Source organism: Variovorax davisae, assembly GCF_030316845.1.
GTDB classification, from domain to species: domain Bacteria; phylum Pseudomonadota; class Gammaproteobacteria; order Burkholderiales; family Burkholderiaceae_C; genus Variovorax; species Variovorax davisae.
Genome location: NZ_JASZYS010000015.1, coordinates 112,489 through 167,946 on the forward strand (window position 1 = coordinate 112,489; position 55,458 = coordinate 167,946).

Below are 55,458 nucleotides of genomic sequence, written 5' to 3' on the forward strand. Positions count from 1 at the left end.
GCTTCCCCAAGAACGCGACCGACATGGAGATGGCGCGCCAGCTGTGCAACGTGGCGGCGGCCGAATTCGGCCACAAGCCCGGCATGATCGCCAAGATCGAGCGCGCCGAGGCGATTCCCAAGCTCGAGGAGATCCTGCGCGCCAGCGACGGCATCATGGTGGCCCGCGGCGATCTCGCGGTCGAGGTCGGCAACGCCGCGGTGCCGGCGCTGCAGAAGAAGATGATCCGCATGGCGCGCGAGATGGACCGGGTGGTCATCACCGCGACCCAGATGATGGAGTCGATGATCACCAACCCGGTGCCCACGCGGGCCGAGGTCAGCGACGTCGCCAACGCGGTGCTCGACGGCACCGACGCCGTGATGCTCTCGGCCGAGACCGCCTCGGGCCGCTACCCGCTCGAGACGGTGCAGGAGATGAGCAAGATCTGCGAGGCCGCCGAGGCCGCCGAAGACCTCCAGCTCGACGCCGATTTCAGCGGCAAGAGCTACAGCCGGATCGACCAGTCGATCGCGATGGGCGCGCTGTTCACCGCCCACCACCTGGGCGCCAAGGCGATCGTGGCGCTGACCGAATCGGGCTCGACGCCGTTGTGGATGAGCCGCCACCGGGCCCACATCCCGATGTACGCCCTGACCTCGCGGCTGGCGACCCAGCGCAAGATGGCGCTCTACCGCAACGTGCGGCCGCTGCTGATGGATTCGGAGAGCGACCGCGACACGGCGCTGGAGCAGGCCGAGGCGCACCTGAAGAAACGCGGCATCGTGCAGACCGGGGACGTCTATGCGATCACCTGCGGCGAGCCGATGGGGGCGCCGGGGGGTACCAACATGCTGAAAATCTGTCGCGTCGGCTAGCCGACGCAGGGTCGTCAGGGCCATCGGAGCCGTCCTACAGGGGCCCTCGGTAGAATCCCGGGAGTTCTTTTGTCTTCATCCCTAGATTCCCGCGAGGTATTTCCATGGCACTCGTCTCGATGCGCGAACTGCTCGACCATGCCGCCGCCAACGGCTACGGCATTCCGGCTTTCAACGTCAACAACCTCGAACAGGTGCAGGCCGTGATGGAGGCCGCCAAGGAAGTCGGCGCCCCCGTCATCCTGCAAGCCAGCGCCGGCGCCCGCAAGTACGCGGGCGAAGCCTTCATCAAGCACCTGATCCAGGCCGCCATCGAAGCCTATCCCACGGTGCCGCTGGTGATGCACCAGGACCACGGCCAGAGCCCCGACGTCTGCCGCGGCGCGATCGACCTCGGCTTCAGCTCGGTCATGATGGACGGCTCGCTCGAAGGCGACGGCAAGACCATCGCCAGCTACGACTACAACGTCGACGTCACCCGCAAGGTGGCCGACATGGCGCACAAGGTCGGCGTCACGGTCGAGGGCGAACTGGGCTGCCTGGGCTCGCTCGAGACCATGAAGGGCGACAAGGAAGACGGCCACGGCACCGACGACACCATGACCCGCGAGCAGCTGCTGACCGACCCGGAGCAGGCCGCCGATTTCGTCAAGCGCACCCAGATCGACGCCCTGGCGATCGCCATCGGCACCAGCCACGGCGCCTACAAGTTCACCCGCGAGCCCACCGGCGACATCCTGGCGATCGACCGCATCAAGGAAATCCACCGCCGCATCCCGAACACCCACCTGGTGATGCACGGCTCGTCGAGCGTGCCGCAGGAGCTGCTGGCCATCATCCGCCAGTACGGCGGCAACATGAAGGAAACCTACGGCGTGCCGGTCAAGGAAATCCAGGAAGCCATCAAGCACGGCGTGCGCAAGATCAACATCGACACCGACATCCGCCTGGCGATGACCGGCGCGGTGCGCAAGTTCCTGGCCGAGAACCCCGAGAAGTTCGACGCCCGCGAATGGCTCAAGCCGGCGCGCGAAGCCGCCCGCCTGATCTGCAAGCAGCGCTACCTCGAGTTCGGCTGCGAAGGCCAGGGCCCGAAGATCAAGGGCGACACCCTGCAAGTGGTCGCCGCCAAGTACGCCAAGGGCGAACTCGCGCAACAGGTGGTCTGACCCCGCGCTGGCGCCTGAAAGCCACCTTCGCGGTGGCTTTTTTCTGCGCCGGCCGCTGCGCGCGCACAATCTCCGGCGTCACCCGCCCGCTTCATCCATTTCGCCATGACCACCGTCCATACCTCCTCCATCCAAAGCCTTCCGCTGCTGGCGCGCGGCAAGGTGCGCGACAACTATGCGGTCGGCAGCGACCGCATCCTGATGGTCGCGAGCGACCGCCTGTCGGCCTTCGACGTGATCATGGGCGAGCCCATTCCGGGCAAGGGCGTGATCCTGACGCAGATGGCGCTGTGGTGGTTCGACCGGCTCGGCCACCTGTGCCCGAACCATCTCACCGGCGACGCGCCCGAAAGCGTCGTCACGCCCGAGGAGGTCGCCCAGGTCGAGGGCCGCTCGATGCTGGTCAAGCGCCTGACGCCGATCCCGGTCGAGGCGGTGGTGCGCGGCTACCTGGCGGGCAGCGGCTGGAAGGAATACCAGGACAACCGCGCGGTCTGCGGCGTGCCCCTGCCCGAGGGGCTGACCAACGCCAGCAAGCTGCCGCGGCCGATCTTCACGCCCGCTGCCAAGGCGGCGGCCGGCGCCCACGACGAGAACATCAGCTACGACAAGGTGGTCGAAGTGGTGGGCCCGAAGCTGGCTCAGCAGATCCGCGAGACCAGCATCGCGATCTACGAGACCGCGGCCGCGATCGCGCTGACCAAGGGCATGATCATCGCCGACACCAAGTTCGAGTTCGGCCTCGACGAGGCCGGCACGCTGGTGCTGATGGACGAGGTGCTGACGCCCGACAGCTCCCGCTACTGGCCGGTCGAGGGCTACGAGGCCGCGCTGGCCGCCGGCACCAACCCGCCGAGCTACGACAAGCAGTTCGTGCGCGACTGGCTGGAGGCCACGAAGATCAACGGCAAGCCCTGGGACAAGACGCCGCCGGCGCCGCGCCTGCCGGCCGAGGTGATCGAGAAGACCGCGGCGAAGTACCGCGAGGCCCTGCAGCGGCTCACCGGCTGAACGGGCCCCCACGCTCCCCCACTTCGTGTGGGTCGCTGCCCCGCGAGGGGGCCGCAGGCCGCCTTGGGACGGCCCGGCGCCGGCCCGGGCGCCCGACTGGGCCGGAATGTAAATAGATCACAAAATCCGCGGCAATACTCACCGCACGCCAGCGTCGCAGTCTTCCACACTCTTTTCATCCCCCCAGATGAGGAGAGCAGCATGGAAACCGCAGCAGATTTCGAGATCACCTACCTGGAACGCTTCGGCCGCGACGTCACCGCCGCGCCGCCGGACGCGCTGCAGCCCGGCATGCTGGCCCGGGTGCTCGACGAAATCGACCATGGCCTGCTGCTGCTGGACCTGACCGGCCGCATCCTGCATGCCAATTTCCCGGCCCGGCGCGAACTGGCCGCGGCGCGCGCGCTGCGCAGCGGCGAGGGCATGCTCTGCGCCGCCAACGCCGCTTCCCAGGCCAAGATCCGGCAGGCGCTCAAGGATGCCGAGCGCGACTGCCGCAGCATCGTCGAGCTCGAACACGGCGAGGATTTGCTGTCGGTGGCCTTCATTCCGCTGGCCGCCGTGCACGGCAGCGGCACGGTCGACACGGTGCTCGTGATGTGCAGCCGCCGCCCCGGCTGCGAGACGCTGACGATGCAGATGTTCGCCCGGGCCCGGCACCTGACGCGGGCGGAGCAGAACGTGCTGGCGCGGCTCTGCGCCGGCCATGGCGCCGAGGAGATCGCCTGCCTCGAAGGCATCCGGATGTCCACGGTGCGCACCCACATCAAGAACGTGCGGCAGAAGACCGGCAGCAGCAGCATCCGCGAGGTGGTGCACCGCGTCTCGCGGATGCCGCAGATCGTGTCGGCGCTGCGATTCGGCGAGTGACGGCCGGCGGGGGCGGCCCCGCTGACCTTATATTCGACGGATGCCCGCTGCCTCCGGTGTCGACCACGTCAACCTCCCGCCCGCCCTGCTGCAACTCGCCCAACGCGGCATCCAGCGCCGCTACCGCACGCGGGCGCGGCTGATCGAAGAGGGCGAGCAGGGCGGATCGGTCTACATCGTGCTGTCCGGGCGGCTGCGGGCCTTTCTCTCGGACGCGCGCGGGCGCGAGATCACGCTGGGCCTGCACGGGCCAGGCGAATATGTCGGCGAGATGTCGCTCGACGGCGGCCCGCGTTCCGCCAGCGTGGAAGCGGTCGAGCCCACCGTCTGCGCCGTCGTCACCCGCGAAACCCTGTTGCAGCACATTGCCGAGCATCCCGATTTCGCGCTGGCGCTGATCGTGCGGCTGATCCGCCGCGCCCGGCTGGCCACCGAGAGCGCCCGCAGCATGGCGCTGCTGGACGTCTATGCGCGCCTGAAGCGCCTGCTCGAGGAACGCTCGTCCGCGCCCGCCGCGGACGGCAGCCGGGCGATCGCCGAACGGCTGACGCACCAGGCGATCGCCAGCGAGATCGGCTGTTCGCGCGAAATGGTCAGCCGGCTGCTCAAGGACCTGGAGCAGGGCGGCTACGTGGCGGTCGCGCAGCGCCAGCTGACGCTGCTGCGGGAGCTGCCGGCGCGCTGGTGAGATTCGGTCAGCGCCTGCCACCGCCGAAGCGCGGTCGGAACCAGGACGGCGGCGGGGGTACCGGGGGCGGCAGCGGCGGCAGGTCGCTGCCCGGCGTGGCGGCCAACTCCCTGACCAGCTGCGGTGCGGCGATGCTGGTGCCTGAAAAACGCATGCTGACGCCGCTGCGATTGCCCCGGCCCAGCAGACCGGGAAGGACCCGGCTTTGTTCCACCGGATAGGCCCAATTCGGGCTGTCGCGCGGTGCCAGCGGCCGGCAGGGGCCGCCGCTGCTGTAGGGCGCCGGCAGGTCGTCCTGGATGCGATAGCCGCCCGCCACCAGGCTCTCGGCGCCGGTCGCGATGCCGCTGAGGCTGCCGCGCGCGAACACTTCGGCCAGGCCGGTGTGCGGCGCATCGGGGTCCAGTTGCTCGCTGGGAATCGTCCCGCAGGGATCGTCGCAGTGGGGGCTGCCGAGGTGTCCGCTGCGGCCACGCAGGGGCCGACCCATGTTCGGGTCGCTGCGTGCGAGATAGACATGCGCCGTGCCCTGAATGTCGACGCCGGCCTGCCTGGCCAGCAGCGTCACGCGCCAACGTCCCGGCGTCGCCAGCCTGGCGGGCGCTGTCGATGCCGCGTCGGTCGGCGCGCGCGCTGTCGGCGAAGCGCTGACCGTGATCTGCATCTGGGTCTGCTCGAACGGCGGCAGCGACGTGGGCAGCGGGGGCGCCGGCACCTCCGACGCCGTGATTCGAACCGTCGGCTCCGGCACGGTCCCAGGCGGCGGCGGGGCGCTGAGCAGGGCGATTTCCCCCGTGGGCGATTGGGCCCGCACATCGACGTGGTTCAGCGTGACCTGCGTGGGCAGCCAGATCTCGAGCTGCGCGTGGGTCTGCGAGTCGGCCGCCACGTTCCAGTCGAACGAGCGTCCCACCGCATCGAGCCCGTTGAGCTGGACTTCGGCGTGGGAGCGCAGCAGGTGGTTGTTGCCGGAGGGCAGGACGACCCGGAAGATGCAGTTGTCCAGGCGCGCCTTCTCGGTCATCTCCTCGATCGCGCTCTCCATGAACGAACTGCCGTCGTGCGGGCCGGTCTGCGGGCCGTAGCTCAGGTTCACGAGCACTTTGCCGGCAGGGGGCTGGAAACGCTTGCGCGCATATTGGAAGATGGCTTGCAGGCCCTCGTAGCCGAATTGCTTCAGCCAGAGGCCGCTGGGGTCGTCGAGCGCTGCCGTCGGCAGTTGGACGAAGGCGAGGTCCGTTCGCCCAGCCAGCGGGGGCATCGAACGGCCGTCGATCGGCCGGGCGCAGCCCGCCGCATGGCTCATCACTTGCGCGCCGTGACTTGCCATGGCGCGCAGGCTGGGCAGGCCGATGAGTGCGTAAGCGCTGTCCTCGTTGACTCCCTGCGCCGTCGTCGCCATGTTCACGATCTGGCCGATCTGATGCGTGTACTCGGCGCCGTAGTTGAAAAACGGCGGATCGCCGGGAACCGGACCGGTGCCCGGCGTGCCGCCCATGTCCCAGATGAAACGCACGCTGGCAGCGCTGCCCGGGCGATAGGCCTGATGCGCGAAGGGGCAGCCGTCGTCGATGATCCCGATCACCGTGTCCGGACCCGGCTGGAGCGCAGGCAGGTCGGGCATCGGGAGGTCGTTCGGAACCGGGGCTGCAGGCGTCGCCAGCTCGCAGTACACCGCGCCCGCGGCCTGCAGTTCGTCCAGTCGATCGTCGAGCGAATCGATCGGCACCGTCACCGTCGCATGCGCGTAGCCCTCGAATATCTTGCTGCAGCGCATGGTGCGGCTGTTCAGTTGCTCGATCCTCGCGAACGTGAGTGGGTGCTCGAAGCGCACCAGCAGCGTCGCATGGGTGGACTTGCTGCGATCGAACAGACGAACGCCGGGCTGCATGGCCCATGCCAGATAGGCGTCGATGCGCAGGCCGGAGGAATGAACGAGTGCCATTGCCGGTCCCTACGGCATGAGCGCCGCGCGCTCCGCTTCGCCGAAGTCGTAGATCTGCTTGAGCACCGACGGATCGGGGGCATCGTTGACCGCTACCGGCGCGCCGATGATGTCGCCGATGCCCGCGCTGCTGGTGGAGTCGATGGGCTGGGCGACCAGGTCCAGATCGAGGCTGCTGCCCTTGGCTTCCGGCGGCGCGAAGCTGCGCAGGATCACACTGTTGCGAACATCCAGGCGACAGAGGATGTATTCGGCGATGGTGTGGCCGAGCATGCGTCCGGCCACGCTGTCGGCCGGGAAGTGAAGTCCTGCGACGACCCGGTTGGTCGCGATGCGCGCCGCCTGCCGATAGAGCTGCTCGGCCATCGAGGGCGCCTTGGCGTTCAGGTCGAGGATGCCGACCAGCAGGCGCGCGAGCATGAAGGCCTGGGTCGAATGGCCGCTCGGGAAGGACCCGTGCCCCGGCGTCGTGAGCATCGGCTGCACCTGGTCCGAGTACTGGAAGGGCCGCCAGCAGGCGAGCTGGTGCTTGAACTGCATTTCCAGCAACACGGTGAACTGGATCGCGTTGGCCAGCAGTTCGGTGGTCCACCGGTGTCGCTCGACGTGCAGCCCGGTGACCGAGGCCACGAAGGCGAACTGGTTGTCGATCTGCGCCAGGATCTCGGGCGCCCGTTCGAGTCTCAGTTCGCTCCACGCCTGCACGAGCTGAATCTGGGCCTGGAAGAAACTGGTGCTGGGGCGCGCCAGTTCGAAGACGGGCACGTTGTCGATCAGCATCGACAGCGAACAGGTCGCGGAAGGCACCAGGGGCGTGCTCGGCGGCGGTGGGATCGGTGCCGCCGGCAGGGGCACGAAGCGCACCCCTTGGCTCAGCTCCCATTGAAGCAGGTGCGAACGCACCCAGGCTTCCCAGCGCGCCGTGCTGCCGGGCCAGTTGAAGCCCGGATCGTTGCGCGGGAGAACGGGTGCGTTCGGGTTGCGGATCCCATCCCGGCTGGTGGTCAGCGCAGTGGTCACCAGCGGGTTGGCAAAGGCATCGCCCAGCGCCGGACCGCCGGTCGGCGCGCTTGCGCCCGAGAAGCCGCCGAAGCCGCCAAATCCGCCGAAGCCCCCAAAGCCCCCGAATCCGCCAAATCCACCCAGTTGTGACATGCGCTTCTCCTCAGTGATCAATCCTTCACGCCGGCCTCTCGCAAGGCCTCGACGAGCAGCCTGAACTGCTCGGGCGCCCGCTCGGCGGCGGGATAGTTCTTCTTGAACCGGGTCAACGAATACGCGGGGTCGAGCCGCATCAGTCGTTCGACGGTCGCGCGCGCATCCTCGATGCGGTGGGACAGGGCTTGCGCGATGGCCAGGGCCCGGTAGGTCGAGGGGTGGATGGCGTTGCGCTGCAGCGAGCGCTGCGCCAGCCGAATCGCTTCCTCATAGTCCCCGTTGGCGATCGCCATCGACGCGGACAACGACTCGTAGTAGTAGGCAAGGGGGTCCAACGGCGACAGCGCCCGCGCCCGCGCGGACGCCGCCTGTGCCTGCGGGCCCTGCGCTTCGAAAGCGTGCGTCATGCCCTTGAACAGCCACGCCAGTGGCTCGTTGGGGTTGTGAGTCACGGCTTCGTCCAGGCGCAGCGCCGCCTTGTCGAAATCCTTGATCAGGTGGCAATAGACGAAGCCTTCCATCGCCAGCGCCAGGGCGTTGGCGGGGTCGTTGTCGAGCGCGCGACGCGTCTGGTCGAGCGCTCGCGAAGCGTCGTCAGCAGGCGACGTCGACAGCCCGCGCGTCGCGCACAGCACATACCACTTCGCCAGCCAGGCGCGCGCCAGCGGGTGTTGCGCATGTCGTTCGACCAGGAGTTCGAGCACCTCGCGGCTGCGCGCGAAGTCGGTACGGGCCGAGCGGTGCATGAGACTGATGCCGCCGAGCATCAGCGTGTAGCTCGACAGGTTCGGGATCGGGGCCGTGCTGACGAGTGCCAGTTCGCTGCTGAGGATCGCGGCGTTGATCTCGCTGGCGAACTCGTCGATGGTCTCGCAGCGGACATTGAAAAGGTCCTCCAGCGCCGCGATGCGGCGCGAGGCCCAGATCACCCGGCCCGAGGCCGCATGGGCGAGCTCGGCGTTCATCAGGATCTGCCGCCCGGGCGCGTAGTAGCTGCCCGACAGCACGTAGTTCGCAGCCAAGCGGCCGGCGATGTCGCCGAGGCTGAGGTTGCGCTGCCCGAGCGCGCGAGTGGACAGCCGGGAGACCACGCGCAACTGGTCCGACTTGGAGATCTGCGCAATGATGCCGTCGGCGATCAGGTCGCCGATCACGTCCATCTGCGAGCTGCCGTCCTGGAACGAAAAGGGCAGCACCGCGATGGTGGCCTGCATCACGGGCGGCGTGGCCGCGCTGTCGTGCAATGCGATGGGCGCATGCCGGCCGGCGGGGGACGCCAGGCGGTAGGCGCGAACCGGCTGATCGATGTGCTTGAGCCAGCATTCGCCAAGGTCCTCGAACACGCCGTCGAGTTCGTCGTCCAGCAGATCGCGCACCTCTGCCGTGATGACGGTCTGACCTGGCCCGGCGAGCGTCGCCACGCGTGCCGCGAGGTTGACTCCGTGGCCGTAGATGTCGTGCTGATCGACATAGACGTCGGTCGCGTGCATGCCGGCGCGCAGATGCAGGGCGTGGCCATCGGGCAGCGGCGGGCAGCGGGTCTCCATCCACTCGTGCAGGGCCAGGGCCGCCGCGGCCGCCTGCTGCGGGGCGTCGAACTCGGTCATCAGGCCGTCGCCAAGGCTTTTCACGAGCCGTCCTTCGTGCGCCGGCAGGATCGAACGGTTCACTTCGGCCAGCAATGCCTGCCAGCGCGTGACGACACCGAGCTCGTCTGCCTGCATGAGTGTCACGGACTCCACCAGGTCCACCACCAGCACCACCTTGCGGCGATGCGGCAGCACCCACCCGACTGGATCCGGAGCAGCGATCTTCGGAGGATCGGATTGCAAAGTCATCCCCTCTCGGCAGGAGGCCGGCGGCTGACGGCGAAAGGGCATTCTTGTGGCGGGCCGGATCAAATGTCCATCGCACGGATGGCCTACCCGGTCTTCGGGGGCGCGGCCCCCAGACCCGCCTCAGCGCGCTGCGCTGAGCGTGGCCACGGTGCGCCCGCTCGCGTCGAGCAGCGCCAGCCGCGTCGGGCTCTGCAGCCGGTAGCTGGCGGTGGCCTGCAGGGCGGCAAAGAACTGTTGCTCCTTGGTGCCGAGCGCCGGGTCGGTGCAGGCCATCCGGGTCGAGGCCAGCTGGCTCAGCTTGAGCGTGCTGCCGCTGCGCTCGAAGGTGCCCGACAGCTGGTTGCAGCCGCCCGAGCCGCTCACCCGCCCGTTGCTGCGGTTGAACACCACCTGCGGGTCGCGCCGCGGGTCGCTGCCGGCGGCCACCGGCTCGCCGCCGAGCTGGTCGAGGCGCCAGACCGGGCCTTCGATCGGTTCGTCGAGCGGGATGCCGCTGCCGCAGCCGGCGGTCAGCACCGCTGCCAGCAGGGCGGCCGTGAAAAGGGGGATGGCGGCAGGGCGGGAGCGCATGGCCTGTGTGTCCTTCTGCAACAAATTGAGAGTTGCGCCATCGTATTCGACCGCGCCGGGCCCGCCAACGCCTCGCGCTCCCCGGGCCTCAGCTCAACACCACGCTGCTCAGCCGACGCCGGTAGCTGGCCACGGTCGGGTCGTCGGGCGGGATCTGGCCGTCGGCGACCTTGACCTTCGGTGGTTCGATGATGTCGAGCACCGCGATGTAGGTCTTGCGCGCCAGGTCCTCGTTCCAGCTCTTGTCGCGCATCAGGATGTCGAGCAGCTCGTCCATGGCGTCGGTCCAGCGCCGGGCGGCCATCAGCAGGCGGGCGCGGTCGAAGCGGGCGTCGAAGTCGCGCTTGTTGGCGGCGATGCGGCCGTCGAGGTCGGCCAGCGCGGGCGCGGCGGCGCTGGCCGGGGCCGCGAAGTCGATCGCGTCCATCCATCGCTGAAGCGAATCGAAACGGCGCACCAGCGAGGTCTTGGCGATCACCGGGGCGAAAGCGACCTTGGCGTCGTCGGTGCGGCCTTCCTGCAGCAGCAGCTTGACGTAGTCGAATCGGGCGTCGTCGTTGGCCGGGTCGGTGGCGACCGCGTGCTGCAGCTTCTCGAGCGCGCCCTGGGTGTCGCCCTCGGCCAGCGCCTGCTGGGCCGAGACTTCCTGGTCCAGCGGCGGCGCGTCCTCGTCGTCGCCCGGCGGCACGTGCTTGTCGAGAAAGGTCCGGATCTGGTCGGCCGGGATCGCGCCGACGAAGCCGTCGACCGGCTGGCCGTCCTTGAACATCACGCAGAAGGGGATGCTGCGCACGCCGAACATCTGGCTCAGCTGCTCGGAAATCTGCGGCACCTTGTCGGCGTCGAGCTTGGCCAGCGTGAAGCGGCCGGCATACTCGACTTCGAGCTTTTCGAGCACCGGGCCGAGCTGTTTGCAGGGCCCGCACCATTCGGCCCAGATGTCGAGCAGGACCGGCGTGGTCATCGAGCCGTCGATCAGCTCGGACTGGAAATTTTCGAGTGTGATGTCGATCATCGCGGGAAGGTGGGGGTGAAACGTAAAATTGGAACCATGAAGCAAGCAATTCAGGTCGGCGTGGTGATGGGCTCGAACTCCGACTGGGAGACGATGCGCAACGCGGTCGAGATTCTCCAGCAATTCGGCATCGCCCACGAAGCCCGGGTGGTCTCGGCCCACCGGATGCCCGACGAACTGTTCGCCTACGCCGAGCAGGCGGCGCCGCGCGGGCTGTCCGCCATCATCGCCGGCGCCGGCGGCGCCGCCCACCTGCCCGGCATGCTGGCGGCCAAGACCACGGTGCCGGTGCTCGGCGTGCCGGTCGCCAGCCGGCACCTGCAGGGGGTCGATTCGCTCTACAGCATCGTCCAGATGCCCAAGGGCGTGCCGGTGGCGACCTTCGCGATCGGCAACGCCGGGGCGGCCAACGCGGCGCTGTTCGCGGTCGCCATGCTGGCGGTCGGCGACCCGGCGCTGCGGGCGCAGCTCGACGCCTTCCGGCTGCGGCAGACCCAAGCGGCGCAGGCCATGACGCTGCCGCCGGGCGAGGCCGAGCCGGTGTCGCCGTTCTCGCCGCAGGGCGGGGGCGCATTGTGAGCCGCCGGGCCGCTCCCCAGGCGAGCACCGCAGCGCGCAGCGCGGAGGTGTCGAAATGAGCGTCGTGCTGCCGGGCGCCACGCTGGGGGTGCTCGGAGGCGGGCAGCTGGGGCGCATGTTCGTGCACGCGGCCCAGACCATGGGCTATTTCACCGCGGTGCTGGACCCCGACGCCGACAGCCCCGCCGGGCGGGTGAGCCACCACCACATCCACACCGACTACACCGACGTCGACGGCCTGGCGCGGCTGGCCGGCCTGGCCGACGCCGTCACGACCGAGTTCGAGAACGTGCCGGCGCCCTCGCTCGAGCACCTGGCGTCGGCCCGGCCGGTGTCGCCGGGCGCCGACGCGGTGGCGATCGCCCAGGACCGGATCCGCGAGAAGAGCCACTTCGTGCGCTGCGGCGTCGCATGCGCCCCCTACGCGGTGATCGAGACCGCCGATCAGCTGGCGGCCGTGGCGGCCGAGTTGCTGCCCGGCATCCTCAAGACGGCGCGGCTCGGCTACGACGGCAAGGGCCAGCGCCGGGTGGCGACGCGGGCCGAGCTGGAGACCGCCTGGAACGACGCCGGCGGCGTGCCCTGCGTGCTCGAGCAGCTGCTGCCGCTCGATTTCGAATGCTCGGTGATCGTCGCCCGCGGCGAGGACGGGCAGATGGTGAACTTCCCGGTGCAGCGCAACCTGCACCGCGACGGCATCCTGGCCGTCACCGAGGTCCATCCCCACAACATGCCCGAGTCGACCGCCCGCCGCGCGGTGTCCGCCGCCCGCTCGATCGCCGACGGGCTGGCCTATGTGGGGGTGCTGTGCGTCGAGTTCTTCGTCCTCGGCGACGGCCAGCTGGTGGTCAACGAGATGGCACCGCGTCCCCACAACAGTGGCCACTGGACGGTGGACGCCAGCGACGTCTCGCAGTTCGAACTGCAGGTGCGCACGCTGGCCGGCCTGCCGCTCAATCCGCCGCGCCAGCACAGCGCGGCGATCATGCTGAACCTGCTGGGCGACCTGTGGTTCGTCGATGGCGAGGCGCCGCAGGAGCCGCGCTGGGCCGACGTGCTGGCCCTGCCCGGCACCCACCTGCATCTCTACGGCAAGACCGAGGCGCGGCGCGGCCGCAAGATGGGACACCTCAACATCACCGGCGACGGGATCGAGGCGGTTCGCAGCACGGCCGACTTCGCGGCGGCGCTGCTGGGGCTGCCGATCCCGTTGTCCGAATGAGCGGGAGCGCCGGGATGATCCGCGATGGCCGCCTGCCCGAGGCGATCGCCGAGGCCGCGCAGGTCCTGCGCGCCGGCGGCCTGGTCGCCTTTCCGACCGAAACCGTCTACGGACTGGGTGCCGACGCCGGCAGCGATGCCGCGGTCGCCGGCATCTTCGCGGCCAAGGGCCGGCCCAGCGACCACCCGCTGATCGTCCACGTGGCGGCGGGCGCCCGGGGCACCGAGGCGCTGGCGCATTTCGCCCGGCCCCTGCCGCCCTTTGCCCAGAAGCTGGTGCGCGCCTTCTGGCCCGGCCCGCTGACGCTGATCGTCGAGCGCCAGCCCGGCGTCGGCGCCGCGGCGGCCGGCGGCCAGGACACCATCGGCCTGCGCTGCCCGGCGCATCCGGTGGCGCAGGCGCTGCTGGCCGCCTGTGCCGACGTGGGCGTGCTGGGCGTCGCCGGGCCGAGCGCCAACCGCTTCGGCCGCGTCAGCCCGACCACCGCGCTGCACGTGCAGCAGGAGTTCGGCGACACGCTGCTGGTGGTCGACGGCGGACCGTGCGAGGTCGGCATCGAATCGACCATCGTCGACTGCAGCCGCGGCGCGCCGGTGCTGCTGCGTCCCGGCGCGATCACCCGCACCCAGGTCGAGGCCGCCGGCGGCGAGCCGCTGCGCGACAAGGACTCGCTCGGGGCGCCCGACCCGCGGGCTTCCGGCACGCTCGAAGCGCACTACGCGCCGAGCGCCAAGGTGCGCCTGATGGACGCCAAGGCCCTGCAGGCCGGCCTGGACGTGCTGGGGGCCAACGCCGCCAACATGGCGGTCTGGTCGCGGACCGTGTTGAGCAGCCGCTCGCAGCGCCTGCTGCAGCGGCGCATGCCCGACGACGCCGCCGCCACCGCCCAGCAGCTGTTCGCGGTGCTGCGCGACTTCGACGCCGAGGGCGTCAAGCTGATCTGGGTCGAGATCCCGCCGCCCGGACCCGAGTGGGAGGGGGTGCGCGACAGGTTGACGCGCGCTGCCGCTTCCTGAGACCTTGCGGGATCGAGCAGGCCGCTAGCCTCCCGAGGCCAGCACCCCAGCAAAGAATCCCCGCGCCGCCGCGATGCAGAACGGCGGCACCAGCGTCCCGTGATAGGCCTGCACCACCGCCTGCTGCTGGTCCGCCGCCGTGCCGCCGGCGTTGGTCGCGGTACCGATCTTGGCCTGGGCGAAGCCGGCCCGCGCCGCCGAGAAGGCGTCGGTGGCGTTGACGTCCTCGAGGTCGACCACGGTCAGCGCCGAGGCCGGCATGCCGCTGGCGCGGAAGTAGCCGGCGGTGGCCCGCGTGCTGAGGAAGTTCACGGTCGGGTCGTTGGCGCCGCCGCACATCAGCACCGGACGCGTCGGCAGCCAGTTGCGCAGGTCGTTCGCCACCGCCGCCTTGCGGAATCCGAGCAGCGGCTGGCAGCCCAGCGGCGCGGCGTTGTTGAGCGAGGCCGGCGTCGCCGGCAGCGCATTGCCGGGGCAGGGGTTGGCCTGGATGTCGGTGGCGGCCTGCGTCAGGTAGCTCTGGCGGACCAGGTTGTTGGGCGCATAGAACACGGCCAGCGACGGATCGACCGGGCCCGGCATCGCGTTCGGCGGAAAGAGTGCCAGCGGCGGCAGCTTGCCGGTGGTGTAGAGCGTGTTGCTCGGGACCAGGCTCGGCAGCAGGGTGTCGATGCCGTTGGCGAACTGGGCTTCGTAGATGTCGCCGGTGGCGGTGTAGACGTTGCCGAACTGCTTCTGCCAGCTGGTCGACAGCAGCGGCGTGAACAGCGTGCTGCCCAGCGCCGGCCAGCCGCTGAAGGTGTAGTCGGTCAGCAGGCTGATGGCGGCGGGCGCGGACAGCGGCGCCGACGCCGTCACCTTCGCGCCGATGGCCTGCAGCTCGCGGTGCGCCGCCAGGGCGACGTAGCCGCCCTGCGAATAGCCGGTGACGAACAGCGAGCCGGCGTCGCTGGCGTCGATGAAGGGGAAGGTCTTGCGCGCCGCGGTCAGCGCATCGACCATGTCCTTGCCCTGCTGGTTGCCGTTGAGGTAGGGGTGGTAGGTCAGGGTCGACTTGTCGTAGCCGGCGTAGTTCGGCGCCACCACGATGTAGCCCTGGGCCGCGAACATCGCCGCCGCGATCACGCCTTCGGCCGCCGCCGGCTGGCTGGTGTCGGTCCAGCGGGCGATGTTGTAGCTGCGTTCCACGGCGGTGCCGTGCGCGTACAGCACCACCGGGCGGGGGCCGTTGCAGGCCGGGTCGGTGCCGGCCGGCACCATGATCGCGGCGGTCGCGTTGGTGGCCTCGCCCTGGCCGCCGATGGTGCGGTATTCGAGGTAGCGCAGGTCGACGCCGCACTTCGGCGTGCCGGCGATGGCCTGCAGCGAACGGCCCTGCGCAGTGACCTGCAGCAGGGCCGTGAACTGGTCGGTCGTGAGCCGCTGCACCCGCTCCGGCGGCTGGGTCACGACCGAGCCGCGACCGGTGTCCGCCGGCACGTTGACCGCGAAGCCGTTGTTGCCGCCGCCGCCTCCACAGCCAGCGAGGATCGTCATCAAGGCGACGCCCGAGAGGGCGAGGGCTGGGAGTCTTTTCATGAGGTCTGTCTCCTGCGGGGTTTCGAACCGGCGCTCGATTCTGGTCACCCACCGGCCGCTGCGCAAGCGGCGGCCGCCTACACGGCGGGCTTGGGGATCAGTCCTGGGCGGCCCAGTCGACCAGAGCGTCGAAGGCCGGCCGCGCCGCGACCGCATTGCCGTGGTTGGCGATCGCCACCACCACCCAGCGCCGGCCGCTGACCCCGTGCACATAGCCGGCCACGCCGGCGGCATCGCGCAAGGTGCCGGTCTTCAGGTGCGCGGCGCCGCCCGAGCGCAGCGCGCGCTTGCGCAGGGTGCCGTCGACGCCGGAGGCCGGCAGCGAGGACGCCAGCTCCGGCATCAGCGGCGAGCGCCAGGCCACCTGCAGCATCCTGGCCAGCGCGGCGGCGCTGATGCGCTCGTCGCGCGACAGGCCCGAGCCGTTGTCGATCACCGGCTGGCCCTCTCCGGTGCCGATGCGCTCGTTCCACCACTGGCGCAGCGTGGCGCGCGAGGCGTCGAGCGTGCCGCGCTTCTTCTGCTGCAGCCCGAGCGTCAGGAACAGCTGCTGCGCCATCACGTTGTTGCTGTACTTGTTGATGTCGCGGATCACCTCGGCCAGCGGCGGCGACGCCGCCTCGAACGCCGGCCGCAGGCCGGCCGGCACCCGGCCGTCGCGCACCTGGCCCTGGAGCCGGCCGCCCATCTCGGCCCAGAGGCCGCCGACGGCGCGGGCGGCGTAGCCGCGCGGGTCGGCATAGGCCACGGCCCAGGTCTTTTCGCCGCAGGCCGCCGGATAGCTGCCGGCGAACGCGAGCCGCGCCGGATCGGCGAAGTCGCTGCCCAGGGCGCTGCGCCAGTCGCCGCACTCGCCGGCCGCCAGCGGCACCGCGGCCTGCATCGCGACGCCGGCCAGCGGCGGGTCGTAGCTCACCCGCGCGGCCTGCCCGTCGCGGTCGGGCACGAAGGTCATGACCACCGACTTGAAGTTCACCAGCAGGGCGTCCGGGGCCGCGTTGTAGGGGCGCTGGCCCTCGCCGTCGAAGGCGTTGGGATCGCTGTCGGCGACTTCGAAGGCGCTGCGATCCAGCACGATGTCGCCCTGCACGGCCTGGATGCCGAGCCCTTTCACCCGGCGCAGCAGCAGCCAGAGCCGTTCGATCACCAGCTTCGGGTCGCCCTGGCCCTGGATGTAGAGATTGCCTTCGAGCACGCCGTTGCGCACCGGGCCGTCGACGTACACCGGGGTCTGCCAGGTGAAGGCCGGGCCGAGCAGGTCGAGCGCCGCGTAGGTGGTGACCAGCTTCATGATCGACGCCGGGTTGACCGGCACCTGGGAGCGCCAGGCGAGCCGCGGCGGCCGGGCGCCCTCGGCATCCACCACCAGCATGGTCACGGCGTCGCGTGGCACCTTGGCGCGGGCCAGCGCGGCCTCGACCTCGTTCGGCAGGCCCTGGGCCAGGACCGGCGCCGCGGCGGCGAGAGCGAGGACGAAAGCCAGGGGGCGGACGAGGCGCGAGCGGCGGTGCTCGGACGGCGGGGCGACGGTCATGCCCGGATTATCCCGGGCCGGCGGCGGCCCTCGCGGCCGGCGGCAGCACGCCGACCGCCCACCCTGGATAATCCCCCGATGCCCGCCGCCCCCCGCTTCTCCGCCCGCACCATCGGCATCGGCGCGGCCGTCGTCACGGTGGGGGTCTGGACCGCGTTCATCGTCATCGCGCGCGCCTCCGCCGGGCGCTCGCTGTCGCCCTTCGACCTCGCCTTCGCCCGCATCTGCGGCGCCAGCCTGGTGCTGCTGCCCTGGGGCGCCTGGCTGGTCATGCGCGCCCGCGCCGAAGGCTCGGTGCGCGATTCCTTCTTCGGCCTCTCGCCGCTGCCGCTGCGCCTGACCGCGCTGGCCGGCGTCTTCGGCGGCCTGGCCTACGCGCTCCTGGCCTATAGCGGGTTCTTCTTCGCGCCGGCCAGCCACGCCTCGGTGCTGATGCCGGGCAGCCTGCCGCTGTGGACCACGCTGCTGGCGGCCCTGGTCCTGCGCGACCGCATCACGCCGCTGCGCGCGCTCGGGCTGGCGCTGATCGTCCTCGGCGACCTGTTCGTCGGCGGCACCAGCCTGCTGCACGCGCTGGAGGGCGGCCAGATCTGGAAGGGCGACCTGCTCTTCATGAGCGCGGCCTTCAGCTGGGCCTGCTACAGCATCGTCGTCCGCCGCCATGGGCTCGAGGCGGTGCGCGCCACCATCGCCATCACCGTGTTCGCCTTCGCGGCCTTCGTGCCGGCCTATGCGCTGCTGACCGCGGCCGGCCTCGTGCGCAGCCACCTGGCCAGCGCGCCGGTCGGCGAGATCCTGTTCCAGATGGCGTTCCAGGGCCTCGGCTCGGTGGTCGTCTCGGGCATCGCGTTCACGCGGATGATCCAGTACTTCGGGCCGGTGCGCTCGACCATGATCACGGCGCTGGTGCCGGGGCTGTCGGCGTTCGGCGCCGTGATCTTCCTCGGCGAACCGCTGAGCTGGAGCCTGTTCGCCGGCCTCCTGCTGGTGACCGCGGGCATCCTGTTCGGCGTCCAGCGCAGCCGGGCGCCGGTCCGGCCGTCCCCCGCGGTGGCCGTGGCCGGAGCATGCGTCGATGGCTAAGCTGCTCGCCTTCGACACCAGCACCGAGGCGCTGTCGATCGCGGTGCGCCACGGCGACCTGCTGCTGGAGCACAGCGGGACCGGCGGCGCGCAGTCGTCGGCCAGCCTGATCCCCCTGATCCAGCAGCTGTTGGGGGCCGCCGGCCTGAGCCTGCGCGAACTCGACGCCATCGCCTTCGGCCGCGGGCCGGGCTCGTTCACCGGCCTGCGCACGGCCTGCTCGGTGGCGCAGGGGCTGGGCTACGGCGCCGGCGTCCGGCTGCTGCCGATCGACACGCTGCACGCCGTCGCCGAGGAAGCCCACGACCGCTTCGGCGCCACCCGCGTGGTGGCGGTGCTCGATGCGCGCATGGACCAGGTCTATGCGGCCGGCTACGACTTCGGGGTCGCGTGGAGCGCCAGCGAGGCCGAACTGCTGGCACCCGAAGGCGTCGTGGTGCCCGAGGGCTGGGCGCTGGCCGGCAACGCGTTCGCCGCCTACGGCGAGCGCCTGCCGCGGGCGGCGGCGCGCCACGAGGTGCTGCCCACCGCGGCCGCGATGCTGCGGCTGGCGCCGGCGCTGCTGGCCGCCGGCCGGACGGTGGCGCCGGCCGAGGCCTGGCCGCTGTACGTGCGCGACAAGGTGGCGCAGACGACCGAAGAGCGCGCGGCGCTGAAGGGGGCGGCATGAGCGAAGGGGTTGCCGAATGAGTGCCGTCCTGTCGTCGCCGCGCGAGGCGCGCCTCGAGCCGATCACGCTCGAGCGGGTGCCCGCCGTCTGCGCGATCGAACGCAGCGCCTTCACCCATCCCTGGACACCGGCCAACTTCACCGATTCGCTCGCCGCCGGCTACCACTGCCAGTGCCTGGTGGCGCCGCCGCCCGAAAGCGATGCCGCCGAGGCGCCGCGCGGCGCCCGCGCCCTCTGGAACCGGGTGACGGCGCGCGAGCCGGGCGAGACGCTGATCGGCTATTTCGTCGCCATGAAGGGCGTCGACGAAGTGCACCTGCTCAACATCACGGTGGCGCCGGCCTTCCAGGGCCAGGGCTGGGCGCCGCTGATGCTGGAGGCCCTGGCCGGCTGGTCGCGGGGCCAGAACGCGCAGTGGCTGTGGCTCGAGGTGCGGGCCAGCAACCTGCGCGCGCTGGCGGTCTACGAGCGCAACGGCTTCCGGCGCGTGGGCATGCGCAAGGGCTACTACCCGGCGCAGGGCAGCGCCCGCGAGGACGCGGTCGTGATGAGCCTGCGCCTGCACGAATCACCCAGCGCCTGGGGCGGACTCAAATGACTTCCGAAGCTTTGACACTCGATGCGCGCCAGCGCGCCATGCTCGACGAAATGGGCGTCAAGCTCTTCTGGTGGCGCCAGCCGGAACCGCTCGAGGCGCCGGCGCCGGAAGCGCCCGCGGCGCGGGCGGAGCCCGCCATCGCGGCCGAGGCGCCGGCGCGAGCGGCACCGGCCGCGGCTGCACCGGCACCGGCACCGGCACCGGCACCCGTGGCCCAGCGCACACCCGCCGCGGCTGCGCACGGTGCCGCCGTGCTGGCCGAGGCGCCACGGCGCCTGGGCGGCGATCCGGCCGCGGCCCAGGGGGGCTGGCTGATCGTGGCCGACATGCCGCCGGCGCTCGATGGCCGCCACGGCGATCCCTTCGACGGCGATGCCGGCCGGCTGCTCCACAACATGCTGAACGCGCTGCAGCTGCATGGCGGTGCGCTGCCGGTGCACCTGATGCGCACCCACCGCGGCGTCGCCTCGGGCCAGCCCGGCAGCCCGCAGCCGATCGGCGAGGTGCTGGCGGAGAGCGCCGCGGCGCTGGCGCCGCGCGTGCTGCTCGCCATGGGGCCGCTGGCGGCGCAGAGCCTGCTGCAGAGCAGCGAGCCGCTCGGCAAGCTGCGTGGCCGGGCGGTGCCGATGGACCTGCCGGGCCTGCCGGCGCTGCCGGTGGTGGCGAGCTACCACCCGGCCTACCTGCTGCGCAACCCGGCCGACAAGGCCCGCGCCTGGGCCGACCTCTGCCTGGCCGCCGAACAGGTGTCGGCAGGGCGGCCCGACGCCTGAGTCGAGCCTGCCAGCGGCCGACCTAAAATTCAGTCCATGACCTTCCTGGACAAGCTGCGCGCCGCCGAGCGCCAAAACGGCTCGCTGCTGTGCGTCGGCCTCGATCCCGAGCCGACCAAATTCCCCGCCGCCCTGAAAGGCGACGCCAGCCGGATCTACGAATTCTGCGCCCGCATCGTCGATGCCACGGCCGACCTGGCGATCGCCTTCAAGCCGCAGATCGCCTACTTCGCTGCCCATCGGGCCGAAGACCAGCTCGAGCAGCTCATGGCGCACATGCGCCGCAACGCGCCGCACGTGCCCACCATCCTCGACGCCAAGCGCGGCGACATCGGCTCGACCGCCGAGCAGTACGCCCGCGAGGCCTTCGAGCGCTACGGCGCCGACGCCGTCACCTTGTCGCCGTTCATGGGCTTCGATTCGGTCGAACCCTATCTGCGCCACCAGGGCAAGGGCGCCTTCCTGCTGTGCCGGACCAGCAACCCGGGCGGCGCCGACCTGCAGGGCCAGCGGCTGGCCGACGTCGACGGCCAGCCCTTCCTCTACGAGCACGTGGCCAGGCTGGCCCAGGGCCCGTGGAACCTCAACGGCCAGCTGGGCCTGGTGGTCGGCGCCACCTACCCGGCCGAGATCGAGCGCGTGCGCGCGCTGGCGCCCACGGTGCCGCTGCTGATCCCCGGCGTCGGTGCGCAGGGCGGCGACGCGGTCGCCACGGTCCGCGCCGGCTGGCGCGCAGACGCGCCGATCGTGGTCAACTCCTCGCGCGCCATCTGCTACGCCTCGGCCGGCGAGGACTTCGCCGAGGCGGCCCGGCGCGAGGCCCTGCGCACCCGCGACGCGCTCCAGGCCGCCAAACCCTGAACGACATTCCGCGTCAGTCCGCAAGCGGTCGGTGGTATCGATGTGACGAAAAAAGTCACATTTCCTCACAACTGTCGTACTAAACACTTCTACTAGAGGTCCGGAGCCGCCCGAATGCGGCGGGCATGCCACTTGCCTCAAGAGCGTCGGCGCGTCCGCGTCGAGGAGTGAGGCATCCATGGTGGAAGACATCGCAACCGGCCGCGACACGGCGGCCGACGAGAGTACGCGCGTGCCCGAGGCGGCCGCACCATCTCCGGCGGGCTCGTCGTCCCGTCCCCTGCCGCTCGTGGCCGCCCTGGCCGCGTCGGCGGCGGCCCTCGCGGCCTGTGGGGGCGGTGGCGGCGGCAGTGGCGGCGCGGGCTTCGCCGGCCTCGGCGGGTCGTCCACGACCACCGTGCAGGCCGGCTCGCTGACCGCCCTGGCCACCACGCCGACCGCGCAGACCTACGTCTACACCCAGGCCAAGACCGACGAGGAGGCCGCGCGCTTCCTGCTGCAGTCGCAGTTCTCGGCCTCGGAAGCAGACATCGCCGCCGTGCGCAGCAAGGGCTACCTGCCCTGGCTCGGCGAGCAGGTCGACCGCCCGGCCGAGCAGGGCGGGCGCGACTGGATCCTGAGCAAGGCCGCCACCACGGTCAACACCGACGACATGATCTGGAACCAGCTCATGACGGCGCCGGACGGCTTCCGCAAGCGCATGGCGCTGGTCTTCAGCGAGATCTTCGTGGTCTCGCGCAACGACATCGGCTCCAGCTGGCCCGATCTCATGATGGCCCAGTACTGGGACATGCTGGTGGCCGGCGTCACGACCAACTTCCGCAAGCTGCTGGAGGACGTGACGCTCAACCCGGCGATGGGCTACTACCTCAACACCAGGGGCAACCAGAAGGAGAACGCCCAGGGCCGCCAGCCGGACGAGAACTATGCGCGCGAGGTCATGCAGCTGATGACCATCGGGCTCTACCAGCTCAACGCCGACGGCAGCGTCAAGACCGGCGGCGACGGCACGCCGCTCGACAGCTACAGCCTGGACGACGTCACCAACCTGGCGCGCGTCTTCACCGGCTACGACCTCGACATCCGGGCCAGCGACGTCGACACCAGCGCCTGGACCGCGCGGCCGATGGCGCTCACGGCCTCCAGGCACTCGGTACTGGAGGCCCGCTTCCTGGGCGCCTCGGTGCCGGCCGGCACCGAGGGCAAGGCGGCGCTGAAGATCGCGCTCGACACCCTCGTCAACCACCCCAACGTCGGCCCCTTCATCGGCAAGCAGCTGATCCAGCGGCTGGTCACCAGCAACCCGAGCCCGGGCTACGTGAAGCGGGTGTCCGACGTCTTCGCCGACAACGGCGCCGGCGTGCGCGGCGACATGAAGAGCGTCTTCGCCGCGGTGCTGCTCGACAACGAGGCGCGCAGCCCGGCCGGCCTGTCGGACCCCGGCTTCGGCCGGCTGCGCGAGCCGATGCTGCGCTTCACGCAATGGGGTCGCACCTTCGGTGCCGGCTCGACCAGCGGCAACTGGAAGATCGGCGACCTCTCGCGGCCCAACGACCAGCTCGGCCAGAGCCCGCTGCACTCGCCGTCCGTGTTCAATTTCTTCCGGCCCGGCTACGTGCCGCCCTCGACCTCGATCGCCGCCGCCAAGATGGTCGCGCCCGAGTTCCAGCTGGTCAACGAGACCAGCGTCGGCGGCTACCTCAACTTCATGCAGAACAGCGTGCTCCCCAAGAGCACCGGGCGCGACGTCAACGCCGCCTACGCGAGCGAGCTGGCGCTGGTGCTCGACCCGGCGGCGCTGGTGCAGCGGCTCAACCTGCTGCTGACCGCCAACCAGCTGTCGGCCGCCACCCAGGCGCTGATCGTCGGGGCGCTGGCCAATCCCGCGGTGACCGACAAGAGCACCGACGCGGTCAAGCTCAACCGCGTCTACGCCGCGGTGCTGCTGGTGATGGCCTCGCCCTCCTACCTGATCCAGAAATAAGGGACCGCGCGATGTACCTGATCGATCCTGCCGCGCACACGCGACGTGCCTTCCTGCGCCGCTCCGGCCAGCTGGCGATGGCCGGCACCGCGCTGCCCTTCGTCCTCAACCTGGCCGCGATGGGCGAGGCGGCGGCGCAGGCCGCTCCCACCGACGACTACAAGGCGCTGGTCTGCGTCTTCCTGTTCGGCGGCAACGACTACGCGAACACCGTCATCACCTACGACGACCCGAGCTACAACGCCTACAGCACGATCCGGGTGCCGCAGGGCGCGGGCGGGGTGGCGATCGCCAAGGACGCGCTCGCCGCCACGCTGCTGGCGCCGACCGTGGCGCTGCCCGACGGCCGCCAGTACGCGCTGCACCCGTCGATGACGCAGCTCGCCGGCCTGTTCAACACCGAGGGCAAGGTGGCGGTGCAGCTCAACGTCGGCCCGCTGGTGGTGCCGCTGACCCGGGCCCAGTACAACAACAGCAACAAGAAGCTCTACCCGCAGCCGCCCAAGCTGTTCTCGCACAACGACCAGCAGTCGACCTGGCAGTCGTCCTCGCCCGAGGGCTCGACCGTGGGCTGGGGCGGCAACATCGGCGACCTGGTGCTGGACCAGCGGCAGAACACCAATGCGCTGTTCACCTGCATCTCGGTCGCCGGCAACGCCGTGTTCCTGTCGGGCGACCAGGCACTGCAATACCAGGTCAGCACCAGCGGCGCGGTCGGCATCCGCAGCATCAAGGACAGCACCACCTACGGCTCGAGCAGCGTCAAGGCCGCGATGGCGCAGCTGGCGCAGGAAACCCGCAGCCATCCGCTGGAGAACGAATACAACAAGGTGACCCAGCGCGCGGTCCAGGCCGAGACCACGGTCACCGGCGCGATCCAGTCCGCCACCTTCGCGACCGACACCTTCGGCTCGCTCAACACCCCGCTGGCGAACCAGCTCAAGATGGTCGCACGCCTGATCCGCGGCCGCAGCACCCTGGGCGCCAAGCGGCAGGTGTTCTTCGTCTCGATGGGCGGCTTCGACCTGCACGACAACCTGATCGCCAACCAGCCGGGCCTGATGCAGCAGTTGAGCGATGCGATGGCCGCCTTCCATCGGCAGATGGTGGCCCAGGGCCTGGCCGACAAGGTCACGGCCTTCACCGCCTCGGACTTCGGCCGCACGCTGGCCAGCAACGGCGACGGCTCCGACCATGGCTGGGGCGGCCATCACTTCGTGGTCGGCGGCGCGGTCAACGGCAAGGCGTTCTATGGCACGCCGCAGGTGGTGAGCATCAACAACGACGCCAAGCTGGCGGGCTACGAAGGCCACGTGGGGCAGGGCCGCCTGATCCCGACCACCTCGGTCGACCAGTACGCCGCCACGCTCGCCAGGTGGTTCGGCGTGCCCGACGCCCAGCTGCCGGGCATCCTGCCGAACCTGAAGAACTTCGGCGGCAACTTCAACGGCATCGAGTACCCGAAGAACGTCGGCTTCATGGCCTGAGACAGGGGTTTAATCTCCGGGTCGCCCCAGCGCCGGAGACTGCCCCATGACCGATCCCGCCCACCCCGACCCCTTCCCGATCGAGGGCGGCTGCACCTGCCGTGCGGTGCGCTACCGCATGGCCAGCGCGCCGCTGTTCGTGCACTGCTGCCATTGCCGCTGGTGCCAGCGCGAGAGCGGCTCGGCATTCGCGCTCAACGCGATGATCGAGGCCGACCGCCTGCAGTTGCTCGAAGGCGAAACCGAGCGCGTGCAGACGCCCTCGGCCAGCGGCAAGGGCCAAGCCGTCGTGCGCTGCGCCCGCTGCCGGGTCGCGCTGTGGAGCCACTACGCCGGCAGCGGCGACGCCGTCGGCTTCGTGCGCGTCGGCACGCTCGACGAGCCCGACCGGCTGCCGCCCGACATCCACATCTTCACGATGTCGAAGCAGCCCTGGGTGCTGCTGCCGCCGGGCCAGCCGGCGGTCGCCGAGTACTACCGCCGCTCCGAGCACTGGCCGGCGGCCAGCATCGATCGGTTCAAGGCCTTGAAAGCGTAGCCCCGAGCCGCTGCGACACCTGGCCGGCGCAGGCCTTGAGCGCCACGGCGATCTCGCCGTCCCAGCGGGTGTCGAAGATCGCCGCCGGCCCGATGGCCGTGACCGCCAGCACGATCGTGCCGGTGCTGTCGAACACCGGCGCCGACATCGCGCTGATGCCCGGCAGGATCTCGCCCTCGGAGCGGCTCAGGCCGTGGGCCCGCACCTCGTGCAGCTGGGCCTCGAAGACCGGCCAGGCGGGCAGCGGCTGGGCCGGCGGCATGCCGCGCTGCGGCGGCTGCGCGGCGCCTTTCTGCTCGCGCTGGCGCTCCTGCTCGAGCAGGCCGCGCACCGCTTCCGGGTCGAGGTAGGCGCCGAAGAGCCGGCCCGAGGCCGTGTGGGTGAGCGAGAACACCGTGCCGTGCCGCATGTTGACGTGCAGCGGCGCCGGCGATTCGGCGATCCGCACGATGGTGGCGCCGCGGTCGCCCCAGACCGCGATCGCCACCGTGTGGCCGATCTGCTGCGCCAGCTCGGCGATCAGCGGTGTCGCGATGTGGACCGGATTGGCCTGCTGCAGGCTGATCAACCCCAGTTGCAAGGCCAGCGGTCCGAGCAGATAGTGGCCGGTGGTGCGGTCCTGCTCGATCAGCCCGAGGCGGCCGAAGCTGACCATGTACGGGTGCGCCTTGGCGGCGGACATCTCGGCCTCGCGCGCCAGGTCCTTGAGCGCCATCGGCCGGCCATGGTGCACCAGGGCGCGCAGCAGCTGGCCGCCCACCTCGATGCTCTGGATGCCGCGCTGGGCGCGATCGGAGTCAGCCGCCATCGGATTTCGTCATTCGTTGATACAGAAGGCATTAGACATTAACTGATCCTCGATCTACACTGCAATCATTCGTTCCACGCGAATTCATTCACCTTAGACAAATTTCAGGAGACTCCGCGATGACAGAGACCAAGAAGTTCGCCAGCCAGGCCGACCTGGAAGAAAAGAAGATCACCTTCAGCCAGATCTCCGAGCACGCCTGGGCCTACACGGCCGAGGGCGACCCGAACACCGGGATCGTCATCGGCGACGACTGCGTGCTGGTGGCCGACACCCAGGCCACGCCGGCGATGGCCGCCGACGTGATCCGCCGCATCCGCGAAGTCACCGACAAGCCGATCAAGTACGTGGTGCTGACCCACTACCACGCGGTGCGCGTGCTCGGTGCCAGCGCCTACGGCGCCGACCACATCCTCGCCAGCCAGGACACCTACGACCTGATCGTCGAGCGCGGCGAGCAGGACAAGGCCAGCGAGATCGGCCGCTTCCCGCGCCTGTTCGCGGGGGTCGAGACGGTGCCGCCCGGCATGACCTGGCCCACCATGACCTTCACCGGCAAGATGACCCTCTGGCTGGGCAAGCTCGAAGTGCAGCTGCTGCAGCTGGGCCGCGGCCACACCAAGGGCGACACCGTCGTCTGGCTGCCCGGGGAACAGGCTCTCCTGTCCGGCGACCTGGTGGAGTTCGGCGCCACGCCCTATGCCGGCGACGCGTATTTCAAGGACTGGCCCCAGACGCTGGAGAACCTCGCGGCGCTGAAGCCCAAGGCGCTGGTGCCCGGTCGCGGCGCCGCGCTCACCACGCCGGACGAAGTGGCCAAGGGCCTCAACGAAACCCGCGCGTTCATCTCGGACGTGTACGCCAGTGTCCAGAAGGGCGTCGCGGCCGGCAAGGACCTGAACGCGGTCTACAAGGACACCTACGCGGCGGTGAAGCCCAAGTACGGCCACTGGGTGATCTTCGACCACTGCATGCCCTTCGACGTCACGCGCTGCTACGACGAGGCCACCCAGTACGCCGATCCGCGCATCTGGACCGCCGAGCGCGACATCGAGATGTGGAAGACGCTGGAAGGCTGACGCCATGGAGGGCCTCGCATCGACGCCCGGGGCAGCGGTCGACTACCAGTCGCTGCGCTTCGACTACAGGCGGCACCCCGACCAGGATGCCGCGACACCGGCCCACCACCCGGTGGTGGTGGTCGGCGCCGGCCCCGTGGGCCTGGCGCTGGCGATCGACCTCGCCCAGCGGCAGGTGCCGGTGGTGCTGCTCGACAACGACTGCACCCTGTCGAGCGGCTCGCGCGCGATCTGCTTCGCCAAGCGCACGCTGGAGATCTTCGACCGCCTGGGCTGCGCCGCGCGCATGGTCGACAAGGGCGTGTCGTGGAAGGTCGGACGGGTGTTCTTCGGCGACCAGCAGGTCTACAGCTTCGACCTGCTGCCCGAGGCCGGCCACGAGCGGCCGGCCTTCATCAACCTGCAGCAGTACTACGTCGAAGGGTATCTGGCCGAGCGGGCCGCCGAGCTGCCGCTGATCGACCTGCGCTGGAACAACAAGGTGATCGGCATCGCGCAGGACGCCGACCGGGCGCTGCTCACCATCGAGACGCCCGAGGGCGTGTACCAGCTCGCCGCCGGCCATGTGGCCGCCTGCGACGGCTCGCGCTCCAGCCTGCGGCAGCTGCTGGGCCAGGAGGCCAAGGGCCGGGTGTTCCGCGACCGCTTCCTGATCGCCGACGTCCACATGGACGCCGACCTGCCGACCGAGCGCCGCTTCTGGTTCGATCCGCCCTTCCACCCGAAGCAGAGCGTGCTGCTGCACAAGCAGGCCGACGGCATGTGGCGGGTCGACTTCCAGCTCGGCTGGGACGCCGACCCGGTAGAGGAGCGCAAGCACGAGCACATCATCCCGCGGGTGCGGGCGCTGCTCGACAGCATCGGCCACCAGGGCGTGCAGTTCGACATCGGCTGGGCCAGCGTCTACACCTTCGCCTGCCAGCGCATGGAGCGCTTCCGCCACGGCCGCGTGCTGTTCGCGGGCGATTCGGCGCACGGCGTGTCGCCGTTCGGCGCCCGCGGCGCCAACTCCGGCGTGCAGGATGCCGACAATCTGGCCTGGAAGCTGGCCGCGGTGCTGCACGGCGAAGCGCCCGACGCCCTGCTCGACAGCTACGCCAGCGAGCGCGAATACGCGGCCGACGAGAACATCCGCCACTCGACCCGCGCCACCGACTTCATCACGCCCAAGAGCGAGGTCAGCCGGCTGTTCCGCGACGCGGTGCTGGAGCTGTCGAAGCGCCACGCCTTCGCGCGGGCGCTGGTCAACAGCGGCCGGCTGTCGGTGCCGAGCACCTTGCGCGCGTCGACCCTGAACACGCCCGACGTGGATGCTTTCGCAGGCGCGATGGTGCCCGGCGCGGCCGCCGCCGACGCGCCGCTGGCCGGCGCCGACGGCCGCGCCGGCTGGCTGCTGCGCGAACTGAGTCCGGCCGCCGGCGCCACCACCCGCTTCACGGCGCTGGTCTTCGGCGACGGCGCCGCGGCCGAGCGCAGCCTCGATGCGCTGGCCCGCGCCGACGTGGCGCTGCACGTCGTGCGGGTGGCGCCGGGCGGCGCGGGCGAACTCGCCGCCCAGCGCTACGACGCCCGGCCCGGCACCGTCTACCTGCTGCGCCCCGACCAGCATGTCTGCGCGCGCTGGCGCGCACCCACCCCCGAGGCCGTGCGCGCCGCGCGCGACCGCGCCCTCGCCAAGGGCTAGACCGCCATGGACCTGATCACCACCCCGAACCTCGACGCGCCGGACGACTTCTACGAGGCCCTGATCGAAGCCCACCAGGGCCTCACGAGCGACCAGAGCCACGCCTTCAACGCCCGCCTGGTGCTGGTGCTGGCCAACCACATCGGCGCGACCGCCGTGCTGCGCCAGGCCCTCAAGGCGGCCGCAGCTTCCCGTTGAACCCTCCAGAGAGACTCCCCATGACGATCGCATCCGCGGCCGAGCGCCGCTACCAGGGCGGCTTCGGCAACGAGTACGCCACCGAAGCCGTCGCCGGCGCGCTGCCGCAGGGCCGCAACAGCCCGCAGCGCGCGCCCTTCGACCTCTACCCCGAGCTGATCTCGGGCACCGCCTTCACGGCGCCGCGGCACCAGAACCGGCGCACCTGGATGTACCGGCGCCAGCCCTCGGTGGTCGCCGGGCGCTACCAGGCCTATGCGCAGCCGCACTGGACCACCGGGGCCGACCGCGAGATGGCGCTCGCGCCCGAGCCGCTGCGCTGGGCCCCGCTGCCGCTCGACGGCGCCGACGCCGATTTCGTCGACGGCATGCGCACGCTGGCCGCCAACGGCGATGCCGAGGCCCAGAGCGGCATCGGCGCGCTGGTCTACCTCGCCAACCGCTCGATGGAACGCCGCGCCTTCGTCAATGCCGATGCCGAGATGCTGGTGGTGCCGCAGCAGGGCCGGCTGGTCGTCACGACCGAGATGGGCGTGCTCGACGTCAAGCCCGGCGAGATCGTGCTGCTGCCGCGCGGGGTCGTCTTCAAGGTCGATCTCCCCGACGGCCCGTCGCGCGGCTACGTCTGCGAGAACTACGGCGCCCAGTTCCGGCTGCCCGAGCTGGGCCCGATCGGCTCCAACGGGCTGGCCAACGCGCGCGACTTCCAGGCCCCGGTGGCGGCCTTCGAGGACGCGGCCGTGGCCTACGAGCTGGTGAAGAAGTCGGGCGGCCGCTTCTGGTCGGCACCGACCAGGCATTCGCCCTTCAACGTCGTCGCCTGGCACGGCAACCTGGCGCCGGTGAAGTACGACACCGCGCACTTCATGACCATCGGCTCGATCAGCTTCGACCATCCGGATCCGTCGATCTTCACGGTCCTGACCTCGCCCTCCGACACGCCCGGCACCGCCAACTGCGACTTCGTGATCTTCCCGCCGCGCTGGCTGGTGATGGAAGACACCTTCCGTCCGCCCTGGTACCACCGCAACCTGATGAGCGAGTTCATGGGCCTGGTCTACGGCGAGTACGACGCCAAGCCCGGCGGCTTCAAGCCGGGTGGCGCCAGCCTGCACAACTGCATGGTGCCGCACGGTCCCGACGAGGAAGCCTTCGAGCGGGCGAGCCACAGCGACCTCCAGCCGCAGAAGCTCGACCACACGCTGGCCTTCATGTTCGAAAGCCGGTTCCGATTCATCCCGACCGCCTACGCGATGCAAAGCCCGGCGCTCGACAACGACTACGCCGACTGCTGGGCCGGCCTCAAGGACCAATTCAAGCCATGACCGCCATCGATGCCACCCACGACCCGAAGCTGCGCAGTTGGGTCGCCTCGGCCAACCAGGCCGGCTGCGACTTCCCGATCCAGAACCTGCCCTTCGGCCGCTTCAGCCTCGGCGCCGATGCCGCGCCGCGCATCGGCGTCGCGATCGGCGACCGGATCCTCGACCTGCGCCGCGCCGGCCTGATCGACACCGACGACATGAACGCGCTGATGGCGGCCACGCCCGAGAAGCGCGCCGCGCTGCGGGCGCTGATCTCCCAGGGGCTGGCCGAAGGCAGCGCGCGGCAGTCGGAATGGGAGCCGGCCCTGGTCAGCCAGTCGGCGGCGACGATGCACGTGCCCTGCCGCATCGGCGACTACACCGACTTCTACACCAGCGTGCACCACGCGACCACGGTCGGCAAGCAGTTCCGCCCGGACAACCCGCTGCTGCCGAACTACAAGTGGGTCCCGATCGGCTACCACGGGCGGGCCTCGTCGATCGGCGTCAGCGGCCAGCGCTTCAAGCGGCCGCAGGGGCAGACCAAGGCGCCGGACGCCGCGGTGCCGAGCTTCGGTCCCTCGAAGCGGCTGGACTACGAACTCGAGCTCGGCTGGTTCGTCGCCCAGGGCAATGCGCAGGGCGAGCCGGTCGGCATCGGCGCGGCCGAGGCCCATCTGTTCGGCGTGACGCTGTTCAACGACTGGTCGGCGCGCGACATCCAGGGCTGGGAGTACCAGCCGCTGGGCCCGTTCCTGTCGAAGAACTTTGCCAGCACGCTGTCGCCCTGGCTGGTCACGACAGAAGCATTGGCGCCCTTCCGCGCGGCCTTCGAACGCCCGGCGGACGATCCGCAGCCGCTGCCCTACCTGGACTCGGAGGCCAACCGCGCGCAGGGGGCGTTCTCCATCGAGCTCGAGGTGCTGCTGCAGACCGCGAAGATGCGCGACGCGGGCGAGGCACCCGTGCGGCTGTCGAAGACCAACAGCACCCGCGCCGCCTACTGGACGCCGGCCCAGCTGATCGCCCACCACACGGTGAACGGCTGCAACCTGCAGCCCGGCGACCTGCTCGGCTCGGGCACGCTGTCGGGCCCGGAGGCGGTCGAGGCCGGTTCGCTGATGGAACTCACCAACGGCGGCAAGCAGCCGATCGTGCTGCCCAACGGCGAGCAGCGCAGCTTCCTGGCGGACGGCGACACGCTCGTCATGCGCGGCTGGTGCGAGCGCTCCGGTGCGGTGCGCATCGGCCTGGGCGAAGTCAGCGGGACGGTGCTGGCGGCCGGCTGAGTCGAAAGCGGTGCGGGGCCTCGGCCCCTCACCAAAGGGCAATTGCGCGTCGGCCTGCGGCGGGCACCATCGAGCCCGATGAAACGGCATGAGGCATTCGCGCTGCTGCTGCTGGCCTGCGCGCTGGGGCCCGCGGCCGCTCGTGCGCAGGGGCTGGACATCGTCGGCTCGACGGTGCAGCGGCATGCCAACGGGGTGCTGGCGCTGATGGCGTTCCAGGCGGTGCCGGACCTGACCTCGAGCAGCCTGTCGATCAGCAACGCCTCCCACGGCGACCCGGGCATCGTGATGTCGCAGCTGGGCGGCGGCTTCACGGTCAGCAAGCGCCTGCCGCTGTACCTCGAGGGCGCGATCGCCTACAGCCGCTACGACCCGGTGTTCGTCGCCAGCAATGGCGTCGAGGCACGCCAGCTGCCGGCGTGCTGGAATTCGCTCAGCGGCACCGCTGGCATGGGCTGGGACTTCCCGATCACCCCGGAGCTCGCCTTCCGCCCGATCTTCAATTTCTCGCTCGGCAAGGTGGCGAGCGACCTGCAGGTCGCCCGGGCCTATCTGCGCAACGTGACGGACCGGCAGCTCGACTTCCTCGACGGCGGCTCGCTCAACGCCTACGGGCTCGGCGGCGCCGTCATGCTCGACTGGGAGCACTACCGCGAGGACTACGAGGTCGACGTCGAGCTGCGCTATTCGGACATCGAGCTCAAGTCCTACGGCAGCAGCAGCGCCACGGTGGAGGGCAGTGCCTCGGCGCGCACCGCCAACCTGTGGGCCCGCTGGCGCGCCCCGACCGGTCTGCAGGCCTTCGACCGGCCGCTGCGCTACGTGCTGGAGTTCTCCCATTCGCACTACCTGGGCAGCCAGGCCGGCGTGCTGGGCTTCGACCGCCTGACCACCCTGGGCACCGGGCTCGAGCTGGACACCAGCGCCCACGACATCTTCATTACCCGGATCCGGGGCGTGCTGCGCTATGTGTTCGGCAACAACGTGTCGGGGTTCTCGCTGGGGCTGGCGGTGAGTTTCTGACGCACGGCGCGCACCGTCCTTTTTGCTGGCGAAACCCATGGGGCTTGCTCGATGAGGCGGCCCAGCTCGACAACGGCAAAGCTGCGCTCCAGCGCATGGACGTCGCTGTAGGCCAGTGTGAAGTCCAGCATCGGCAGTGCCGGCAAGCCCTCGCGTTCGCCCAGTACCACCATGCCCGGGCGCAGGTTGTCACTGGTGAATATCGCCACGCCAAGCCCGCTCAGCGCCGCGCTGCGCAGGTCCTCGAGGCTGTGCGAACTGAAGGCCCCGTGCCAGGCGATGCCGGCGGCGTCGAGCGCGGCGACCCCGACCTGGTGGCACACGCAGGGCAGCGGCGAGTAGGCCAGCGGCAGCGAGGCCCCGGGAGTGCGCTCGAAGCCTTCGGCCGCCGCCCACACCAGCGGCGAGCGCCGCAGCAAGGTCCCCTCGGTCGTGCCCGCAGCCGACACCACCACGGCCAGGTCCAGGTCGCGCTCCCGCACCATCGTCGCCACGTCGAGCGTGAGGCCCACGCTGACCTCGAGGCGCACCTTGGGACAACTGCGGGAGAACTGGCGCAAGAGCCGTGGCAGGCCGTCGCTCATGAAGCTCTCCGGCACGCCGAAGCGCACCGTGCCTTCGATCGGCGAGCAGCGGAAATGCTGCGCCAGCGCGTCCTGCGCCTGCAAGATGCGCCTGGCATGCCGCAGCAAGTCCTCGCCATCGGCCGTCAGGCTCAGGCGCCGTGTGGTGCGGCGGAAAAGCGGCCGGCCCACCATGTCCTCCAGTCGACGGATCTGGTGGCTGACCGCCGACTGCGTCAAGTGCAGCTGCTCGGCCGCGCGGGTGAAGCCGTTGGCCTGGTGCACCGCGACGAAGGCCTGCAGAAGGCCGGTGTCAAAGTTCATGAGCTCGGATTGATGAATTTCGACGTTGAATCACAAGAAATTTGATCATTTGCATCATAGATCACGGGCTTTGAGAATCCCGGTTCCCCGCTCGTCACGCCTTGGTGAACCCACTCGATGTCCTCCGCATTCACTTCCTCCCTCTCGCTGTCCGCGGTCTGCCTGGCGGCACTCATGTTCGGCCTGGAGATCTCCAGTGTCCCGGTCATCCTGCCCGTGCTGGAAGCGCAGCTGCACGCCGACTTCCAGAGCCTGCAATGGGTCATGAACGCCTACACCATCGCCTGCACCACGGTGCTCATGGCGACCGGCACGCTGGCCGACCGCTATGGGCGACGCCGCGTGTTCGCGCTCACCGTGCTGGCCTTCGGGGCCGCATCGCTGCTGTGCGGCTTCTCGCCCAGCGCGCCGGTGCTGATCGGCGCGCGCTTCCTGCAGGGGATGGCGGGCGGCGCGATGTTCATCTGTTCCATCGCGATCCTGTCGCACCAGTTCCCCGAAGGCAAGGCGCGAGCCCGCGCCTTCGCGATCTGGGGCGTGGTGGCGGGCGTCGGGCTGGGCTTCGGCCCGGTGATCGGCAGCGCCATCGTCGCGCTGGCCAGCTGGCAGTGGGTCTTCCTGGTGCAGGCGCCGCTGGCCACGCTGGGCTTGGCGTTGATCCGGGTCGGCGTGGCGGAGTCCAGCGACCCGCAGGCGCGCCAGCAGAAGCTGGACCTGGCGGGCATCGTCACGCTGACCGTCGCGGTGCTCGGGCTCACCCTGCTGATCACGCAGGGCGACGGCCTGGGCTGGGCCAGCCGGACCGCCCTGGGCCTGATGGCCGTCACGGCGGCGAGCCTGGTGGGCTTCGTTCTCGTCGAGCGCTTCCGTGCGCATCCGATGTTCGATTTCTCGGTCTTCAGGATCCGCGAATTCTCGGGCGCCATCTTCGCTTGCATCGGCATGAACTGCAGCTACTGGCCGTTCATGATCTATCTGCCGCTTTATTTCTCCGCCGGACTGGGCTACGACACGACCCTCACCGGGCTGGCGCTGCTGGTCTACACGGTGCCTTTCCTGGTGATGCCGCCTGTCGCTCAGTGGCTGTTGCTGCGCTACCAGGCACGCGTCGTGATACCAGCCGGCCTGTTCCTGATCGGCCTGGGCTTTGCGCTGATGAAGCTGGGCAGCGGCCTGGTGCACCTGGGCAGCTGGACCGTGTTGCCCGGCGCGCTGCTGGCTGGCATCGGCCTGGGCCTGACCACGACGCCCGCCACCAGCATGACCACGGCCTCGGTGCCTGCCCACCGTGCCGGCATGGCCTCGGGCATGGATGTCAGCGCGCGGCTCATCACCTTGGCCATCAACATCGCAGTCATGGGCTTGGTGCTCGTGGCCGGCATCCTGGCCGCGTTGCGCGCGGCGTTCGGAAGCGCGCTGGACGAAGCGCGGCTTCGCGCCCTGGCCGCGCAGCTGGCTGCGGGAGACGTTGCGGGCGCGAAGTCCGCATTGGGGGCACTGACGGCGCCGGAGACCGTCGACGCGGTTCTGCAGGCTGCCGTGGTCCACGGCTTCGGTGGGGTCATGCTGTACGCAGGGCTGGCGGCATGGATGGCCGCCTTGCTGAGTCTGGCGGTCTTCGGCCGTCCAGGCTGCCGGTCGGCGGCGCCTCAGCGGCCGGCCACCGGCAGCGTGACGTGAAAGCCGGCCCCACGCCGGCCGAGGCCCTCGCCCAGCACCACGCGGCCGCCGTTGCGCAGCACCGCCTGCCTGACGATCGCCAGGCCGAGGCCCGAGCCGGGCGCCTCGTGCCCGCTGCCGCGATGGAAGCGCTCGAAGACCTGCTCGCGCTGCGCCTCGGGGATGCCTGGCCCGTCGTCTTCGACCGACAGCCGCAGCGCGCCGGCAGCGTCGATGGCCAGCGTGACCGCGACGCGGCTGCCGTCATGCGCATAGCGATCGCGTTGTCGAGCAGGTTCTCCAGGATCGACTGGAAGGCCGGCACGTCGAGGTGCATCGGCAGGGTGTCGGGCGCGTCGAAGCTGAGCTCGATGTCGCGCGCCAGCGCCAGTGGCGCGGCCTGCGCCAGCAGTTGCTGCACCAGCTGCGCGGCATCGACCGGCCGTTGCGCAGGGCGTGCGTTCGCCGCATCGAGCGCTGCCAGTTCGAGCAGCTGCTGGGTGAGGTGCGAGGCGCGCGCGATGGCCAGCTCCAGCTGCGACTGGGCCCGGGCCCGGTCCTCGCCATTGCGGGCACCCGTGAGCGCATGGGCCTGCGCGGCGATCACCGCCATCGGCGTGCGCAGCTCGTGCGCGGCGTCATGGACGAAGGCGCGCTCGTGCGCCACCTGGTCGCGCAGTTGCTGCAGCATGCGTTCGAGCGCCGCCACCAGGGGCTTCAGTTCTTCGTAGCGCGCATCGAGCCCGATCGGCGACAGGTCGGTCGGGCCGCGTTCGGCGATCCGCTCTGCGAGCTGGCGCAGGGGCCGCAGGCCGAGCTTGACGGCGAACCAGATCGGCAGCAGGACGATCGGGAAGGCCAGCAGCAGGTAGGGCAGCACGCGGCTGGCATTGCGCTGGAGGACCCATTGGCCGGTGATCTCGGGCTCGGCCAGGTGCAGTGTCCAGTGGGCCGCATCGCTGCGGAAGACCCAGTGCGTGCGCCCGTTGATCTGCTGGTCGACCACCTGCCCGGGCAGGCCGGACAGGACCTGGCCGCCCAGTTTGGGCGAGGCGTACAGCGTCGGGCCGTCGCGCCGCTGCAGTTGCAGCAGCAGGCTGCCGTCGGGGTTGCCGCTCAGGCGCAGCATGCTGTATTCGGTGGCCGTGGCGCGTATCAGGAGGCCGGCTTCGGCATCGTCCTCGAGGTCGGCCAACGCGGCGCTGAGCGCCCGGCCGACCCGCTTCAGGCCCTGGTCGACCGCCAGCGCCTGGCGAAACTCGATGTAAATGTAGGCCAGCAGCGCCACCCAGACCAGCACGAAGGCCATCACCAGCGCGAGAAACACTCGCTGCACGATGGTCGGCCGCAGGATCCTCTTCATGGCGCCAGCATGTAGCCCACTCCGCGCACGGTATGCACCCGGGCGCCGCCGATCTTGCGCCGCAGGTTCGACACGTGGACTTCGACCGTGGCGAAATCCAGCGCTTCGCCCAGCGGCTCGAGCTTGCGCGCCAGCACGCCCTTGGCGACCACGGCGCCGGGCTCGCGCGCCAGTTCCAGCAGCAGGCGGAACTCGCGCGGCGAGAGGTCCAGCGATTCGCCGTTCAGGGCGCTGCGATGGCGCCTCGGCTCGATCGTCAGCGCGCCGAGGGTCCAATCGCTGGCCTGGCGCGCCGAGCGGCGCAGCACGGCGCGGATGCGCGAGATCAGCTCGGCGGTGGCGAAGGGCTTGATGACGAAATCGTCGGCGCCGCCGTCGAGGCCGGCCAGCCGGTCCTCGACCGCCGAGCGTGCGGTGATCACGATCACCGGCAGCAGGGAGCCTTCCCGGCGCCAGCGCGCCAGCAGTTCGAAGCCGCTGCCGTCGGGCAGGCTGAGGTCGAGCAGCACGCAGTCGAAGACCGCACCGTCGAGGGTGCGCGGCGCGTCGGCCGCGCGCCGATGCCATTCGCTGCTGAGGCCGTCGACCTTCAGTGCGGCTTGCAGGGCGCGACCCAGGTCGAGGTCGTCTTCGATCAGCAGGAGGTGCACGGCGGCGATTGTGCATGGGCCTGCCTTTGGCTTTGCCAAAGGTTCGCGCCGCGACAATGTCGGCGCACAAGAACCGACACCGACGAGGGAGACCGTCCATGGGGATAGCAATGCGCAGGCTGGCCGCCATGGCCGCCGCTTCGGCCGCCCTGGCGCTGGCCGCCTGTTCGACCGCGCCCACCGATCCGGCGCTGGCCGCGGCACAGCAGGGCGGCGCGCTGCCGCCGCTGGTGCCGATGCGGCGCTTCGTCGCCAACATCGACTATGTCGACGGCCACGCGCTGTCGCCCGATGGCAGCCGGCTGCTGTGGGCCCGGACCGTGGGCACCGACATCGGGCTGGCGGTGCGGGCGACCACCGATGCGGCAGTGCTGTCGGGCCCCGGCGTGAAGACCTTCGCCACCGGCACGCTGGCGCGGCCCGGCGTCTCCGGGCCGACCTATTCGTGGCTGCCCGACAGCCGGCACATCGCCTACCTGAAGGACTTCAGCGGCGACGAGAACACGCAGCTGTTCGTGCTCGACAGCGAGAACCCCGCGGCCAGGCCCTGGGCCGTCACGCCATGGCCCGGCGTGCGCTCGGCCTACGTGGCCCGTGGCGCGCCGGGCAGCGCGCGCTTCTACTTCTCGAACAACGGGCGCGACCGCAGCAGCATGGACCTGTTCGAGGCCGACGCCGCCACCCGCACCATCCGGGAGGTCGCGCGCAGCGAAGCCGATGGCCGTGTGCTGGCCTGGTTCATCGGCACCGACCGGCAGCTGGCCGGCCGGACCCGCCAGCTCGGCAGCGTCGACGGCTCGGACGTGGCGGTCGAGTTGCGCAACGCCGACGGCTCCTGGCGCCTGCTGCGCACCGTCAAGGCCTTCGACTTCTTCTGGCCGCACCGCATCGACCCGGAGGCCGGCCGCCTCTGGGCCATGACCAACATGGGGCGCGACAAGGGGGCCCTGGTGGAGATCGACCTGGCCAGCGGGCGCGAGCGCGTGCTGGCCGAGGATGCCGAGGTCGACCTGGACTATGCCCAGTACCCGCCGCTGCGCGGCGCGCCCTACGGCTATGCGATGGAAGCCGGGCGGCCGCGCTTCGTCTACCTCGATGCGGCGCTCGGCGCCGAGGTGGCGCAGGCGGTCGCGACGGCGCGCAGCCGGGGCTGGCTCGACGCCGAGCCGGTGCTCACGCGGCCGTCGAGCAGCGCCGAGGATGCCGGCCGGCTGGTGCTGCGCGCCGTGACCGGCGACGAGTCGGTCGAGATGCTGCTCGACCGCCCGACCGGACAGCTGACGCGCCTGACCCCGCCGCGCAAGCCCGACCCGGGCCTGTTCGCGCCGATGGAGCCGTTCGCCTTCAAGACTTCCGACGGCCTCACGGTGCATGGCTACGTGGTGCGGCCGCGCGGCGTGCAGGGGCCTGCGCCGCTGGTGGTCGACATCCACGGCGGACCCTGGGCGCGCGACGACTGGCAGCCCGCGGGCTACACCACCACCCAGATGCTGGCCAACCGGGGCTATGCGGTGCTGAAGATCAACTACCGGGGCTCGACCGGCTACGGCCGCGCCTTCATGCTGGCCGGCGCGCACGAATACAACGGACGGATGCAGCGCGACATCGCCGAGGGCGTGCAGTGGGCGATCGACCAGGGCATCGCGGATCGGCAGCGCATGGCGGTCTTCGGCGCCAGCTTCGGCGGCTTCTCGGTGCTGGCGCAGCTGATCCAGAAGCCGCACGACTACCGCTGCGGCATCGACGTCGTCGGCGTCGCCAACTGGCCGCGGGTGATCGAGAGCTGGCCGCCGTTCTGGCGCAACCGCCACTACTTCGCGATGACCTACGGCGACGTCGCCAAGCCCGATGAGCGGGCCGCGATGCTGGCCAATTCGCCGATCTCGCAGATCGACCGCATCACGGCGCCGCTGCTGGTGATCCACGGCAGCAACGACGTTCGCGTGCTGCGGCAGGACTCCGACGACGTGGTGGCCGAACTGAAGCGGCTGGGGCGGCCGGTGCAGTACATGACCTTTGCCGACGAGGGCCACAGCGTGCGCAAGTGGCGCAACCGGCTGGCGCTATGGCGCGAGGTCGAAGACACGCTGGCCACCTGCCTGGGCGGGCGCAGCAACGGCTTCGACTACTACCAGTTGATGCCGCGCTAGGCGCCGGTCGCCGCCCGGGTGGCTTCCAGGTGCAGGCGGGCCCGCTCGGCCAGCGCCATCTCGCCCGGCGTGCCGGGCGTGAAGCTGTCGACCGGCAGGGTGCGGCCGTGGGAGTCGACCGAGACGAAGACCACCAGGCACTCGGTGGTCTTGTGCATTTCGCCGCCCTTCATGTCGCCGCTGCGCACCTCGACCGAGATGTTCATGCTGCTGTTGCCGGTGTAGGCGAGGCGGGCCTCGACCTCGACCAGGTCGCCGATCATGATCGGGCGATGGAAGCGGATGCTGCCGATGAAGACCGTGACGCAATAGCGCTTGGACCAGCTGGTCGCGCAGGCATAGCCGGCTTCGTCGATCCATTTCATGACGGTGCCGCCGTGGACCTTGCCGCCGAAGTTGACGGTGCTGGGTTCGGCCAGGAAGCGCAGGGTGATGGACGACATGGATGGCCTGGACGAGGAGTGGATCGAGGACGCCGATTATGCGAGCGCCGCGGTGTTTCGGGGCGCGAACAGCTGGGCCACGGTGCGCCGCAGCCACATGTTGCCGGCGTCGGCATGGAAGCGCTCGTGCCAATGCTGCTTGACGGCGTAGGGCGGCAGCACGAAGGGCGGCTCCAGCACCCGCACCGGCTCCTGCGTCGCCAGCACTTCGCCGAGGATCCGCGGCACGATCACGATCAGCTCGGTCTGTGCCACGATCCGCGCCACGCTCAGGAAGCTCGACAGCCGCACCACCACCTGGCGCTCCAGCCCGAGCCGGGCGAGGGTCTTGTCGACGATCGCGTGGCCGGTGCCCGACGAGGCGATCACCGCATGCGCCTCGGCCTCGAAGCGGCGCCGCGTGAGCCGGGCGCCGATGCGCGGGTGGTTGCGCGCCGCCAGGCAGACGAAGTTCTGCATGAACAGCGTCTGCTGGTAGAAGCCGGCGTCGAGCTGCGGCATGAAGCCGACCGCCAGGTCGACCTCGCCGTCTTCCAGCCGGCGGCCGCTGTCGACCGAGATGATCTCGGTCTCCAGCTGCACCCCCGGCGCCTGGCGCCGCAGGTGGTCGATCAGGCCCGGGAGCAGCACCACCTCGCTGATGTCCGTCATGCAGATGCGGAAGCTGCGCCGCGCCTCGGCGGGCACGAAGCCGCCGCGGCTGCCGCGCGCCTGCTCGAGCTGGGCCAGCACCTCGCGCACATGGACCGCCAGCCGCTGGGCATAGGGCGTGGGCTGCATGCCCTGGGCGGTGCGGGCGAACAGCCGGTCGTCGAAATGGGCGCGCAGCTTGTTGAGCATGGTGCTGGCAGCCGCCTGCGCCATGCCGAGCCGCTCGGCCGCCTTGGACACGCTGCCGGTCTTGTAGACCTCGTCGAACACGGCCAGCCATTCGAGATCGAGTTTGGACATGCGGCTTGATTCGGATCAAAGCGCGCATTATCCAAAAACGCTATTCGAAGTATTGGCTGCAAGGCTTGAACAAATAGTGGTCGGAGCCAACAATCCGCTCCATCGGCGCCCCGACGCCAGGAGACACGCCCCATGAACGACCGCCGCGCCTACTACGAGCGCATCCGTCCGCTGAACCTGACCCCGCTGTGGGAGTCGCTGCATGCGCTGGTGCCGCGCGAGCCGCAGACGCCCTGCGTGCCGGCGCTCTGGCGCTACGACGAAATCCGGCCGCTGGTGATGGAGTCGGCCGCGCTGATCACCGCCGAAGAGGCGGTGCGCCGGGTGCTGGTGCTCGAGAACCCGGCGATCCCGGGCCGCTCCTCGATCACCCAGTCGCTCTATGCCGGCCTGCAGCTGATCATGCCGGGCGAGGTGGCGCCCTCGCACCGCCACGTGCAGTCGGCGCTGCGCTTCATCGTCGACGGCAAGGGCGCCTACACCACGGTCGGCGGCGAGCGCACCACGATGCATCCGGGCGACTTCATCATCACCCCCTCGTGGGCCTGGCACGACCACGGCAACGAGGGCATCGCGGGCGCGAGCGAGCCGGTGGTCTGGCTCGACGGGCTCGACATCCCGATGATCCGCTTCTTCGACGCCGGCTTCGCCGAGAACGACGACGCCCGCATGCAGCAGGTGGCGCGGCCCGAGGGCCACAGCCTGGCGCGCTTCGGCCACAACATGGTGCCGGTGCGGCATGACCATGCCTCGCCCACCTCGCCGATCTTCAACTACCCCTATGCGCGCAGCCGCGAGGCGCTGGCCCAGCTGCAGAAGCAGGAGGCACCCGATGCCTGGCTGGGCCACAAGCTGCGCTACATCAACCCGCTGACCGGCGGCTCGCCGATGCCCACCATCGCGACGAACCTGCAGCTGCTGCCGGCCGGCTTCAGCGGCAAGGCGCACCGCGCCACCGATGGCGCCGTCTACAGCGTGGTCGAAGGCCAGGGCACGGCCGAGATCGGCGGCCAGCGCTTCAGCTTCGGCCCGCGCGACACTTTCGTCGTGCCTTCCTGGGCGCCGCTGCGCCTGGCGGCCGGCGAAGAGACCGTGTTGTTCAGCTTCTCCGACCGCCCGGTCCAGCAGGCCATCGGCGTGCTGCGCGAAGCCTTCCTCGACGACGCCTGAATTCCGGGCTGCCCCGCGCAGCCATTCCCCTTGATCCCCATCGCCGCCGCCTGCGGCAGGAGCCCCCATGTCCTTCGTCCTTCCTCCCCCGGCCATCGTCGGCCTCCCCGTGGCCGGCTCGGCCGCGTTGTTCCCGGTGCGCCGCGTCTACTGCGTCGGCCGCAACTACGCCGCCCATGCGCGCGAAATGGGCTTCGACCCCGACCGCGAACCCCCCTTCTTCTTCTGCAAGCCGAACGACGACGCCTCGGTGGTGCCGGTGGCGGCCGGCACCACCGTCGCCATTCCCTACCCGGCGCAGACCGCCAACTACCACTACGAGGCCGAGCTGGTGGTGGCGATCGGCGAGGGCGGCCGCGACATCGCGGTCGACGACGCGCATCGCCACATCTACGGCTACGCGGCCGGCCTCGACATGACCCGGCGCGACCTGCAGATGAAGATGCGCGAGCAGGGCCGGCCATGGGAGATCGGCAAGGCCTTCGACTTCTCGGCCCCGGTGGGCGTGCTGCGCCCGCGCGCCGCGATGGGCGAGCTGACAACCGGCGCGATCACGCTCGAGGTCGACGGCGTACCGCGCCAGCAGAGCGACATCCGCCACCTGATCTGGTCGGTCGGCGAGGTCATCGCCAACCTGTCGACGCTGTTCGCGCTGCAGCCGGGCGACCTGATCTTCACCGGCACGCCGGAGGGCGTGGGCACGGTGCAGCGCGGCCAGACGATGTGCGTGCGCGTCGACGGCCTGGAGCCGATCTCGGTGCGGGTCGAATGACCTTGCAGAAGGTGAACATCATGGCAACCGGGAACAAGCCCTCCGTGCTGCTGGTCGGCGGCGGCATCGGCGGCATGGCGGCCGCGCTGGCGCTGGCGCGCCTGGGCCTCGGCGTCGACCTGCTGGAGCAGAGCGCCGCCATCGGCGAGATCGGCGCCGGCCTGCAGCTCGGGCCCAACGCCTTCGCGGCGCTCGACGCCCTCGGGGTGGGCGAGGCGGTGCGGCGCAGCGCGGTCTTCAGCGAGCGGCTGGTGATGATGGACGCGGTCGACTGCAGCGAGGTCGCGTCGGTGCCGGTCGGCGAGGCCTTCCGCGCCCGCTTTCGCAACCCGTACGCCGTGAGCCACCGGGCCGACCTGCACGGCGCGCTCCATGCGGCCGTGAAGCAGCAGCCGCTGATCCGCGTCCACACCGGGGCCCAGGTCGAGGCACTGGATCTCGGCGCGCGCGGGGCGACGGCGGTCACGCGCGACGGCCGCCGCTTCGCAGCCGACGCCATCGTCGGCTGCGACGGCGTGAAGTCGGTGGTGCGTGCCCGGCTGGTCGGTGATGCGCCGCGGGTCTCGGGCCACGTGGTCTACCGCGCCGTCGTGCCGGCGGCCGACATGCCCGAGGACCTGCGCTGGAACGCGCCCGTGGTCTGGGCCGGCCCCGACTGCCACCTGGTGCACTACCCGCTGCGCCAGGGCGAGCAATACAACCTGGTCGTCACCTTCCACAGCCGCGAGCGCGAGGAATGGGGCGTGAGCGACGGCAGCAAGGCCGAGGTGATGTCGTACTTCGAGGGCGTGCATGCGCGCCCGCGCCAGCTGCTCGACCGGCCGACCTCGTGGCGGCGCTGGAGCACCGCCGACCGCGAACCGGTCGCCCGCTGGAGCGAAGGCTGCGCGACCCTGCTGGGCGATGCCGCGCATCCGATGATGCAGTACCTCGCGCAGGGTGCCTGCATGGCGCTGGAAGACGCGGTCACGCTCGGCGCCGCGGTCGAGGCCTGCGACTTCGACCTCGATGCCGGCTTCCGGCTCTATGCCTCGGCCCGGGTGGCGCGCACGGCACGTGTCGTGCTGTCGGTGCGCGAGATGGGGCGGATCTACCACGCCAAGGGCGTCGAGCGGCTGGTGCGCAACGGCCTCTGGACCGGCCGCACGCCCGAACGCTTCTACGACGCGGTCGAATGGCTCTACGGCTGGCGCCCCGCGCTGTGCCTGGACGACGCGCGTGCCACGGCGACCTGATACAAAGGCGCCGGCATGTTTTAACAATCGCGAGACAAACCGAATGAAATCCCTCCTGTCGTTGATCGCCGCCGGCGCCGCGGCCCTGCTGTCCATCCCGGTGGCCGCGCAGGCGCCGGCCGCGGACTTCCCGAGCAAGCCGGTGACCATCGTCACGCCCTTCGCCGCCGGCAGCGGGCCCGATGCGGTGCTGCGGCTGGTCTCCGACAAGCTCGGCCGGCTCTGGAACCAGCGCGTGCTGGTCGACAACAAGCCCGGCGGCGGCGGCTTCATCGCGATCGAGCAGGCCAGGCGCGCCGCGCCCGACGGCTACACGCTGCTGCAGCTCGACAGCGAGCACATCGCCGCCCTGCCGCACTTGTACAAGTCGCGCAACTTCGTGACCCTGCAGCATTTCGACCCGGTGGCCTCGCTGTTCCGCACGCCGTTCTTCGTCGCCGTGCCGACCGACTCGAAGTGGAAGACCATGGGCGACCTGGTGGCCGCCGCCAAGGCCCAGCCGGGCCAGGTCAGCTACGGCTCGTGGGGTGTCGGCAGTCCGGGCCACCTGGGCGGCCAGCAGCTGGAGGCGCTGACCGGCACCCACATGCAGCACGTGCCCTACCGAGAGGTCTCGCAGCTGTTCGCCAACGTGGGCTCGGGCGAGGTGGCGTGGAGCTTCGCCAGCCTGCCGTCGAGCCAGGGCATCTACAAGGCCGGCAAGCTGCGCTACATCGCGATCGCGGCGCCCCGGCGCATCCCGCAGATGCCCGACGTGCCCACCATGGCCGAATCCGGCGGCCCGGCCGGGCTGGAGGTGAATTCCTTCGTCTCGCTGCTGACGCCCAAGGGCGTGCCGGCCGCGATCCGGGCCCGGATCAACGCCGACGTCGCCAAGGTCATCGCCGACCCCGAGATCCGGGCCCGCTTCGACACCTTCGCGTTCGAGCCGCTGGCCTGGTCGCCCGAGGAGATCGAGCGCAACGCCGAAGCCAAGTCGAGGATCTACGGCGATCTGGTGCGACGCGGCAACATCAGCCTCGAATGACGTCTCGTTACAAGAGCGGGCTATCCTCGGGTTCTCGTTCGTTCCTCCTTCCTCCTTCCGCCATGCATCCCACCCAGAGAGCCCTCCTGATCGCTGCCGCCTGCGGCATCGCCACCGCCGCCCTGCCGTTCGCCGCCTCGGCGCAGGGCGCGGCCTGGCCGACCAAGCCGATCCGGCTGATCGTCGGCTTTCCCGGCGGCTCGACGCCCGACATCGCGGCCCGCACCATCGCCGAGCCGCTGTCCAAGGCGCTCGGCCAGCCGGTGGTGGTCGACAACAAGCCGGGCGCCTCGGGCAACATCGCGGCCGACCAGGTGGCCAAGGCGAGCGACGACCACACGCTGGGGATCGTCATCAACGGCAACCTGACCTCGTCGAAGATGCTGTACCCGAAGCTGCCCTACGACCCGGGCAAGGACTTCACCTACCTGTCGCTGATCGCCACCGCGCCGCTGGTGCTGGTGGGCCAGGCGAGCCTGCCGACCGGCGCCGCCTTCTTCGACGCCGCGCGCAAGGGCGGCGACAAGTGGAGCTACGGCTCGGTCGGCGTCGGCTCGGTGGGGCACCTCGGCATGGAGTTGCTCAAGAGCAAGGTGCCGGGCCTGAAGGCCGAGCACGTGCCCTACCAGGGCAACCCGCAGGTCATGACCGACCTGATCGGCAACCAGATCCAGATGGCGCTGATCCCGCCCGGCGTGGCGCTGCCGCAGGTCAAGGCCGGCAAGGTCAAGGCGGTCGGCCTGACCAGCGGACGCAGCACGCTGGCGCCCGACGTGCCGGCGCTGGCGGACGCGGGCGTGCGCGACTTCAGCCTCGAAGTCTGGACCGCGCTGGTCGGCCCGGCCAGCCTGTCGAAGACGGCGCAGGACCGCATCACGAAGGAACTGGCGACCATCATGAAGTCGCCCGACGTGCGCCAGAAGCTGTTCGAGCAGGGCTGGCAGGCGGTCGGCACCTCGCCCGACGGCATGCGCACGCGGGTGAAGGAAGAAGCAGCCATCATGACCAAGATCATCTCGACCAACGGAATCAAGCTCCAGTGAGCCAGGCCGTCGTCGAACCGCAACGCACGCTGCCGGTCTTCGGCGAGTACGACGTCGTCGTGGTCGGCGGCGGGCCGGCCGGCATCGCTGCCTCGGTGAGCGCGGCGCGCCATGGCGCCCGCACCTTGCTGGTCGAGCGCTACGGCTTCCTCGGCGGCATGGGCACCGCCGGCGGCGTCACCAACTTCGCCGGCCTCTACGGCCGGCGCGACGGCGAGATGACCCAGCTGGTGCATGGCGTGGCCGACGACCTGCTGGCGCGCATCGGCGCCCTGGGCGGCCTCAACCAGCCGCAGGACGGCATGCAGGGCCGCATCCGCGTGCGCTCCTACGACACCTCGGTCTACAAGTGCGCGGCCGACCAGCTGCTGCTGGACGCCGGCGTGCAGCTGCTGTTCCATGCGCTGGCCGCTGCGGTCGTGATGGACGGCGCGCGTATCGCCGCGCTGGTGGTCGAGACCAAGTCGGGCCGCCAGGCGATCCGCGCCAATGCCTTCGTCGACGGCAGCGGCGATGCCGATGTCGCCGCCTTCGCCGGCGTGCCCTTCGCGGTCGGTGATGGCCGCGGCAGCGGCCTGTTCCCCTCGACCATGTTCCGGGTCGGCCATGTCGAGGCGGCGCGCGCGCTGGCCGCAGTGGGCGAATTCAAGGCCATCAACGACCTGATGCAGCAGGCGCGCGAGCGCGACCCGAGCGCCTACCGCTTCCCGCGCGAGGGCGCGATCCTGCGACCGCAGATCGATCCACGCGAATGGCGCGCCAACGTGACGCAGATCCGCAATGCCGAAGGCGGCGCGATGAACGGCGTCGATGCCCGCCAGCTCAGCGACGGCGAGGTCGAGGGCCGGCGCCAGATCGGCGAGTTCTTCCGCTTCCTGAAGGCCGAGGTGCCGGGCTTCGAGCAGTCGGCCATCGTCGAGATCGCGCCCCAGGTCGGGATCCGCGAGACCCGGCGCATCGAGGGGCTGTACGCGCTGACCGGCGAGGACATCCTGTCGTCGGCGCGCTTCGACGACAGCATCGGCATCAACGCCTGGCCGATGGAGGTGCACGCGGCGGGCCGCATCGAGTGGGCTTTCCCGCGCGACCCGCGGCGCACCTTCAACCAGCTGCCCTGGCGCATGCTGGTGCCGCGCGGAGTCGACAACCTGCTGGTGGCCGGCCGCTGCGCCTCGATGACCCACGAGGGCCAGTCGGCGGCGCGCGCCAGCGGCGGCTGCTTCGTGATGGGACAGGCCGCGGGCACGGCCGCGGCGGCGCTCGGCGCCGGCCGCTTCGCCGAGGTCGAGGTGCCGGCGCTGCAGCGCCAGCTCGCGGCCGACGGCGCCGACCTGGACCGCTGAAGGTCGGCTGACAGCCGCGAGACAGCGCGGCGGCCCGGTCTTTGCTATCGTGGCAAGCTCCCATTTTCCCGCCTCCCCGATGATTGATCCTTCCACCGCCGCCCGCGTCGTCGCCGACCTGGTCGCGCTGATGCGCCTGGAAACCCTGGGCAACGACCGCTTCCTGGCCCAGAGCGAAGACATCGGAACCCCCGCCGTCTTCGGCGGCCAGGTGCTGGGCCAGGCCCTGATGGCCGCCAGCCGCACGGTCGAGGCCGACCGGCCGGCCCACTCGATGCACGCCTACTTCCTGTTGCCCGGCGAGCACGCGCCGATCGAGTATGCGGTCGACCGCGTGCGCGACGGCCGCAGCTTCACCACCCGCCACGTGGTGGCGCGCCAGGGCGAGCGCATCATCTTCGAGATGTCGGCCTCGTTCCAGACCGTCGACGACGGCATCGAGCACCAGTTGCCGATGCCCGCCGCGGCCGGCCCGGAGGGCCTGGCGAGCGAACTCGAGCAGCGCATCGCGATGGGCGAGCGCCTGCCCGAACGCTGGCGCGACAAGGGCGTGGCGCCGCACGGCCTCGAGTACCGCCGGGTCGACCCCGACGACCTCCTCGCGCCCGAGGTGCGGCCCGCCGAGAGCGCGCTCTGGATGCGCGCCATCGCGCCGCTGCCCGACGACCCGAACCTGCACCGCGCGCTGCTGGCCTATGCCTCGGACCACGGCCTGCTCGGCGCGGCCATGCGGCCCCACGGGCTCAGCTTCATGAGCGGCCAGGTGCGGCCCGCGAGCCTGGACCACGCGATGTGGTTCCATCGCGACTTCCGGCTCGACGACTGGCTGCTGTACAGCCTCGACTCGCCGAGCGCGAGCGGGGCCCGCGGCCTGTGCCGCGGCAGCATCTTCGCGCGCGACGGCCGGCTGGTCGCGTCCACCGCCCAGGAGGGGATGCTGCGGGTGCGGCGCCCCGAAAGCCCATGAGCGCCTTGTTCTCCCCTTTCGCGCTCGGCCCGCTGGCGCTGCGCAACCGCATCGTGATCGCGCCGATGTGCCAGTACTCGGCCGAGGACGGCAATGCGGCCGACTGGCACCTGATCCATCTCGGGCAACTCGCGCTGTCGGGCGCCGGGCTCTTGATCATCGAGGCGACCGCGGTCGAGGCGCCGGGGCGCATCACGCTCGGCGACCTCGGCCTCTACAGCGACGCCAACCAGGCGGCGTTGGCGCGGGTGCTGGCGGCCGTCCGGCGGCATTCGCGCATCCCGGTGGCGATCCAGCTCGGCCATGCGGGGCGCAAGGCGTCCAGCCATGTGCCGTGGGACGGCGGCCAGTGCCTGGCGTCGGCGCAGGGCGCCTGGCAGACGGTCGCGCCTTCGGCCCTGCCGCACGCACCCGGCGAGCCCCCACCCGCGGCGCTCGATGCCGACGGGCTGGCGCGCGTCAAGGCGGCCTTCGTGCGGGCGGCGCAGCGCGCCGATGCGCTCGGGCTCGATGCCATCGAGCTGCACGCGGCGCACGGCTACCTGCTGCACCAGTTCCTGTCGCCGATCGCGAATCGCCGCGAGGACGATTTCGGCGGCTCGCCCGAGAAGCGCATGCGCTTTCCGCTCGAGGTCTTCGAGGCCGTGCGCGCGGCCGTGCCGCAGCGCATGCCGGTCGGGGTCCGGATCTCGGCCACCGACTGGGTCGAGGGCGGGTGGGACGTCGAGCAGAGCATCGCCTTCGCCCAGGCGCTGGCGCAGCGCGGCTGCAGCTTCGTCCATGTGTCGTCGGGCGGCGTCTCGCCGCAGCAGAAGATTCCGGTCGGCCCCGGCTACCAGGTGCCGCTGGCCGAGCGCATCCGCGCCGCGGTCGATGTGCCGGTGATCGCGGTCGGCCTGGTCACCGAGCCGCGGCAGGCCGAAGCCATCGTCGCGGCCGGGCAGTCCGACCTGGTGGCGCTGGCCCGCGCCATCCTGTTCGAGCCGCACTGGCCCTGGCGCGCCGCCGCCGAGCTCGGCGCCCAGGTCGAGGCGCCGCCGCAGTACTGGCGTTCGCAGCCGCGCGAGCTGAAGGCCTTGTTCGGCGACGCCCGCATCGGCCAGCGCTGACGGCGCCGGGGCCGCTACCGGAACGGGTTGGCGGTCGCGAACCACAGGCCGATGCCGGTGGCGATGATGAAGGCGCCGTCGGTGACGCCGGCGATCAGGAAGAACAGCGTCTGCAGCGTGTCCTTGAGCTCGGGCTGCCGCGCCGTGCCTTCCAGCAGCTTCGCACCCACGATGCCGATGCCGATGCACGAACCCACGGCGGCGATGCCGATGAGAAGGGCCACTGCGAGGGGGAGGATGTCGAAGCCGGTCATGGTGCGCTTTCGTTGGCCTGGGAGGTTCGGCCTGGTGGCTGCCGGTGCCACCCTGGCCCCGGCTGGCCTCCAATGTCGCGCGGCGCCTGCGCGGCGTCGATGACCTGGCAGGTCATGGCGCCGGCCATGTCACGGGACCGTCACCTGGCGTGGGCAAGATGCGCGGCGTCTTCGCATCAACGGCGATGCGGGCACTCCCGCACGAACCTCCTTCTCCCATGAAACTTCGCCTTGCCGCCACCGCGGCCCTGCTCGGCCTGGCCAGTCCGGCCTTCGCCCTCAACATCCTGCTGTCCAACGACGACGGCCTGACCAGCAACCTCAAGGCCCTCTACGAGGCGCTCAAGGCCGACGGCCACGACGTCATCGTGTCGGTGCCGTGCACCGGGCAGAGCGGCCGCGGTGCGGCGATCGTGATGTACAGCACCAGCACGATCATCCCCGACAACGACAAGACGCAGGTCGATGCCGAAGGCGGCTGCCACAACGGCGCCGCCGCCACCGGCGCGCCGGCCGTGGGACCGTTCACCAAGGCCGGCTACACCGGCGGCGACTACAACTACGTGCATGGCACGCCGGTGATGGCCACGATGTACGGCCTCGACGTGCTGGCCAAGGCCCGCTGGGGCAAGAACCCCGACCTGGTGCTGTCGGGCCCCAACGAAGGACAGAACACCGGCCATGTCGTGAACAGCTCCGGCACCGTGGGCAATGCCCAGTTCGCCGCCGGCCGCGGCCTGCCGGCCATCGCCCTGAGCGCCGGCGCCGACACCGCCGACAACACCGGCCTGGCCAATGTCTACTCGCCCGTGGTGGCCCAGCTGTCGGTCAAGCTCGTGAAGGAACTGCAGGCCAAGGCCGGCAGCGGCCCGCTGCTGCCCGACGGCGTGGCGCTGAACGTCAACTTTCCCAATGCACCGACCCCGGGGCTGGCCTGGGCCTTCTCGCGCCACGGCAGCTACGAGCAGTACGTCCTGAAGTTCAACAACACGCCGGGCGCCTACGGCATCGGCGGCGCCGCCGGCACGGCCGCCACCGCCGCGCAGGCGGAGGACGAGGCACTGGTGTCGAAGACCAAGGTCTCGGTCACGGCGATGCAGGTCGGCTTCGACCACCGTCCGGCCGGCCAGCAGTGGCTGCGCCTGCGCCTGCGCGACCTGCTGGGCCAGTGAGATGCGCAGCATGAATCGCAAGTTCGGATGGACCTCCGTCTGCGCCGCGGCGCTGCTGCTGGCGGCCTGCGGTGGCGGCGGCGGCAACGGCTTCGTGCCCGCGGCCGGCGCACCCGCGTCGACGACGCCCTCGACGGGCACCGGCGCCACGCCGAAGGTGAGCGTCGACGACCTGGCCACCGGCAGCTATGTGGTCAGCAGCGGCGATGCGAGCGCGCCCACCGTCGGCAAGTACTACGCCGCGGCGGACGGCAGCCGACTGCTGGTGTTCGGCGACAGCGACGACCGGGCCAGGCAGAGCTACCGGCGCGAGGCGGGCGGTGCCTGGGTCGGCGTGCCGACCGCCGACAAGGACGTGAGCGTGACCCTGCTGCAGAGCAACGCGGTCGCCGCTGCCGGCGTCGAGCTCGCGCAACTGGCCGGGCACTACCGGGTGCAGACGAGCGCAGGCGTGATGGCCGACTTCAGCGTGGCGGCCGACGGCGCCATCACGGCCGGCAGTTCGGCCTGCAAGCTGTCCGGCAAGCTGTCGCCGGGCGTGCTGCCGAACACGCTGAAGCTCGGCCTGGCGGCCAGCACCGAGGCCTGCGGCGGCCTGCCCGCCGCGGCCACGGGCGTGCTCGCGGTCGACACCGACTACGCCCCCGCGAAGTTCCGGCTGCTGGCCGACAACGGATCGCAGCTGGTCGACCTCTGGGCCTACGCCGACTAGTTCAGCAGGCGCTTGAGATAGCGCCCGGTGTGGCTGGCCTCGTTGGCGGCGATGTCCTCCGGCGTGCCGACACCCACCACGGTGCCGCCGCCGGCGCCCCCCTCCGGCCCCATGTCGATCACCCAGTCGGCGGTCTTGATGACGTCGAGGTTGTGCTCGATCACCACGATCGTGTTGCCGGCATCGCGCAGCTGGTGCAGCACCTTCAGCAGCAATTCGATGTCGGCGAAGTGCAGCCCGGTGGTCGGCTCGTCCAGGATGTAGAGCGTGCGGCCGGTGTCGCGCTTGCTGAGTTCGAGCGCCAGCTTGACGCGCTGCGCCTCACCGCCCGACAGCGTGGTCGCCGACTGGCCGAGCTTGATGTAGCTGAGGCCGACGTCGAGCAGGGTGCGCAGCTTGCGCTCGATGGTCGGCACCGCCTTCAGGAAGTCGTGCGCGGTCTCGACCGTCATGTCGAGGATCTGCGCGATGTTGCGGCCCTTGTAGAGCACCTCCAGCGTCTCGCGGTTGTAGCGCTGGCCGTGGCAGACCTCGCAGGGCACGTAGACGTCGGGCAGGAAGTGCATCTCGACCTTGACCACGCCGTCGCCCTGGCAGGCCTCGCAGCGGCCGCCCGCGACGTTGAAGCTGAAGCGGCCCGGCCCGTAGCCGCGCTCGCGCGCGGTGTTGGTCTCGGCCATCAGCTCGCGGATCGGCGTGAACAGGCCGGTGTAGGTGGCCGGGTTGCTGCGCGGCGTGCGGCCGATCGGCGACTGGTCGACGTTGATCACCTTGTCGAAGTACTCGATGCCCTCGATCGCCTCGTGCGCGGCCGGCTCCTCGTGCGCGCGGTACAGGGTGCGTGCGACCGCGCTGTAGAGCGTGTCGTTGACCAGCGTCGACTTGCCCGAGCCCGAGACGCCTGTCACGCAGGTCAGCAGGCCGACCGGGAAGGCGACGCTGACGTCCTGCAGGTTGTTGCCGCTGGCGCCGATGACGCGGATCTCCTGCAGGTCTGACTGCGAGGCCAGGTGCGCCGCCTCGCGCGCCGCGCGCCGCTCGGCCGCCGGGCTGGGCGGAAAGCGCGGGGGCTTCTTGCCCTCGTGGAAGGCCCGTGTCGCCACCACCGGCAGCCAGGGCGTGCGCCGTGCCGGCACTTCGATCTTCTTCGCGCCCGAGAGGTACTGGCCGGTCAGCGAGTCGGCGTTGCCTGCGACCTCGGCGTAGGTGCCCTGCGCCATCACCCGGCCGCCATGGATGCCGGCGCCCGGCCCCATGTCGATCACGTGGTCGGCGGCATGGATCATGTCCTCGTCGTGCTCGACCACGATCACGCTGTTGCCGATGTCGCGCAGATGGCGCAAGGTGCCGATCAGCCTGTCGTTGTCGCGCTGGTGCAGGCCGATGCTGGGCTCGTCGAGCACGTACATCACGCCCGTCAGTCCGGAGCCGATCTGCGAGGCCAGCCGGATCCGTTGGGCTTCACCGCCCGACAGCGTCTCGGCGCTGCGGTCCAGGCTCAGGTAGTTGAGCCCGACGTCGTTCAGGAACTTGAGCCTGAGGCCGACCTCGCGCACCACCTTGTCGGCGATCTCGGCCTTGGCGCCGCGCAGCTGCAGCTGCTGGAAGTAGGCCAGGCTGTCGCGCAGCGTGGCGCGGCTGATCTCGTAGATCGCCATGCGCTTCGGCTCGGGGCCGGACTCGTCGACCAGGAACACGTTGCGCGCCTCGGGCCGCAGGCGGCTGCCTTCGCAGTCGGGGCAGGGCTGCATGTTGCGAAAGCGCGAGAGGTCTTCGCGCACCATCGCCGAGTCGGTTTCGCGGTAGCGCCGCGCCATGTTCGGGATGATCCCTTCGAAGGGGTGCTTGCGCACCAGCTTCTTGCCGGCCTGCTGGCCGCTGTCCATGACGTAGCTGAACTTGATCTCTTCCTGCGCCGAGCCGTGCAGCACGGCTTGCTGGACCGAGGCGGGCAGTTCCTCGAAGGGCTTGTCGATGTCGAACTTGTAGTGCTTGGCCACGCTCTCCAGCATGCTGAAGTAGTAGCCGTTGCGCCGGTCCCAGCCCTTGATCGCGCCGCTGGCGAGGCTCAGCGACGGGAAGGCGACCACCCGCGCCGGGTCGAAGAACTCGCGATGCCCGAGGCCGTCGCAGCTGGGGCAGGCGCCCACCGGCGAGTTGAAGGAGAACAGCCGCGGCTCCAGCTCGGCCAGCGAATAGTGGCAGATCGGGCAGGCGAACTTGGCGTTGAACAGGTGCTCGCGCGCCGGCTTCGGCGCCGGCGCCGCTTCGGGCTCGCCTGCGGGGGCGTCCATCTCGAGCGCGATCGCGCGGCCGTCGGCCAGCCGAAGCGCAGCCTCGAAGCTCTCGGCCAGGCGCTGCTGCATGTCGGGGCGGGCGCGCAGGCGGTCGATGACCACGTCGATGTCGTGCTTCTCGGTCTTCTTGAGCTTGGGCAGGTCGTTGTATTCGAAGGTCTGGCCGTCGACCCTGAAGCGGATGTAGCCCTGGGCCTGCATCTCGGCGAACAGTTCCAGGAACTCGCCCTTCTTCTCGCGCGCCACCGGCGCCAGGATCATGAGGCGCGGCTCCTCGGGCAGGGCGATCACGGCGTCCACCATCTGCGACACGGTCTGCGCCTGCAGCGGCAGGTGGTGGTCAGGGCAGTAGGGCGTGCCGGCGCGGGCGTACAGGAGGCGCAGGTAGTCGTGGATCTCGGTCACCGTGCCCACGGTCGAGCGCGGGTTGTGGCTGGTCGCCTTCTGCTCGATGCTGATGGCCGGCGACAGGCCCTCGATCATGTCGACGTCGGGCTTGTCCATCAGCTGCAGGAACTGCCGCGCATAGGCCGACAGGCTCTCGACGTAGCGCCGCTGACCCTCGGCATAGAGCGTGTCGAAGGCCAGGCTCGACTTGCCCGAGCCCGACAGGCCGGTGATCACCACCAGCTTGTTGCGCGGAATGTCGAGGTCGACGTTCTTGAGGTTGTGCGTGCGCGCGCCGCGGATGCTGATGCGCTGCTGCGCCAGCACGGCGCCGAGGTAGGCGTCTTCGGGGGGGAGATTCACGGGGCGGTCGATTTTGGGCAACCGGACATGATACGACCTGGGCGCTTTTCTGGCCTGCAGGCGGTTTCGTCTGGTTTCCAACGCGGACGATTCCGCGGCGGCACCCCGGCCCGGCGCATGCGGCACAATCTCCGGTTCTCTTTTTCCTTCTCCTCCATCCATTCATCAGGGGCAGTGCACATGGCATCGGTCAACAAAGTCATCCTCGTCGGCAACCTGGGACGCGATCCCGAAACCCGTACCTTTCCCAGCGGCGACCAGGTCTGCAACGTGACCCTGGCCACCACCGACAAGTGGAAGGACAAGCAGAGCGGCGAAATGCGCGAGGCCACCGAGTGGCACCGGCTGGTGTTCAACGGCCGGCTGGCCGAGATCGCCGCGCAGTACCTGCGCAAGGGCTCGCAGATCTACGTCGAAGGCCAGATCCGCACGCGCAAGTACAACGACAAGGACGGCGTCGAGAAGTACGCCACCGACATCCGCGTCGACCAGATGCAGATGCTGGGCAGCCGCCAGGGCCAGGGCGGTCCGTCGGGTGGCGGGGACGACGACGGCGGGTACTCGCAGGGTGGCGGCGGTGGTGGCGGCGGCTATTCGCGTCCGCCGGCAGCGGCGCCCCGTGCGCCCGCGCCGGCACCGCGCCAGGCGCCGGCCAAGTCGTCGTCGGGCTTCGACGACATGGACGACGACATTCCGTTCTAAAAACCTGATTTGTCGGGTTTTTGTTGACAGTGAGCCCGTTCTCCGAGAGGAAGCGGGCTTTTTTTCCACGCGTGAGCGAGCGGCGAACACCCCATTCACGCGGCGTGCACGACCCTGGCGCCGCTCTATCGGGAGTCTTCGCCGAATCACCAGTTCAAGTCGGAGGGTTCAAGGCAGGGTCGCAGTCCAGGCATCCTTTCCCCACACGCTCCTTGCGGTACGGAATGGGCTTGGTGGCTGGCGGATTCAGGTTGTGTGCGAGTTTCCTGCCCAACTGCGGCGCAGCCGTGCTGGTTCCGACGAGCACGGTCGTCGTTCCGGAACGAACGCCAGTTGCGCGGACACCAGGCCTGGCAGCGGACCGGTCGGTCAT

Annotated in this window: 51 protein-coding genes and 1 pseudogene (2 of these 52 cut by a window edge); 35 read left to right on the forward strand and 17 right to left on the reverse strand. The window is 70.5% G+C overall.

What is annotated here, in order from left to right:
• The 5 genes from pyk to QTI33_RS28200 form a co-directional block, all read left to right on the forward strand.
• Positions 1-857: the 3' portion of a pyruvate kinase gene (gene pyk, locus QTI33_RS28180; RefSeq protein WP_286509724.1), read on the forward strand. The gene continues 592 nt to the left of window position 1, outside the view; 857 of the gene's 1,449 nt are visible here — the last part of the coding sequence; its start codon lies beyond the left edge, outside the window; its stop codon occupies positions 855-857.
• A gap of 104 nt (positions 858-961) precedes the next feature.
• Positions 962-2,026: a class II fructose-bisphosphate aldolase gene (gene fba / locus QTI33_RS28185; protein ID WP_286509725.1), complete on the forward strand. Its 1,065-nt coding sequence runs from the start codon at positions 962-964 to the stop codon at positions 2,024-2,026.
• Positions 2,027-2,131: 105 nt separating this feature from the next.
• Positions 2,132-3,037, forward strand: a complete 906-nt coding sequence (locus tag QTI33_RS28190; RefSeq protein WP_286509726.1) for a phosphoribosylaminoimidazolesuccinocarboxamide synthase — start codon at positions 2,132-2,134, stop codon at positions 3,035-3,037.
• 201 nt (positions 3,038-3,238) lie between these two features.
• The gene (locus QTI33_RS28195) at positions 3,239-3,907 is read left to right on the forward strand and encodes a helix-turn-helix transcriptional regulator (protein WP_286509727.1); all 669 of its coding nucleotides are present in this window, start codon (positions 3,239-3,241) and stop codon (positions 3,905-3,907) included.
• 40 nt (positions 3,908-3,947) lie between these two features.
• Complete coding sequence (locus QTI33_RS28200) at positions 3,948-4,595, forward strand: Crp/Fnr family transcriptional regulator (protein WP_286509728.1); 648 nt, start codon at positions 3,948-3,950, stop codon at positions 4,593-4,595.
• A 7-nt stretch (positions 4,596-4,602) separates the two neighbouring features.
• On the opposite strand, the gene QTI33_RS28205 is transcribed toward QTI33_RS28200, so the two are convergent.
• The 5 genes from QTI33_RS28205 to QTI33_RS28225 all read right to left on the reverse strand — a co-directional run bounded on the left by QTI33_RS28205 (position 4,603) and on the right by QTI33_RS28225 (position 11,121).
• On the reverse strand, positions 4,603-6,540 hold the full coding sequence (locus tag QTI33_RS28205; RefSeq protein WP_286509729.1) for a S8/S53 family peptidase: 1,938 nt from the start codon (positions 6,538-6,540) through the stop codon (positions 4,603-4,605).
• A 9-nt stretch (positions 6,541-6,549) separates the two neighbouring features.
• Positions 6,550-7,695, reverse strand: coding sequence for a phosphatase PAP2 family protein (locus QTI33_RS28210; protein WP_286509730.1), 1,146 nt, complete (start codon positions 7,693-7,695; stop codon positions 6,550-6,552).
• 17 nt (positions 7,696-7,712) lie between these two features.
• Entirely contained in the window at positions 7,713-9,482 is a 1,770-nt protein-coding gene (locus QTI33_RS28215) for a tetratricopeptide repeat protein (protein WP_286509731.1), read from the reverse strand.
• 174 nt (positions 9,483-9,656) lie between these two features.
• Positions 9,657-10,106 carry an META domain-containing protein gene (locus QTI33_RS28220; RefSeq protein ID WP_286509732.1) on the reverse strand — a complete coding sequence of 150 codons (450 nt, stop codon included), beginning with the start codon at positions 10,104-10,106 and terminating at the stop codon, positions 9,657-9,659.
• 88 nt (positions 10,107-10,194) lie between these two features.
• Entirely contained in the window at positions 10,195-11,121 is a 927-nt protein-coding gene (locus QTI33_RS28225) for a tetratricopeptide repeat protein (protein ID WP_286509734.1), read from the reverse strand.
• Between the two features lie 36 nt (positions 11,122-11,157).
• Between QTI33_RS28225 and purE the strand changes: the two genes are divergently transcribed.
• The 3 genes from purE to QTI33_RS28240 are packed head-to-tail and all read left to right on the forward strand — an operon-like array spanning position 11,158 to position 13,938.
• Positions 11,158-11,700 carry a 5-(carboxyamino)imidazole ribonucleotide mutase gene (purE, locus tag QTI33_RS28230; protein ID WP_286509736.1) on the forward strand — a complete coding sequence of 181 codons (543 nt, stop codon included), beginning with the start codon at positions 11,158-11,160 and terminating at the stop codon, positions 11,698-11,700.
• A gap of 55 nt (positions 11,701-11,755) precedes the next feature.
• Positions 11,756-12,922: a 5-(carboxyamino)imidazole ribonucleotide synthase gene (locus QTI33_RS28235; protein WP_286509738.1), complete on the forward strand. Its 1,167-nt coding sequence runs from the start codon at positions 11,756-11,758 to the stop codon at positions 12,920-12,922.
• A 14-nt stretch (positions 12,923-12,936) separates the two neighbouring features.
• Entirely contained in the window at positions 12,937-13,938 is a 1,002-nt protein-coding gene (locus QTI33_RS28240; RefSeq protein WP_286509810.1) for an L-threonylcarbamoyladenylate synthase, read from the forward strand.
• 24 nt (positions 13,939-13,962) lie between these two features.
• Here QTI33_RS28240 and QTI33_RS28245 read toward each other — a convergent pair whose 3' ends face one another.
• Together QTI33_RS28245 and dacB are read right to left on the reverse strand one after the other, a co-directional pair.
• Positions 13,963-15,516, reverse strand: coding sequence for an alpha/beta hydrolase family protein (locus QTI33_RS28245; RefSeq protein WP_286509739.1), 1,554 nt, complete (start codon positions 15,514-15,516; stop codon positions 13,963-13,965).
• Between the two features lie 97 nt (positions 15,517-15,613).
• On the reverse strand, positions 15,614-17,050 hold the full coding sequence (dacB, locus tag QTI33_RS28250) for a D-alanyl-D-alanine carboxypeptidase/D-alanyl-D-alanine endopeptidase (protein ID WP_286509740.1): 1,437 nt from the start codon (positions 17,048-17,050) through the stop codon (positions 15,614-15,616).
• A 78-nt stretch (positions 17,051-17,128) separates the two neighbouring features.
• Here dacB and QTI33_RS28255 point away from each other — a divergent pair, with 78 nt between their 5' ends.
• From QTI33_RS28255 to QTI33_RS28290, 8 genes are all read left to right on the forward strand, one after another.
• On the forward strand, positions 17,129-18,133 hold the full coding sequence (locus QTI33_RS28255; RefSeq protein WP_286509741.1) for a DMT family transporter: 1,005 nt from the start codon (positions 17,129-17,131) through the stop codon (positions 18,131-18,133).
• Positions 18,126-18,803, forward strand: a complete 678-nt coding sequence (tsaB, locus tag QTI33_RS28260; protein WP_286509742.1) for a tRNA (adenosine(37)-N6)-threonylcarbamoyltransferase complex dimerization subunit type 1 TsaB — start codon at positions 18,126-18,128, stop codon at positions 18,801-18,803. The genes QTI33_RS28255 and tsaB overlap by 8 nt, the downstream gene beginning before the upstream one ends.
• A gap of 16 nt (positions 18,804-18,819) precedes the next feature.
• Positions 18,820-19,401: a ribosomal protein S18-alanine N-acetyltransferase gene (gene rimI / locus QTI33_RS28265; RefSeq protein ID WP_286509743.1), complete on the forward strand. Its 582-nt coding sequence runs from the start codon at positions 18,820-18,822 to the stop codon at positions 19,399-19,401.
• Positions 19,398-20,174, forward strand: a complete 777-nt coding sequence (locus tag QTI33_RS28270; protein ID WP_286509744.1) for a uracil-DNA glycosylase family protein — start codon at positions 19,398-19,400, stop codon at positions 20,172-20,174. The genes rimI and QTI33_RS28270 overlap by 4 nt, the downstream gene beginning before the upstream one ends.
• 36 nt (positions 20,175-20,210) lie before the next feature.
• Positions 20,211-21,035 carry an orotidine-5'-phosphate decarboxylase gene (gene pyrF, locus QTI33_RS28275; RefSeq protein ID WP_286509745.1) on the forward strand — a complete coding sequence of 275 codons (825 nt, stop codon included), beginning with the start codon at positions 20,211-20,213 and terminating at the stop codon, positions 21,033-21,035.
• A 178-nt stretch (positions 21,036-21,213) separates the two neighbouring features.
• On the forward strand, positions 21,214-23,019 hold the full coding sequence (locus QTI33_RS28280; protein ID WP_286509746.1) for a DUF1800 domain-containing protein: 1,806 nt from the start codon (positions 21,214-21,216) through the stop codon (positions 23,017-23,019).
• 11 nt (positions 23,020-23,030) lie between these two features.
• Positions 23,031-24,506 (forward strand): DUF1501 domain-containing protein, encoded by a 1,476-nt coding sequence (locus tag QTI33_RS28285; protein ID WP_286509747.1) that lies wholly within the window; start codon positions 23,031-23,033, stop codon positions 24,504-24,506.
• Positions 24,507-24,552: 46 nt separating this feature from the next.
• The gene (locus QTI33_RS28290; protein WP_286509748.1) at positions 24,553-25,044 is read left to right on the forward strand and encodes a GFA family protein; all 492 of its coding nucleotides are present in this window, start codon (positions 24,553-24,555) and stop codon (positions 25,042-25,044) included.
• Here the strand turns inward: QTI33_RS28290 and QTI33_RS28295 are convergent.
• Positions 25,025-25,852: an IclR family transcriptional regulator gene (locus QTI33_RS28295; RefSeq protein ID WP_286509750.1), complete on the reverse strand. Its 828-nt coding sequence runs from the start codon at positions 25,850-25,852 to the stop codon at positions 25,025-25,027. The genes QTI33_RS28290 and QTI33_RS28295 overlap by 20 nt on opposite strands.
• Before the next feature lie 119 nt (positions 25,853-25,971).
• On the opposite strand from QTI33_RS28295, the gene QTI33_RS28300 reads away from it, so the two are divergent.
• The 6 genes from QTI33_RS28300 to QTI33_RS28325 all read left to right on the forward strand — a co-directional run bounded on the left by QTI33_RS28300 (position 25,972) and on the right by QTI33_RS28325 (position 32,429).
• A complete protein-coding gene (locus QTI33_RS28300) occupies positions 25,972-26,931 on the forward strand; it encodes an MBL fold metallo-hydrolase (protein ID WP_286509751.1) in 960 nt (319 codons plus the stop codon).
• A gap of 4 nt (positions 26,932-26,935) precedes the next feature.
• Entirely contained in the window at positions 26,936-28,615 is a 1,680-nt protein-coding gene (locus QTI33_RS28305) for an FAD-dependent oxidoreductase (RefSeq protein WP_286509752.1), read from the forward strand.
• 6 nt (positions 28,616-28,621) lie between these two features.
• Positions 28,622-28,813 (forward strand): DUF2783 domain-containing protein, encoded by a 192-nt coding sequence (locus QTI33_RS28310; protein ID WP_286509753.1) that lies wholly within the window; start codon positions 28,622-28,624, stop codon positions 28,811-28,813.
• 20 nt (positions 28,814-28,833) lie between these two features.
• A complete protein-coding gene (hmgA, locus tag QTI33_RS28315; protein WP_286509754.1) occupies positions 28,834-30,138 on the forward strand; it encodes a homogentisate 1,2-dioxygenase in 1,305 nt (434 codons plus the stop codon).
• Positions 30,135-31,406: a fumarylacetoacetase gene (gene fahA / locus QTI33_RS28320; RefSeq protein ID WP_286509755.1), complete on the forward strand. Its 1,272-nt coding sequence runs from the start codon at positions 30,135-30,137 to the stop codon at positions 31,404-31,406. Before hmgA ends, fahA begins: the two co-directional genes overlap by 4 nt.
• A gap of 78 nt (positions 31,407-31,484) precedes the next feature.
• Positions 31,485-32,429, forward strand: coding sequence for a hypothetical protein (locus QTI33_RS28325; RefSeq protein WP_286509756.1), 945 nt, complete (start codon positions 31,485-31,487; stop codon positions 32,427-32,429).
• On the opposite strand, the gene QTI33_RS28330 is transcribed toward QTI33_RS28325, so the two are convergent.
• Positions 32,372-33,316, reverse strand: coding sequence for a LysR family transcriptional regulator (locus QTI33_RS28330; RefSeq protein WP_286509757.1), 945 nt, complete (start codon positions 33,314-33,316; stop codon positions 32,372-32,374). The two genes, QTI33_RS28325 and QTI33_RS28330, sit on opposite strands and share 58 nt — an antisense overlap.
• A gap of 117 nt (positions 33,317-33,433) precedes the next feature.
• On the opposite strand from QTI33_RS28330, the gene QTI33_RS28335 reads away from it, so the two are divergent.
• On the forward strand, positions 33,434-34,996 hold the full coding sequence (locus QTI33_RS28335; protein WP_286509759.1) for an MFS transporter: 1,563 nt from the start codon (positions 33,434-33,436) through the stop codon (positions 34,994-34,996).
• On the opposite strand, the gene QTI33_RS35205 is transcribed toward QTI33_RS28335, so the two are convergent.
• From QTI33_RS35205 to QTI33_RS28345, 3 genes and pseudogenes are all read right to left on the reverse strand, one after another.
• Positions 34,966-35,217, reverse strand: a complete 252-nt coding sequence (locus QTI33_RS35205) for a sensor histidine kinase (protein WP_353506364.1) — start codon at positions 35,215-35,217, stop codon at positions 34,966-34,968. The two genes, QTI33_RS28335 and QTI33_RS35205, sit on opposite strands and share 31 nt — an antisense overlap.
• Positions 35,218-35,501: 284 nt before the next feature.
• Positions 35,502-36,338 (reverse strand): annotated as a pseudogene (locus QTI33_RS35210) (sensor histidine kinase); the annotation flags it as partial.
• Positions 36,335-36,988: a response regulator gene (locus QTI33_RS28345; RefSeq protein ID WP_286509761.1), complete on the reverse strand. Its 654-nt coding sequence runs from the start codon at positions 36,986-36,988 to the stop codon at positions 36,335-36,337. The pseudogene QTI33_RS35210 and the gene QTI33_RS28345, both read right to left, overlap by 4 nt.
• Positions 36,989-37,086: 98 nt before the next feature.
• On the opposite strand from QTI33_RS28345, the gene QTI33_RS28350 reads away from it, so the two are divergent.
• Positions 37,087-39,138 (forward strand): alpha/beta hydrolase family protein, encoded by a 2,052-nt coding sequence (locus QTI33_RS28350; RefSeq protein WP_286509762.1) that lies wholly within the window; start codon positions 37,087-37,089, stop codon positions 39,136-39,138.
• Here the strand turns inward: QTI33_RS28350 and QTI33_RS28355 are convergent.
• Positions 39,135-39,581: an acyl-CoA thioesterase gene (locus tag QTI33_RS28355; protein ID WP_286509763.1), complete on the reverse strand. Its 447-nt coding sequence runs from the start codon at positions 39,579-39,581 to the stop codon at positions 39,135-39,137. The genes QTI33_RS28350 and QTI33_RS28355 overlap by 4 nt on opposite strands.
• A 36-nt stretch (positions 39,582-39,617) precedes the next feature.
• Positions 39,618-40,532, reverse strand: a complete 915-nt coding sequence (locus QTI33_RS28360) for a LysR family transcriptional regulator (RefSeq protein ID WP_286509764.1) — start codon at positions 40,530-40,532, stop codon at positions 39,618-39,620.
• 132 nt (positions 40,533-40,664) lie between these two features.
• Between QTI33_RS28360 and gtdA the strand changes: the two genes are divergently transcribed.
• The 8 genes from gtdA to QTI33_RS28400 all read left to right on the forward strand — a co-directional run bounded on the left by gtdA (position 40,665) and on the right by QTI33_RS28400 (position 49,198).
• Positions 40,665-41,702 (forward strand): gentisate 1,2-dioxygenase, encoded by a 1,038-nt coding sequence (gene gtdA / locus QTI33_RS28365; protein WP_286509765.1) that lies wholly within the window; start codon positions 40,665-40,667, stop codon positions 41,700-41,702.
• A gap of 67 nt (positions 41,703-41,769) precedes the next feature.
• Positions 41,770-42,474, forward strand: coding sequence for a fumarylacetoacetate hydrolase family protein (locus QTI33_RS28370; RefSeq protein ID WP_286509766.1), 705 nt, complete (start codon positions 41,770-41,772; stop codon positions 42,472-42,474).
• A gap of 20 nt (positions 42,475-42,494) precedes the next feature.
• Positions 42,495-43,709, forward strand: coding sequence for a 3-hydroxybenzoate 6-monooxygenase (locus QTI33_RS28375; protein WP_286509767.1), 1,215 nt, complete (start codon positions 42,495-42,497; stop codon positions 43,707-43,709).
• A gap of 43 nt (positions 43,710-43,752) precedes the next feature.
• Positions 43,753-44,736 (forward strand): Bug family tripartite tricarboxylate transporter substrate binding protein, encoded by a 984-nt coding sequence (locus QTI33_RS28380; protein WP_286509768.1) that lies wholly within the window; start codon positions 43,753-43,755, stop codon positions 44,734-44,736.
• Positions 44,737-44,798: 62 nt separating this feature from the next.
• On the forward strand, positions 44,799-45,779 hold the full coding sequence (locus QTI33_RS28385) for a Bug family tripartite tricarboxylate transporter substrate binding protein (RefSeq protein WP_286509769.1): 981 nt from the start codon (positions 44,799-44,801) through the stop codon (positions 45,777-45,779).
• A complete protein-coding gene (locus QTI33_RS28390) occupies positions 45,776-47,122 on the forward strand; it encodes an FAD-dependent oxidoreductase (protein WP_286509770.1) in 1,347 nt (448 codons plus the stop codon). Before QTI33_RS28385 ends, QTI33_RS28390 begins: the two co-directional genes overlap by 4 nt.
• A gap of 79 nt (positions 47,123-47,201) precedes the next feature.
• The gene (locus QTI33_RS28395; RefSeq protein WP_286509771.1) at positions 47,202-48,089 is read left to right on the forward strand and encodes an acyl-CoA thioesterase; all 888 of its coding nucleotides are present in this window, start codon (positions 47,202-47,204) and stop codon (positions 48,087-48,089) included.
• On the forward strand, positions 48,086-49,198 hold the full coding sequence (locus QTI33_RS28400) for an NADH:flavin oxidoreductase/NADH oxidase (protein WP_286509772.1): 1,113 nt from the start codon (positions 48,086-48,088) through the stop codon (positions 49,196-49,198). Before QTI33_RS28395 ends, QTI33_RS28400 begins: the two co-directional genes overlap by 4 nt.
• A gap of 14 nt (positions 49,199-49,212) precedes the next feature.
• Here QTI33_RS28400 and atpE read toward each other — a convergent pair whose 3' ends face one another.
• Complete coding sequence (gene atpE / locus QTI33_RS28405) at positions 49,213-49,452, reverse strand: F0F1 ATP synthase subunit C (RefSeq protein ID WP_286509773.1); 240 nt, start codon at positions 49,450-49,452, stop codon at positions 49,213-49,215.
• A 218-nt stretch (positions 49,453-49,670) separates the two neighbouring features.
• Between atpE and QTI33_RS28410 the strand changes: the two genes are divergently transcribed.
• Positions 49,671-50,624, forward strand: a complete 954-nt coding sequence (locus tag QTI33_RS28410) for a 5'/3'-nucleotidase SurE (RefSeq protein WP_286509774.1) — start codon at positions 49,671-49,673, stop codon at positions 50,622-50,624.
• 10 nt (positions 50,625-50,634) lie between these two features.
• Complete coding sequence (locus QTI33_RS28415; RefSeq protein WP_286509775.1) at positions 50,635-51,336, forward strand: hypothetical protein; 702 nt, start codon at positions 50,635-50,637, stop codon at positions 51,334-51,336.
• Here QTI33_RS28415 and uvrA read toward each other — a convergent pair.
• Positions 51,333-54,383, reverse strand: a complete 3,051-nt coding sequence (uvrA, locus tag QTI33_RS28420; RefSeq protein WP_286509776.1) for an excinuclease ABC subunit UvrA — start codon at positions 54,381-54,383, stop codon at positions 51,333-51,335. The two genes, QTI33_RS28415 and uvrA, sit on opposite strands and share 4 nt — an antisense overlap.
• A gap of 180 nt (positions 54,384-54,563) precedes the next feature.
• Here uvrA and ssb point away from each other — a divergent pair, with 180 nt between their 5' ends.
• Positions 54,564-55,085, forward strand: coding sequence for a single-stranded DNA-binding protein (ssb, locus tag QTI33_RS28425; RefSeq protein WP_286509777.1), 522 nt, complete (start codon positions 54,564-54,566; stop codon positions 55,083-55,085).
• Positions 55,086-55,239: 154 nt separating this feature from the next.
• Here the strand turns inward: ssb and QTI33_RS28430 are convergent, their stop codons facing one another.
• Positions 55,240-55,458 carry the final stretch of a S8/S53 family peptidase gene (locus QTI33_RS28430; RefSeq protein ID WP_286509778.1) on the reverse strand. Its footprint extends 1,617 nt past the window's final position, so 219 of the gene's 1,836 nt are visible here — the last part of the coding sequence; its start codon lies beyond the right edge, outside the window — the gene reads right to left on this strand; it ends in the stop codon at positions 55,240-55,242.

What these genes read in the sequence shown, in the direction of transcription:
- fba (WP_286509725.1), top strand. Translation starts at nt 962, where the DNA reads ATGGCACTCGTCTCGATGCGCGAACTGCTCGACCATGCCGCCGCCAAC.
- QTI33_RS28190 (WP_286509726.1), top strand. Translation starts at nt 2,132, where the DNA reads ATGACCACCGTCCATACCTCCTCCATCCAAAGCCTTCCGCTGCTGGCG.
- QTI33_RS28195 (WP_286509727.1), top strand. Translation starts at nt 3,239, where the DNA reads ATGGAAACCGCAGCAGATTTCGAGATCACCTACCTGGAACGCTTCGGC.
- QTI33_RS28200 (WP_286509728.1), top strand. Translation starts at nt 3,948, where the DNA reads ATGCCCGCTGCCTCCGGTGTCGACCACGTCAACCTCCCGCCCGCCCTG.
- QTI33_RS28205 (WP_286509729.1), bottom strand. Translation starts at nt 6,540, where the DNA reads ATGGCACTCGTTCATTCCTCCGGCCTGCGCATCGACGCCTATCTGGCA.
- QTI33_RS28210 (WP_286509730.1), bottom strand. Translation starts at nt 7,695, where the DNA reads ATGTCACAACTGGGTGGATTTGGCGGATTCGGGGGCTTTGGGGGCTTC.
- QTI33_RS28220 (WP_286509732.1), bottom strand. Translation starts at nt 10,106, where the DNA reads ATGCGCTCCCGCCCTGCCGCCATCCCCCTTTTCACGGCCGCCCTGCTG.
- QTI33_RS28225 (WP_286509734.1), bottom strand. Translation starts at nt 11,121, where the DNA reads ATGATCGACATCACACTCGAAAATTTCCAGTCCGAGCTGATCGACGGC.
- purE (WP_286509736.1), top strand. Translation starts at nt 11,158, where the DNA reads ATGAAGCAAGCAATTCAGGTCGGCGTGGTGATGGGCTCGAACTCCGAC.
- QTI33_RS28235 (WP_286509738.1), top strand. Translation starts at nt 11,756, where the DNA reads ATGAGCGTCGTGCTGCCGGGCGCCACGCTGGGGGTGCTCGGAGGCGGG.
- QTI33_RS28240 (WP_286509810.1), top strand. Translation starts at nt 12,937, where the DNA reads ATGATCCGCGATGGCCGCCTGCCCGAGGCGATCGCCGAGGCCGCGCAG.
- QTI33_RS28245 (WP_286509739.1), bottom strand. Translation starts at nt 15,516, where the DNA reads ATGAAAAGACTCCCAGCCCTCGCCCTCTCGGGCGTCGCCTTGATGACG.
- dacB (WP_286509740.1), bottom strand. Translation starts at nt 17,050, where the DNA reads ATGACCGTCGCCCCGCCGTCCGAGCACCGCCGCTCGCGCCTCGTCCGC.
- QTI33_RS28255 (WP_286509741.1), top strand. Translation starts at nt 17,129, where the DNA reads ATGCCCGCCGCCCCCCGCTTCTCCGCCCGCACCATCGGCATCGGCGCG.
- tsaB (WP_286509742.1), top strand. Translation starts at nt 18,126, where the DNA reads ATGGCTAAGCTGCTCGCCTTCGACACCAGCACCGAGGCGCTGTCGATC.
- rimI (WP_286509743.1), top strand. Translation starts at nt 18,820, where the DNA reads ATGAGTGCCGTCCTGTCGTCGCCGCGCGAGGCGCGCCTCGAGCCGATC.
- QTI33_RS28270 (WP_286509744.1), top strand. Translation starts at nt 19,398, where the DNA reads ATGACTTCCGAAGCTTTGACACTCGATGCGCGCCAGCGCGCCATGCTC.
- pyrF (WP_286509745.1), top strand. Translation starts at nt 20,211, where the DNA reads ATGACCTTCCTGGACAAGCTGCGCGCCGCCGAGCGCCAAAACGGCTCG.
- QTI33_RS28280 (WP_286509746.1), top strand. Translation starts at nt 21,214, where the DNA reads ATGGTGGAAGACATCGCAACCGGCCGCGACACGGCGGCCGACGAGAGT.
- QTI33_RS28285 (WP_286509747.1), top strand. Translation starts at nt 23,031, where the DNA reads ATGTACCTGATCGATCCTGCCGCGCACACGCGACGTGCCTTCCTGCGC.
- QTI33_RS28290 (WP_286509748.1), top strand. Translation starts at nt 24,553, where the DNA reads ATGACCGATCCCGCCCACCCCGACCCCTTCCCGATCGAGGGCGGCTGC.
- QTI33_RS28295 (WP_286509750.1), bottom strand. Translation starts at nt 25,852, where the DNA reads ATGGCGGCTGACTCCGATCGCGCCCAGCGCGGCATCCAGAGCATCGAG.
- QTI33_RS28300 (WP_286509751.1), top strand. Translation starts at nt 25,972, where the DNA reads ATGACAGAGACCAAGAAGTTCGCCAGCCAGGCCGACCTGGAAGAAAAG.
- QTI33_RS28305 (WP_286509752.1), top strand. Translation starts at nt 26,936, where the DNA reads ATGGAGGGCCTCGCATCGACGCCCGGGGCAGCGGTCGACTACCAGTCG.
- QTI33_RS28310 (WP_286509753.1), top strand. Translation starts at nt 28,622, where the DNA reads ATGGACCTGATCACCACCCCGAACCTCGACGCGCCGGACGACTTCTAC.
- hmgA (WP_286509754.1), top strand. Translation starts at nt 28,834, where the DNA reads ATGACGATCGCATCCGCGGCCGAGCGCCGCTACCAGGGCGGCTTCGGC.
- fahA (WP_286509755.1), top strand. Translation starts at nt 30,135, where the DNA reads ATGACCGCCATCGATGCCACCCACGACCCGAAGCTGCGCAGTTGGGTC.
- QTI33_RS28325 (WP_286509756.1), top strand. Translation starts at nt 31,485, where the DNA reads ATGAAACGGCATGAGGCATTCGCGCTGCTGCTGCTGGCCTGCGCGCTG.
- QTI33_RS28330 (WP_286509757.1), bottom strand. Translation starts at nt 33,316, where the DNA reads ATGAACTTTGACACCGGCCTTCTGCAGGCCTTCGTCGCGGTGCACCAG.
- QTI33_RS28335 (WP_286509759.1), top strand. Translation starts at nt 33,434, where the DNA reads ATGTCCTCCGCATTCACTTCCTCCCTCTCGCTGTCCGCGGTCTGCCTG.
- QTI33_RS28350 (WP_286509762.1), top strand. Translation starts at nt 37,087, where the DNA reads ATGGGGATAGCAATGCGCAGGCTGGCCGCCATGGCCGCCGCTTCGGCC.
- QTI33_RS28355 (WP_286509763.1), bottom strand. Translation starts at nt 39,581, where the DNA reads ATGTCGTCCATCACCCTGCGCTTCCTGGCCGAACCCAGCACCGTCAAC.
- QTI33_RS28360 (WP_286509764.1), bottom strand. Translation starts at nt 40,532, where the DNA reads ATGTCCAAACTCGATCTCGAATGGCTGGCCGTGTTCGACGAGGTCTAC.
- gtdA (WP_286509765.1), top strand. Translation starts at nt 40,665, where the DNA reads ATGAACGACCGCCGCGCCTACTACGAGCGCATCCGTCCGCTGAACCTG.
- QTI33_RS28370 (WP_286509766.1), top strand. Translation starts at nt 41,770, where the DNA reads ATGTCCTTCGTCCTTCCTCCCCCGGCCATCGTCGGCCTCCCCGTGGCC.
- QTI33_RS28375 (WP_286509767.1), top strand. Translation starts at nt 42,495, where the DNA reads ATGGCAACCGGGAACAAGCCCTCCGTGCTGCTGGTCGGCGGCGGCATC.
- QTI33_RS28380 (WP_286509768.1), top strand. Translation starts at nt 43,753, where the DNA reads ATGAAATCCCTCCTGTCGTTGATCGCCGCCGGCGCCGCGGCCCTGCTG.
- QTI33_RS28385 (WP_286509769.1), top strand. Translation starts at nt 44,799, where the DNA reads ATGCATCCCACCCAGAGAGCCCTCCTGATCGCTGCCGCCTGCGGCATC.
- QTI33_RS28395 (WP_286509771.1), top strand. Translation starts at nt 47,202, where the DNA reads ATGATTGATCCTTCCACCGCCGCCCGCGTCGTCGCCGACCTGGTCGCG.
- QTI33_RS28400 (WP_286509772.1), top strand. Translation starts at nt 48,086, where the DNA reads ATGAGCGCCTTGTTCTCCCCTTTCGCGCTCGGCCCGCTGGCGCTGCGC.
- atpE (WP_286509773.1), bottom strand. Translation starts at nt 49,452, where the DNA reads ATGACCGGCTTCGACATCCTCCCCCTCGCAGTGGCCCTTCTCATCGGC.
- QTI33_RS28410 (WP_286509774.1), top strand. Translation starts at nt 49,671, where the DNA reads ATGAAACTTCGCCTTGCCGCCACCGCGGCCCTGCTCGGCCTGGCCAGT.
- QTI33_RS28415 (WP_286509775.1), top strand. Translation starts at nt 50,635, where the DNA reads ATGAATCGCAAGTTCGGATGGACCTCCGTCTGCGCCGCGGCGCTGCTG.
- ssb (WP_286509777.1), top strand. Translation starts at nt 54,564, where the DNA reads ATGGCATCGGTCAACAAAGTCATCCTCGTCGGCAACCTGGGACGCGAT.